Raw genomic sequence first — 55,702 nt, 5'->3', positions numbered from 1 at the left:
GGTCGTTGAAGATCTCCAGTGACAGCGGCCCGGCATAGCCGGTCGCCGCGATCGCCGCCATGAACTCGCCGACCGGCAGATCGCCCTGGCCGGGGAAGGAGCGGAAGTGCCGGCTCCACGACAGGATGTCGAGCTCGAGCTTCGGCGCGTCGGCAAGCTGGACCAGAAAAATCTTGTCGCCGGGGATCGAGGCCATCGCGCGGACCGGGAAGCCGGGTGCCAGCGCGTGGAAACTATCCAGGATGACGCCGATCGCGGGATGATCGGCGCGCCGCACGATCTCCCAGGCATCGCGGTAGTCGTTGACATGACGTCCCCAGGCCAAGGCCTCGTAGCCGACGCGCAAGCCCCGACTGGCCGCGCGCTCGCCCAGCTCACGAAAATCGTCCGCGGCGCGATCGATGCCACCGAGCGAGGCGGGCGAGACGTTGGAGCAGATCAGCAGCAAATCGGTGCCGAGCTCCTGCATCAGATCGAACTTGCGTTCCGCGCGGGCAAAATTGCGTGCGCGCTGCGGCTCCGGCATGCCCTCGAAATCGCGGAACGGCTGAAACGCGCAGATCTCGAGATTGAGCTCCTTGCAGAGCTTTGCGATGTCGCGCGGGCCGGCGCCGAACGACAGCAGATCGTTCTCGAAGATCTCGACCGCGTCGAAGCCGGCGGACGCGATGGCGCGGAGCTTCTCGTCGAGAGCGCCTGAGAGGGAGACGGTTGCGATTGAGCGCTTGTTCATGCTGCATTGTCCTCCATGGCACCGCCGAGGAAGAGCTGGCCGATGCGCGGATCGTTCAGGATGCGCTTGGCGTCGTCGACCATGCGGGTCTGGCCGAGCTCGAGCACGATGCCGATGTCGGAGATCTCCAGCGCCGAGCGCGCGTTCTGCTCGATCATCAGGATGGTGACGCCGCGGTTGCGCAGGCTCTTGAGGATGTCGAAGGTCTGCTGCACCATCAGCGGCGACAGGCCGATCGAGGGTTCGTCGATCAGCACCAGTTTTGGTTCGAGCAGCAGCGAGCGGGCGATCTCGAGTTGCTTCTGCTCGCCGCCGGACAGCGTGGAGGCCTGCTGCGTCGACTTCCGCCGCAGCGCCGGGAACAGGTCAAGTGCGGCTTCGATCCGCGCGGGCAGGTCGAGGCCCTTGCCGGCGGCGACGCCGCCGAGCTCGATATTGTGGCGCACCGACAGCTCGGGGAAGATGTTGCGGCCCTGCGGCACATAGCAGATGCCGGCATTGAGCAGCGCGCGCTGGCTCAAATTGGTGATGTCGCGGCCGGCAAAGCTGATCTTGCCCTCGCGCAGCTTCAACAGGCCGAAGATCGCCTTGAACACGGTGGACTTGCCGGCGCCGTTCGGGCCGATGATGGTGGTGATCGTGGCTTGAGGCACGGCAAAGGTCGTGCCGTTCAAGATCGTCATCTTGCCGTAGCCGCCGACGAGATTGTGAACCGAGAGGATGGGCTCGCTCATGATCGGCTCCTCAATGTCCGAGATAGGCTTCGATGACGGCAGGGTTCTTGCGGACCTCGTCGGGCCGTCCCATCGCCAGCACCTTGCCCTCCGCCATCACCATCACGCGCGAGCACAGCGACATCACGAATTCCATGTTGTGCTCGATCACGACGAAGGTGGCGTTCTTCTCGCGGTTGATCGCGACCAGCCGGTCCTTCAGATCCGCCAGCATCGACGGGTTGACGCCGCCGGCGGGCTCGTCGAGCAGCACCAGGCGAGGGCCGCCCATGAAGGCCATGGCGGCGTCGAGCAGCTTTTGCTGGCCATAGGACAATCCGCCGGCCGGCTCGTCGGCGAGATGATCGAGCTTGAAGAACCCGATCATCTGGTTAGCGGTATCAGTCAGTCCGGCATCGGAGCGGCCGACCAGGCGCGAGGCCATGTTGCCCTGGTGCTCCTGGCCGGCGAGGATCAGGTTCTCCCGGACCGAGAGCTTTGGAAACACCTGCAGCAGCTGGAAGGTGCGGCTGACCCCTAACTTGTTGAGTTCGGAGGGCCGGAGGCCCGTGACGAGTTTGCCGTCGAGCTTGACCTCGCCGCCTGACGGCGTGAGCTGGCCGAGGATGCAGTTGAATAGCGTGGACTTGCCGCAACCGTTCGGACCGATCAGGCCGAGGATCTCACCCTCGCGCACGTCGAAGGAGACGCCGTCGACGGCGCTGATCCCGCCAAAGTTCTTCTTGATATCGGTGACTTCGAGAACCGCACTCATTGCACCGTCTCCAGGCGGGATTTTGCGACGGCGCGTAGCGCGGAGGCCGCCTTGGTGCGGCGCTCGGCGAGATAGCGGTCGAGGATTCCCAAAATGCCGGTCGGCGACCAGATCAGCAGCAGCATCACCGCCACCGCGTAGAGCATCAGATAATAGCCCTCCGTGAAGCGCAGCCATTCCGGCAGCAGCACCGCGATCATCGCGCCGAGGAAGGGACCGAAATAGAAGCCCGCGCCGCCGACGATCACCATCATCAGAAGGTCGAGCGAGAGCGACAGATTGAAGGGCACGGGGTCGATATATTGCGTGAGCGGCGCATAGAGTGCGCCGGCGATGCCGCCGAGCGCCGAGCCGATCGCGAACGCCATCAGCGTGTAGCGCCTTGTGTCGATGCCGAGCGATTGCGCACGCAGCGGATTCTCGCGCAATGCCATGAAGGCGCGGCCCCAGGGCGAGCGGATCAGCCACCACACCGCCAGCGACACGATCGCGAGCGAGCCGAGGCAGACATAGTAGAATGGCAGCGGCTTGTTGGTCGCGAACCCGAAGATATGCGGACGCGGGATGTTGGAGATGCCGTAGATGCCGCCGGTGAGCCAGCTCTCGTTGCGGAACACCAGGAAGGCGAGGGTGGAGAAGGCCAGCGTGACGAAGGCGAGGTAGTGATGCTGCACGCGCAGTGCGGGATAGCCGAGCACCCAGCCGACCGCGAAGCTGAGCACGATGGCGACGACGATCGCCGCCGGCAGCGGCCAGCCATGGGTGGTCATGATCGCGGCCGCATAGGCACCGATGCCGACGAAGGCGCCCTGCGCCAGCGAGACCTGGCCGGCATAGCCGAGCGTGAGGTTGAGGCCCATCGCGGCGATGGTCATCACCGCCCATTGGCTCAGGATGAACAGGCCGTAGCGGTTGAAGTTCATGGGGACGATGATCAGGCCGGCGATGACGATCAGGCCGAGCGCGATCTTCAGGGGTTTGCCGAAGCTGATCATACCGTGCGCTCCTCGGCGCGGCCGAGCAGTCCTTGCGGCCGGAACAGGATGACGACGATCAGGAAGATCATCGGCACGGCGGCGCGGTACTGCGTCGAGACATAGGCGGCCGCGAGATTGTCGAGCACGCCGATCAAGAGGCCGCCGGCGATCGCGCCGCGCACCTGGTTGAAGCCGCCGACGATCGCCGCGATGAAGGCGGCCTGGCCCAGCACCTCGCCGGACGAGAATTTTGCGAGGTAAATCGGCGTGATCAAAAGCGACGCCAGTGCGACCAGGAAGGCATTGATCAGGAAGGTCAGCAGGATCATGCGCTCGACCGGCACGCCGATGATGCGTGCCACCGTCGGGTTCTGCGCCGCCGCCTGCATCTGGTGGCCGAGCGAGGTGCGATTGAGCAGCGCAGTCAGGCCGAACACCGCAACGATGGCGACGACGAGCACGCCGATGCTTTGCAGCGACACCGCGTGCCCGAGAATCGAGATGTCGCCGGTCGGCACGATCGACGGGAAGGGCGAGGCCTCGGCGCTGAAGAATTGTTTGACGGCCTCCTTGAGGCCGATCGCCAGCGCCATCGTCGCAATCGCCAGCGGCAGCACGCCATGGCGCATCATCGGGTCGACCAGCAGCAGCTTGAAGCCGAGTCCGAGCAGGATCATCGACAAGAGGATGCCGAGGATGATCGCGAGCCAGAACGGCGCACCGGCATGCATCGCCGCCAGCATCAGGAACGCCGGCAGCATCACGAACTCGCCTTGCGCGAAATTGATGGTCTGCGAGGTCTGCCACAGCAGCGTGAAGCCGACCGCCACCAGCGCATAGATCGCGCCGGTGGCCAGTCCCGCGACCAGAAGATCGAATAGGTTGGACATGTTCCCCTCTTTCCTCTCCCTCTCCCCGCCTGCGGGGAGAGGGTTGGGGTGAGGGGGAGTCTCCGCGCGGTCGCTAACAGTTGGACTCGTGGAGGCTCCCCCTCACCCGGATCGCATCTTCGATGCGATCCGACCTCCCCCCGCAAGCGGGGAGAGGTGAAAGACCGCGCGTCTCACTTCACCTTGGGCAGCACCTGCTTCACCACCTGCTTGCCTTCGACCACCTCGACCAGAAAACTCTGGCGGTCGATGTCGCCGGTCTCGCTGAAGGTGACGTCCATCAGGATGCCCGGCTCGTCCGCGGCCTTGATGGTGAGGCCGTGCAGCGTCTCGGCAAACTTCTTCGAGTCGACCTTGCCCATCTTCTCGGTGGTGGCTTTCACCATGTAGACGGCGAGATAGCCCTTCAGGCCGTTATGGTCAGGGACGTAATTGTACTTCTTGGAGAACTTCTCGCGGAACGCCTTGATCAGATCGACCGGCGCATCGGTGGTGAGGCCGACATGGCCGCGCGCGCCGTTGGCGGCATCGCCGGCAAGCTCGATCACCTTCTGGCCGATCAGCGTGGTCTCGCCCATCAATGGCGCGGTGACGCCTTGGCGCTTCAGCTCCTTCAGGATGCGCGCGCTCTCTTCCTCGTTCAGGTAGACGAACACGGCATCCGGATTGGCGGCCTTGATCTTGCCGACGTCGGCGGCGAAATCGGCCTGGCCCGCCTCGGTCGAGAGGTCGGCGACCACCTTGGAGCCGAGCCGGTCGAGCTCCTTGACGACGACGTCGCGTCCGCCGCGGCCGAAGTCGTTGTTGACCCAGACCACCGCGACCGTCTTCGCCTTCATCTCGTCATGGATGTATTTTGCGACCTTCGGCATCGAGGATTGCTGGCCGAACGAGGTGCGGAACAGGAATTTGTTTCCGGCCTGCGTCAGCTCGGCGGCTTCGCCGCCCATGATCTGCGCGATGCCCGCTTCGGCCGCGAGCGGCGCGGTGACCTTGACCGAGCCGGAATAGCCGGGCCCGAGCAGCACATAGGGCTCGGCGTCGAGCGCCTTCTGCACCTGGGCGCGGGCGACGCCGGGGTTGGATTGCGAGTCGGCATGGCTGACTTCCAGCTTGCGGCCGAGCACGCCGCCCTTGGCGTTGATCTCCTCGATCGCGAGATCGATGCCGTTCTTCCAGTTGGTGCCGACAGTGGCGCCGCCGCCCGAGAGCTCGGCGACGTTGGCGAGCTTGATGACCTGGGCGTGGGCGCTGGTTGCAGTCGCGAAGGCAAGCAGGGCGCCTGCCAGCAGGGTCGATTTCATGGTTTCTCCTCCCATTTTTCGTCGAGATTGTCCGCGGCCTTGTGTCGGCCGCTTCGGTTACGCAGCGTGATAGGCCGAGCTTCGTGCCGCCATCACCTCGTCGAATGCCTGTCCCATGATCTCGGTCGATGGGGCAAGGCCCGTGAACAGTTCGAAGGCGTCGGCCGCCTGGTAGATCGCGAGCTCCCGCCCGGTCATGATCCGCGCGCCCTTGGCTTGTGCCGCCGCCAGCAGCGGCGTGATCAGCGGCGAGTACACGGCGTCGGCGACCCACAGGTTTTCGCGCAGCAGCGAGGCTGGGACCGGGGTGTCCCGGTTCGGCAGCATGCCGACCGGCGTGCCGTTGACGAGGCCGGTTGCGCCACGAAGCGCGTCTTCCACGCTCGTAGCCACCCGCGCGCCGCCATGCCTGGCCAGCAGCGCGGCGAGTTTTTCGGCGCGTGCCGGCTCGCTGTCGAAGATTCGGAGGTCCGTCACTTTCAGGCTCGCCAGCGCAAAGGCAATCGCCTTGCCGACGCCGCCGGTGCCGATCACGGCCACCGCATTTCCGGAAGACGCCAGCAGCGGCGCGACGGCGCGGGCAAAGCCGGTCGTGTCGGTGTTGTGGCCGATCAGCCGGCCGTCTCTCACGACGACGGTGTTGACCGCCGCCATGGTCGCCGCAGCCGGTGCCAGCTCGTCGAGCAGCGGCACCACGGCCTCCTTGTAGGGAAAGGTAACGTTGACGCCGGCAAAGCCGAGCCGCCGCACGCCCTCGAGCATCATGCGAAGCCCCGCCGCATCGGCGCCGGCGACCTCGATGAGCTGGTAGTGGCCGCGCAGGCCGAGCGCCTCGGCGGCGCGCTCATGCATGGCGGGGGATGCGGAATGCGCGATCGGTGCGCCGATCAGGCCGGTGAGGAGCTTCTTGCTGGCGGCGTATCCGCGCTTGGACATGGTTCGCTATCGTCTCAAAGGGAACGTTCGATCCCGGCCATTAGCGGGGAAATCCCCGCAAGTCCAAGGGCAGTTCCTGCGGCGACGATAGCCTTTCCCTCGCCTAACACAATTACCCTTTTATCCGGCAAACCTAACATGATGTTATTTCTTCCGTCCGCGCGCGCCGCCGGCCTTGCTGTTGTCGCGGGACGGCTCGACCGCGCGCATCTCGGCGCGCAGCGACTCGATGAAAGACTCGGCATGGAGCGACAGCGGCGCGCCGCGCTTGACCGCGATGTAAGTGTCGAACCGCGTCGGCTCGGTGATCTTCAGAAGCTCGATCCCGGGATAGCCGCCATGGGCCACCGTGAACTGATCGATGATGGCGATGCCGAGGCCCGCCTTCACCAGCGCGCAGACCGTGGTGCCGAAGCGCGCGCGGATTGTGATGTTGTAGGCGAGACGGTTGCGCGCAAAGATCTCGGCCATGATCCGGCCGTAGGGATCGTTGGGATCGATGCCGATCAGCGGATAGCGGGTGATCTCGGCGGCCGAGACCTGCTTGCGGCCGGCGAGCTCGTGCCCCGGCGGCACGATGCAGTACAGCTCGCCCGAGGCCAGCGGCATGAAGTCGAGCCCGGAATGCTCCAGCCGGTAGCTCATCGCCACGCATTCGCCGCGGCCGAGCATGAGATAGTCAATGGCCTCCTCGAGCTTGAGGATGTTGATGTCGATGCCGAGATCGGGATAGCGGCGCCGGACGCGCTCGATCGCCCGCGGCACCATCACCTGCGAGATGCTCGGCACCGAGCCGATGCGCAACTCGGACAAGCCGCCGCGGCCGATCTTGGAGATGATCTCGGAGAGATCGTCGACCTTCTTGTAGACGCCGTTGATCTGCTCGAAGATATTCTCGGCTTCCGGCGTCGGGAAGTAACGCCCGTTCTGGCGCTGGAAGAAGCGGATGCCGAGCGAGCGCTCGGTGTATTTGACGAGGCGGCTGATCCCCGGCGCCGAGACGTTGAGCAGCTTCGCCGCACCGCCGATGGTGCCCGTCACCATCACGGCACGGATCACTTCAACCTGGCGCAGCGTCATCATGTTCATGGCACCCAAAAGAGGATCGCGGCGGCGATCATCTCACGAGAGCCGCGATGTCATCCAGCGGCAAGTGTGTGGATGTGGATGGAGGAGGGAAGTCGCTCTCGTGTCCCGGACGCGCTGCAGCGTGAAAAGCTGCTGCGCAGAGCCGGGACCCAGAAAGCCAGAGGGTAAGCTGCGGATAGATGGGCCCCGGCTCTGCAGCGCATCGTCAAGGTGACGCTGCGCTGCGTCCGGGGCACGAGAGCCCGGCCGGGCTCGCCAGCTTCTCCAATAAGAGTAACTTCGCTGTCAGATTGTTTCGACTAAAATCGGCCCATTCGAATGGAGGGGCTGCATCGTTGCGTGACCTGTCTCGTCGGCGTCGTCTAGCGCGGCTGTGTCCTAGCTCGCCGGCTCTTCCGGCAACACGCTCTCGGCCAGCTCCTCGCGCTCGCCTTCCAGCACCGCGCGCGCGAACTCGATGATCTTCTGCTTGTTTGCCGTTTCGCGGACGGCGAAAAACACGCGGTTCAATTCCAGGCCGAGCACACTGTTGAGGGCGATGTCCTCGTCTTCCATCGTGGTGTTCCCGCTTCGGTCGCTCAGGTGTATCGTGACGTCAATTCTGCCACAAGTAGTTTAAATCTTCAGGCCGATGAGCACCGGGAAACTACGGCCGCAGCGAATTGAGGCAGTCCCCAAATACGTGCTATACGAGGCGGTGTGGGGCAGGAAACGCACCGATGTCCGCCGTAGATTATGGCCGGGAGGCGCTCGACTTCATTGAAGGCTTGGGGACCTATCGCAAGGTGCCCGATGCCATGAATGCGCTCGAGACGGCGTTCGGTCGCTTCGGCTTCGAAACCATCATCGTGACGGGATTGCCCAATCCCGACCAGCGGTTTGCGCAGATGGTGCTTGCCAAGCGCTGGCCGGCGGGCTGGTTCAGCCTCTACACCCAGAACAATTACGACCGCTTCGATCCGGTGGTGCGGCTGTGCCGGCAATCGGTCAATCCGTTCGAATGGTCGGAAGCGCCCTATGACGCCGAACTCGAGCCGAACGCGGCCGAGGTGATGAACCGCGCCACCGATTTTCGCATGTCGCGGGGCTTCATCGTGCCGATCCACGGGCTCACCGGCTATGAAGCGGCGGTGTCGCTTGGCGGCGTTCATCTCGACCTCAATCCGCGCAGCAAGCCGGCACTGCACCTGATGGCGATGTATGGCTTCGACCACATTCGCCGTCTGCTCGAGCCGGCGCCTTATCCCTCGACGCGCCTCACCCCGCGCGAGCGCGAGGTGATCTCCTGGGCCTCACAGGGCAAGTCGGCCTGGGAGATCGGTGAGATCCTGCACATCACGCAGCGTACCGCCGAAGAGCATCTTGCAACTGCCGCGCGCAAGCTCGGTGCCGTCAACCGCACGCATGCGGTGGCGCTGGCGATTCGGAACAAGATCATCAATCCGTAAGCGCCGTACTGGGAAATTTCCCAATATCGAACCCGGCTCTTTTGGCAGAGTCTGCCCCCATTGAGGATGAATGGGGGTTTTCATGATTCACGCTATTTCTGCGGTAAATCGCCACCTGTATGAAGACGTGATCGAGCAGCATTTCCGGTTGCGCCACGATATCTTCGTCGAGGAGCGGCGCTGGGAGACGCTGCGCAGGCCGGATTGCCGCGAGATCGATTCCTATGACGACGAGGATACCGTCTATCTGCTTGCGCTGGAGGGGCGGCGCGTCATCGGTGGCCACCGGCTCTACCCGACGACCAAGCCCTCGATGATGAGCGAGGTGTTCCCGCATCTGGCGTCGGTACGCGGCTGCCCCGCGGATCCGCTGGTCTGGGAATGGTCGCGCTACTTCGTCGTGCGTGATCGCCGCGACGGCGCGCTCAACCTGCAACTGATGGCGGCGGTGCAGGAGTTCTGCCTCAACCAGGGGATCGCGCAGGTCAGCGCGATCATGGAGACCTGGTGGCTGCCGCGCTTTCACGAGGCCGGCTTCATGGTGACCCCGCTTGGCCTGCCCGCTCTGGTGGAGAATGCATGGACCATGGCGGCGACCATCGACATTCGTCGCGAGACCCTCGATGCCCTGCATGATCGTATCGGCATGACCTCGGTCGTGCGCCAGGACGGCCCGCGTCTGGACGCCGTCGCCCGTGCCAACCTTTGCGGCGCTGCTGCCGCGCAACGAAAGAGCGCCTGAGATGTCGAACATGATGCGGGACAGCCAGATCATGGCGCAGATCAGGGACGAGAATCTCGGCTACATGTCCGACATGGCGCTCGAGCTGGCGCAGATGGCGGAAGACACCGGATTGGCGACGCTCGCCTATCTGTTCCGGATGGCGGCGCTAGAGGCCTCGACGGCCAACAGCGTGCTCGCCGAACCGGGCGATCTTCCCCAGCAGATGACGTCGCACTAGGACGCAATCCTTCCTTACATTCTGACGAAGTCGCACCCTCTCGCCGGCCCGCCGGCGAGAGGGTTGTCGTTTGGGTGCGGCAGGTTGCCCCAGCCGGCACGGCAGCTTTCTTGCAGGAGCGTCTCGACCGCATGCATCGGCATGCAACAAAGTGCATGTTTGGTGTCGAATCGCTCTTGCCTCGGAACGATACTGCCATTACCCATTTTTCCGCCTTGAACAGGCAGGGGGAGCTCTTTCACTGATGGCGAACGTGTTCGAACATCGGCGCGACACCGCGTGCGCCTGAAAGAGTCTTGATGCTGCTCGTCGTCGAACAGTTCCTGAACGGATTGCAGTTCGGCCTGCTGCTGTTTCTGCTCGCCGCCGGCCTGACGCTGGTGTTCGGGATCATGGATCTCGTCAACCTCGCGCACGGCTCACTCTACATGATGGGCGCCTATTTCGCCGCGACCTTCGCGGCGTGGACCGGCAGCTTCCTGCTCGGGGCGCTGATGGCGCTGGGGGCCACGCTGGTGCTCGGCATCGTGCTGGAGATGAGCGCGCTACGGCATCTCTATGGCCGCGACCATCTCGACCACGTGCTGGCGACCTTCGGCCTGATCCTGTTCTTCAACGAAGCGGTGCGGCTGATCTGGGGCCCGGCCGGCCTTGCGCTGCCGCTGCCGGCCTGGCTCACGGTGCCGGTGCCGATCCTGCCCGGCATTCACTATCCCGCCTATCGGCTCGCCATCATCGTGGTGGCGCTGCTGGTGGCGCTGCTGCTCTATCTCGGTGTGATGCGCACCCGCATCGGCATGCTGATCCGCGCCGGCGCCTCAAACCGCGAGATGATCGGTGCGCTCGGCATCAACATCAAGCTGCTCTACACGCTGGTGTTCGGCTTGGGCGCCGCGCTCGCCGGCCTTGCCGGCCTGATGCAGGCGCCGATCCTCACCGTGCAGATCGGCATGGGCGAGAACATCCTGATCCTCGCTTTCGTCATCATCGTGATCGGCGGCATCGGCTCGATCCGCGGCGCGTTCCTGGCCGCGATCTTCGTCGGCATGATCGACACGCTCGGCCGCGCCTTCCTGCCCAATCTGCTGCGGCAGGTGCTGAGCGGCGCCGCGGCCTCCACCGCCGCGCCCGCATTGTCCTCCATGCTGATCTACCTGCTGATGGCGATCGTGCTGGTGGTGCGGCCGGAGGGGCTGTTTCCGGCCAACCGTCGATGAAGTCTTTCACTGTGAGCAAGGCCGTCACGGCCCTGATGCTGGCGGGCCTCCTGCTGCTGCCGCTCTATTCGCAGCTCTCCGGCAATATCTTCATCCTGACGCTGTTCACCCGCATCATCATCCTGGCGCTCGCGGCCGCGAGCCTCAACCTCATCATGGGTTTTGGCGGCATGATGAGCTTTGGCCACGCCGCCTATCTCGGCATCGGCGGCTACGCGGTCGGCATGCTGGCGCAGGAAGGCGTCGGCAGCGGCTTCATCCAGTTTCCAGTCGCGCTCGCGGCTTCCGCGCTCTACGCGCTGGTGATCGGCGCGCTGTCGTTGCGGACCCGCGGCGTCTATTTCATCATGATCACGCTCGCCTTCGCGCAGATGGCCTATTACGTCGCTTCGGGGCTGGCGCGCTACGGCGGCGACGACGGCCTCACCGTCTACAAGCGCAGTGACTTCTCCGGGCTGATCAACCTGTCGAACCGCACGCAGTTCTATTATCTCTGCCTCGCCTGCCTCCTCGGCGTCATCTTCCTGATCTGGCGGATCGTCAATTCGCGCTTCGGCCTCGTCGTACAGGGCCTGCGCTCCAACGAGCAGCGCATGCAGGCGATCGGCTTCCCGGCAAAACGCTATAAGCTGGTCTGCTTCGTCATTTCAGGCACGATGTGCGGCCTCGCCGGCGCGCTGCTCGCCAACAACACCGACTTCGTCAGCCCGGCCGTGATGTACTGGACGCGCTCCGGCGACCTCATGGTGATGGTGATCCTGGGGGGCATGGGCACGCTGTTCGGCCCGATCATGGGCGCGGTGGTGTTCCTGCTGCTGGAGGAATTCCTGTCGCAGATCACCGAATATTGGGCGCTGATCATGGGCCCGCTGCTGCTGCTGATCGTGCTGTTCGGCCGTGGCGGCATCATGGGCATGCTGGGGAGGGCCGGCCGTGGCTGAACCCTTGCTTCGCGTCGAAAAGCTGGTGCGCCGCTTCGGCGGCATCGTTGCGACGGATAACGTCTCGCTCGACGTCGCCGCGGGCGAGCTGCACGCCATCATCGGCCCGAACGGCGCCGGCAAGACCACGCTGATTAGCCAGCTGACCGGGCATCTCGAGCCGCATTCCGGCAGCGTCTCGCTGGCGGGGCGCGACATCACCTATTTGCCGGCCTATCGTCGCTGCGCGCTGGGTCTGGCGCGTTCGTTCCAGATCACCTCGCTGCTGCTCGATTTCACCGCCGCGGACAACGTCGCGCTGGCGGCGCAGGCCCATGCCGGCACCTCGTTCCGCTTCTTTGCCAATGCGCGCAAGGAGCGATCCTTGCGCGATGTCGCGCATGCCGCGCTCGATCGCGTCGGCCTGTTGCATCGCGCCGATGTCGTGGTGAACAGGCTCAGCCATGGCGAGCGTCGCGAGCTCGAGCTCGCGGTCGCGCTCGCGAGCAAGCCGAAGCTCCTGCTGCTCGACGAGCCGATGGCGGGCTTAGGCGTCACCGAATCCCAGCGCATGGTGAAGCTGCTCCAGGAGCTGCGCAAGGAAGTCTCGATCGTGCTGGTCGAGCACGACATGCCGGCGGTGTTTGCGCTTGCCGACCGCATCACGGTGCTGGTCTATGGCCGCGTCATCGCCTCGGGCGATCCGGCCGCGATCCGTGCCAACGAGGACGTCAAGCGCGCCTATCTCGGCGACCAGCACGTGGTGACGCATCATGGCTGACACGCTGCTCGAGGTTGACGGCATCGAGACCTGTTACGGCCTCTCCCAGGTGCTGTTCGGCCTGTCGCTGTCGATCAGGCCGGGCGAGATGGTCTCGCTGATGGGCCGCAACGGCATGGGCAAGACCACGACCATCCGCTCCATCATGGGCCTGACCCCGGCGCGCGCCGGCAGCATTCGTTTCGCGGGCGCCGAGGTCAGGCAGCTTCCCTCCTACAGGATCGCAAAGCTCGGCGTCGGCCTGGTCCCCGAGGGACGCCAGATCTTCCCGAACCTCACTGTGCGCGAAAATCTGGTCGCGGCCGCCGCCGACCGCTTCGGCAGCCCCAATCCCTGGACGCTGGCCGCGATCTACGTGATGTTTCCGCGCCTTGCCGAACGCGCCGCCAACATGGGCAACCAGCTCTCCGGCGGCGAGCAGCAGATGCTCGCGATCGGCCGCGCGCTGATGACCAATCCGAAGCTCCTGATCCTTGACGAAGCGACCGAAGGCCTCGCGCCGCTGATCCGCGAAGAAATCTGGAACTGCCTGTCGCTGCTCAAGAGCCGCGGACAGTCGATCCTGGTCGTCGACAAGAACGTCGACCACCTCGCCCGCATCTGCGACCGCCACACCATCATCGAGCGCGGCAAGACGGTGTGGAGCGGCACGTCCGACCAGCTGATGGCGGAACCGGATCTCCAGCACAAATATCTCGGCATCTGACGCGCGTTCCTGCCGACCGCGCGCAACGCGCAAGATTCTCTTCGAGCAAATCCAGTTTCGAATTCCTCCAAACCGCGCGCAGAGCTCTTGAGCGCGCCGCCGCCAGCGGTCAAACAAGCCGCGGCGTAAGCGGATTCGATGCGGGACTTCTACGATCAAATTGTCGGACGGCCTCAACACGACATCGGTTCCGCACAGCCCGGCGCTTCGACAGCGCAATGGCTGGATTTTCCGGGCTGCGTGTTTGTCAGAGGCGGGTTTCGAGCCGATGCCGACGGCACTGCGATCGCAGCGCCGGGCCTGTTCATCTCGGTCTCCGTTGATGGTGGCGCAGGCCGCGGCATTCTGACGCGCAGCACCGGCTGCGAAGGGCAGATGACGGCAATTGCCGTGCGCGAAACCTGCGCGGCGGAACGCGCGGTTCACTCCGGCGAGCGTTGCGCGATCGGCCTGGCGTTTCCCCAAACCTCGATCGATGGGCTCGGACTCGGCGATGAGTTTCGGGCGCTGTTTGCGAACGACGTCTCGGGCGCAGCGATCCTCTCTCTGAGGGCGTCTGCGCGCATACAGGCGGTCGCGGCAGAAATGTTTTCGCCGCCGGTCACCGGCAACGCGGCGCAATTGCTGCTGTCGGCGCATGCCGCCGAGATCGTGGTCCACGCCTTGTTCGGCGAGCGCGGCCGGATTGCGACCGATCCTGCCACCGATCTGCAGTGGACGCGGCTGCAATCGGTGAAGCAGCGGATGGACGCCGATCTCGCCTATCCCTGGAGCATCGACGAACTGGCGCGGAACGCGGGGCTGAGCCGCAGGTCCTTCAACCAGAAATTCCGGATGGCATATGGCCAGAGCGCGATCGACTATCTCAGGGCTCAGCGGCTCGATGCCGCACGTGCCTTTTTGATTCACCAGCGCTTGTCCGTCACCGAAGCGGCCTATCGGGTCGGCTACGCCCATCCGGCAAATTTCGCGACGGCTTTCCGCAGACGCTTCGGCCATTCACCGAGCCGCTATCAGTAAACTCGAAAGCCTCCACGTGTGATCAAAGGTGATTTGCGCGCGCGCAAAGGCGGCGGCCGCTTTGATCTGGTTACACCCGGGTTGTTGAACACGGAACTCGGGGAAGACGATGAGGCGGAACGACGGGCAGACGCTCGGCTGGGAACGGATGGTGAGAACTGGTCTGGGAGCGGCCGGTTTGGGAATGGTCCTGCACGCGACGCCCTCGGCGGCACAGGTCTCCGGAACCAATTCGGCTTCGACGGCCGGCACATTGCCTCCGGTCACGGTGGAGGCACCGAGCCAGGCGCGTCCGCGTGCCCAATCTGTCCAGCGCGCCTCACAATCGCAGCGGGGACGCGTCGCGACGCCGCGCAATGCCGGGTCCGGACAAGCCAGAAACGCGGACACGCGCGAGGTGGGTAGCGGCCGCGCCAACGCGTCGAGCGAGAACAGCTATGTCGCAAGCAGCAGCTCGGCAGGCACGAAGACGAACACCCCGCTGCTGGAGACGCCGCAGTCGATCTCGGTCGTGACCCGCAAGGAGCTCAACGACCGCGCCGTGCAGACGCTGACCGAGGCGGTCGGCTATGAACCGGGCGTCCGCATCGATGCCTCCGGCTACGATCCGCGCTTCGACGCCATCTCGATCCGCGGCTTCGACATCACCTATAACGGCGTCTATCTCGACGGCTTGCGCCTCGTCGGCGCCGGTCTCGGCGTGTTCAAGACCGAGCCTTATGGTGTTGACAGCATCACCGTGGTGCGCGGGCCGAGCTCGGCCCTCTACGGTCTCGGCTCGCCCGGCGGATTGATCGACCTGCAAAGCAAGCTGCCGACCAGCCAGCCGTTCCACGAGGTGCAGACGGTGTTCGGCGATCGCGAGCGCGTTCAGGGCAATTTCGATCTCTCGGGTCCGGTCGATCCCAACGGCCAATTTTCCTATCGGTTGACCGGCGTCGTGCGCGACGCCGACGTGTTCGTGCCCGGCGGCAAGGACAATCGTGTCTATGTCGCCCCCGCCGTTACCTGGAAGCCGGACCAATCGACGACCCTCACCATTCTCGGCGCCTACCAGAAATCGAAGACGCCGGGGTCGATGTTCACCTATTCCACGGGCACCGGCACGACCACGGACATCTTCACCGGCAGTCCGTCCTACAATTCGCTGGACCAGGAGCAGGGCCGCGTCGGCTATTTGTTCGAGCATGCGTTCAACAATGCCGTGACCGTTCGCCAGAAATTCCGTTATGTCGATGTCGATGCGGTCACCCGCTATGTCGGCTTTCTCGGGGCTCCCGTCGGCAATGTCGTCTCGCGCTACACCGGCTACGTCCACGACACGCTGCAATCGGCCATCATGGACAACCAGGTCGAGGCAAAACTCTCGACCGGTCCCGTGCAGCACACGCTCCTGGTCGGCACCGACTACACGGCGTCGAAATTCAACGACAAGCAGGGATTTGGCTTCGGCGTCTCCGACCTCAATCTGGCCGCGCCGGCCTATGTGCCGGAATCGATTCCGGATCCCGCGATCTCGTCCTCAACGCAGCAGCGGCAGACCCAATCCGGCGTGTATATTCAGGACCAGGCCAAGCTCGACCACTGGATCCTGACGCTGAGCGGCCGCAGCGACTGGGTTCGCACCACGGGCGAGGATCAGTTCGCGCTGACCCGCCAGCAGCAGTCCGAACAGGCCTATAGCGGGCGAGCCGGGCTGACCTATGTGTTCGATTCCGGGGTGGCGCCTTACGTTGCCTATTCAACCTCGTTCTTTCCCAATCTCGGCGTCGATCCCACAGGCGCCTTCTTCAAGCCCACCACCGGCAAGCAGACCGAGATCGGCGTCAAATATCAGCCGCTGGGGACGAGGAGCTTCATCACTGCTGCGGTGTTCGACCTGACCCAGAGCGGGGGCCTCGTCACGACCGGGACCGGCGTCACGGTCCAGCGCGGCGAGATTCAAAGCCGCGGCTTCGAATTGCAGGCGCTGGCGAGCCTCGGCGGCGGTTTCGACATCACCTCGTCCTACACCTATCTCGACATGGTCACCAAGCAGGCCGGCGACAGTGCGCAGATCGGCAAGTTTCCGTCGGGCAATCCGCCGCACACCGCGACGCTGTGGGGCAACTATGCCCTGCCGCTGGCCGGCCCGTTTGCCGGGCTGAGCATCGGTGGCGGCGTGCGTTACATGTCCTGGAGCTATGGCGACGATCTGAACACGTTCAAGAACAGCTCGGTGACCTTGGTTGATGCTGCGCTGAAATATGATTTCGGCCAGGCGGCGAAGGAGCTGAAGGGCCTTCAGTTCCAGGTCAACGCCAAGAACCTGTTCAATCTGCACTACACGACGTGCCAGGTCGGATATTGCTACCGCGGTGCACCGCTGACCGTCATCGCAACGCTCGGCTATCGCTGGTGAGTTTCCCGCGGGACGGAGGCGGTCGGAGGATCACCATGGATCCCTTGACGGTGCAGTTCGCGGATGACGCGGGCTTCGCCCGGCGACTGCCGGCGTTTGGCTTTCGGCGCTTTGGTCAACCCGTCTTACCTGGTTCGACCTGCCCGCTGTTAGCGCGATAGACGGTGCGTGCCGATCTCGATCAGGGTGGACCGGCAGGACAAGCGGTAGATCAGACTGAACAATTGATCCCACATGACCGAACTCCACTGTTGATCATGGAACGGTAATCTGGACCCCGTCTCTTTCCGGCAGTTTTCGAGGCGCATGAAAAACGGCTTCTTCGCAGAGCGGAGTGATGTCGTCGGAACAGGGAGGACGAAGTCGCCTCACGCCGATGTGAGGCATATCCCTATCAAAACACCTCGAAATATTCGCGGTGCTCCCAGTCGGTCACCTCGGACAGGAAGCGGTCGATCTCGGCGTTCTTGATGTGGGTGTAGTAGTCGACGAACTCGGGCCCGAATTTCTCGCGGAAGAATGGATCGTCCTTCAGCGCGCTGACTGCATCGCGCAGCGATTTCGGCAGCAGCGGCGCCTTGGTCTCGTAGGGCGTGTCGGCGGAGGGACCGGGATCGAGCTTGCGGTCGACGCCGTCGAGGCCCGAGAGGATCTGCGAGGCCATGTAGAGATAGGGATTGGCGGCGGGCTCGCCGATGCGGTTCTCCAGGCGCGTTGCGGAATCATTGGCTCCGCCGAGCACGCGGATCATCACGCCGCGATTGTCGCGGCCCCAGATCGCGCGGTCCGGCGCCAGCGAGTAGGAACGGTAGCGCTTGTAGCCATTGATGGTCGGGGTGGTGAACACCGTCGAGGCACGGGCGTGCTCGAGCAGGCCGGCGAGGTAGGCCTTGCCGAACGCGCTGAGCGGCTCGCCGCCGTCTTTCACCATGAACAGATTCTCGCCGCTCGCGCGCGAGACGATCGACTGGTGCAGATGCCAGCCGCTCGCGAACACATTTGGCAGTTTCGGCCGGCACATGAAGGTGGCGTGATAGCCGTGACGGCGCGCGATCTGCTTCACGGCGCTCCGAAACAGCACCATGTTGTCGGCGGGCTCGATCCCCTTCCGCGGCGCGAAGGTGAATTCGCACTGGCTCGGCCCGAACTCGACCTCGACCGAGCGCAACGGCAGCCCGAGCGCGACGATGTCGCGGCGCAGGATCTCCAGCACCGGCTCCATCTGATCGAAGCGCTGCTCGGTGAGATATTGATAGCCGTGGCTGAGCAGGCTCACTGATGGTGGCGTGCCCGGCTGGCCGGCGTCCTCGGGCCGCATATGCGGGTCGTCGAGCCTGAAGATGTGGAATTCGACCTCGAGCCCGGCGACGAAATCGTGTCCGCGCGTGCCGAGTTCGTCCAGCGCGCGCTTGTAGAGCCCGCGCGTCGCGAACGGCACCGGGCGGCCGTCATTGAAGTAGAGGTCGCACAGCACCCAGCCCGTGGTCGGCGCCCACGGCAAAACCCGAAACGTGGTGGGGTCGGCGACCATCAGCACGTCGGCCGCGCCCTCCATCTCCTTCATGCCGAAACCGCCGCCCGCGGTGAACACCGGGAATACCGTGCGGTGCGAAGTATCCTTGGCCAGCATGGTGGTGGTGATGGAGCAACCGCTCTCCAGCGAGGCGATCGCCTCAGAGGCGATGATGGTCTTGCCGCGCAAGATGCCGTGCTGGTCGGGGAAGGCGAGCCGGATGACCTCGAGATTCTTCTCCTCGACGATGCGGCGCATGCGCGACGCCGCGTCCCTCTGCTCATCCGACCACAGCGCATGACGCGCGACGAAAGTCACTTTGCTCGTTCCTTCTCGCTCGATGAGAGTATAGCGCGCACTGTCATCGTCCGCCTTGTGCGCGCTGCGCACTGGGGCGGACGATCCAGTATTCCAGAGACGGCAACGTATCCACGAGAAGCCGCGGCGTACTGGATGCCCCGCTTTCGCGGAGCATGACAGCGGAGAATGTGGAGCCGCCGTTGCGACCCACCCTACGGGTCCGGTGCACGAACGTCACTCCGCCGCCGTCAGCCGGTGCACGTTGTCCGCGATCTCCTTCGGCACCGGTGCGGCCCAAGGTGCGCCGCGGCGGCGCTTGACGTCGACCTCCATCCAGTAGAGCTCCCACCCTTGGGTCGGCCCGATGCCGTCCATGGTGGCCGGTCCCTGGATGCTGCGTGCTCTGCTCTCGTCCAGGAACAGCATCGGCTTCTCGCCGCCAGAAACCTTCTCGATCTCCTGTCGCAGCAGGCGGCGATATTGCACGATCGCCTTGTCGCTCGAGCCGAGATGCTCCTTGGTGCGGTCCTGAATCGCGCCCATCGATTCCACCGCCCATTGGTCGTGGACGTTGATGTCGGTGCCCATGCCGGTATAGGTCGCGGTCTGCTGCTCGTGCGGATCGAAACCGTAATCGTTGCTGCGGTTCTTGCGCGAGACGTAGTCGGGCAGCTCATAGAGCTCGAGCCGCTGGTCGCGCATCTTCTGCTTGTCGACCGGGTTCGAATAGCTGGTGAAGACCGCGTACCAGTAGCAGTTCTCGTCGTCGATCGGCACGTGCCACTGCGTGATCGTCATCTCCGTGCTCATGGGAATGACGAAGCCGTGCGGGAAGAGCTGGTTGGTGACGCGCACATGGGTGCGCTCCTCGTCGATCTCGCGCAGCGCGATCAGCCGCAGGCCGTATTCGGTGTGCTCGACATTGATGATCGGGCGGTCGTATTCGCGCAGGATTTTCGTCATCGGCAGGTCGGAGCCCGCGGAGGCGCCGCGGAACTGCTTGCCGTAGGCGGTCGAGGTGTCCTCGTCCTCGAAGAAGCGGTGCAGATAGGAGGCGTGCGCGGGGTCGATGCCGACCTCGAGCGCCTGCAGCCAGTTGCAGGCCATGTGGCCCTTGAACGCAAAGGTGTGCGTGCCGGGCGCGACGAAACAGTCGAGCTCCGGAAAAGCCGGCGGCTCACCCTCACCGAGATAGGCCCAGAGGATGCCGCTCTTCTCGACCACGGGATAAGAGCGCTGGCGGATGTTCTGGCAGAGCTTCGAGTCCTTCGGCTCGGCCGGCGTCTCGATGCACTGGCCGGTGGCGTCGAACAGCCAACCGTGGAAGGCGCAGCGCAGACCGCCATGCTCGAGCCGTCCGAACGCGAGGTCGGCGCCGCGATGCGCGCAGTGGCGGTCGATCAGGCCGTAGCGTCCGGTCTCGTCGCGAAACAGCACTAGATTTTCGCCCAGCAGATTGACGGGACGGATCGGACGATCCCCTTCGAGCTCATCCACCAGCGCCGCCGGCTGCCAGTAGCTCCGCATCAGCTTTCCGCAGGGGTCCTTCGGACCGGTGCGGGTGATCAGGTCGTTCTGCTCCTGGCTCATCATGGCAGTAGCATCCCTTTGTGGAGTGGCGTTTGTTCGCCTATTGAACGAATGGGCGAATTATGACATGCCTTGGAGCAGCAGCAAGCACTATTTTGCAGGATTGTCCCGTCACCATGCCCAAACTGAAGCGGAGCGAGACCGACGAGCGCGCGACGGATTTCGTCGAAGCGCTCGATCGCGGCCTGCGCCTGCTGCAATGCTTCGGCGCGACGGCAGGTCCGACGACGCTGAGCGATCTCGCCCGCGCTGCAGACCTGCCGCGCGCCACCGCCCGGCGTATGCTGTTCACGCTCCAGCGCGGCGGTTTTGTCAGCGGCGATGGCAGGCTGTTCACGCTGACGCCGCATGTGCTGACGCTTGCTGCGTCCTACTTGCGCTCCAACCAGCTCGTCGCCGTGCTTCAGCCGGTGCTCGATCGCGTTGCGACCGCGGCGAACGAAATCTCCTCGCTCGCGGTGCTCGACGGCAATGACGTCGTGTTCATTGCCCGAGGCAGCCCGGCGCGCGTGTTCTCGGGCGGATTGGAGATCGGCTACCGCCTGCCGGCGTTCTGCACCTCGGTCGGCCGCGCCATGCTCGGCCAGATCGACGATGCCGACCTTGCCGCGCGCCTGAAAGCGATGACGCGCGAGGCGCTGACGCCGCAGACGGTCACCGACGCCAAGGCGCTGCTCGCGCGCATCGTCGCCGACCGCGCGCAGGGCTATTCACTGGTCGACCGCGAGGCCGAGCCGCATTTCCGCTCGATCTCGGTTCCGGTGCGCCGCTACGACGACGTGATCGTCGCCGCCATCAACATGGGCGCCCATGTCGACCGTGTGCCGGCGCAGGAGCTGCTCGACCGCTTCCTGCCGCTGTTGCGGGAAGGCGCGGACTCCGTGCGTTCGCAACTGCTCTAGCTGTAACCCGGGTGAGCGTCGCGATACACCGGGGAAGCATCGCAAGACCCCGGATGTCGCTTCGCTGATCCGGGCTACAGGACTATAATGCCCGCAACGCAAGAACCCAGGGAGCACGCCATGCAACATACCATGGTTCCCAGTGATCGCGTCGAGCACGTCGCTGTGTACGGTGTCGACGGCACGAAGCTCGGTACGATCGAGCGATTGATGCTCGACAAGGTCAGTGGAACGGTCGCTTACGCGGTGATCAAGACCGGCAGGTTGCTCGGGACACATCACCATTATCCCGTGCAGTGGACCGCGTTGAAATATGATCCGGGACGCCAGGCTTTCCAGGTCGAACTGACGCCGGAGCAATTGAGCAGCGGTCCCTGCGAATTCGATGGCGATGAGTTCGATTGGGGCGACCGCTCGCGGCCCTACCAGCATCCGAACTACTGGTCGATCTAGCAAGTAAGACGGCCCGGCCGCCCGCATTCTCGGCGCGGATGCGGCTGGGCCCGAGCCGCAGCCGCCGAGCAGTGGCTGACGTGAGCGTCCACCTATCCGGCGAGCGGCTGTTCGCCGACCTTGGGCCAATAAGTGCCAAAGCTCCAGAGGCCGCCCTCTGGATCGCGCGCGGCGAAATCGCGGCTACCATAGTCGGTTGTGTAGGGCTCCATCTCGATCTGTGCTCCAGCGGCTTTCACCCTCTCATAGAGCGCGTCGGCATCATCAACGGCCAGATAGACGGCATCCGTCCGCCGGCCGCCGATGTCACCAACTTGTTTGCCGTAGGCGTCGTCGCGATGCGCGCCAAGCATGAGGATCGACGATCCGAACGCCAGCTCGGCGTGAATGACCGTGCCCTCGTTGCGGTACACCACGCGTTCGGCGAAGCCGAGAACGTTCTTCAGCCAGGCGATCATCGCCTCCGCATCCTTGCAGCGCATGGTGTGGTAGAGGCGCGGCGCTTCATAGCCGTTCGGCTGGTTCATGAAACTCTCCAGGTTCGGTACAAGACGTTCGATGCAAGTGCTTGCAAGCTTGCTGCAGAGCTGACCCTAGTTCGGATCACGGCGGCCGGCTTGAACAAATGGGACTTGACCGTCTCGCGCCGTCTGGCCGCTGTTTTGGCGCTAGCCCCCGCCATCGCGCATCAGGCGAGGATCGACGACCTCCAGCCGCGCGGCCCATCCGGTCGGCGTCTCGCCGCTGAAGATCCGGAAATCGCGCGCGAGATGTGCCTGGTCGGCATAGCCGGCGTCCGCGGCAATTGCCGCCCAGCCGCCCGTGCCGTCCGTCCGGGCCAGCGCGCAGGCTCGATGAAAGCGCAGCATCTGCGCCAGCGTTTTCGGCGCAACGCCGATCTCGTTGTGGAAGCGGCGCGTGAGATGCTTGCGGCTCCAGCCGATGTCGGAGGCGATGTCGGCGATCCTGACCGCGCCCGCGCCTCGCCAGAGCGTCTCCAGGGCGAATGCAACCGCAGGCGAGGGCTCGTGCACGGCGCGGCGACGCACGAAGTCTTCCACGATCTCGAATCGCCGCTGCCAACCGACCGCGTCGGCCACCCTGGCGCGGAGGTTCTCGCCATCCCGTCCCAGAATGTCGTCGAGGCCGACCATGCGTGCGGTCAGATCGGGCACGGCGCCTCCGAAGAAGCGATACGCCCCGAGCGGCGTGAAATCGACCTGAACGCATTCGGCGCGGCCGTCGGATTCGATCACGACCGGCCCGGGAAACAGACCCGCCGCGAAACTCGGCTGCGCGTCGGCACGATCTGGTTGGTGTCCGAGGGCAATACGGAAGGGCGTTCCCAGATTCACCAGGAGAGGCAGCGCCAGCGGCGCGGCGTGCCGGAAGGCCGCCAAGCCGAGGCCGCGCTCGCGGTAGAACGAGATGCTGGAGATCAGCCGCGCAAGGCGCGGCGAGGCCGGTCGACGGATGACATCGGCAGGTGCGTCCATCGTGCGTCTCATTCGTTCGCGCGCAGCATGGCGCCAAGTTTATCGGCACGTTTGCAGTGTCGTAGCCCGGGTGAGCGAAGCGATACCCGGGAAAGTCATGGCGAGTCCCGGATGTCGCTTCGCTCATCCGGGCTACGGCTCCGCGCTCTACTGCGCTTCCGCCTCGCGCTCCATGTCGCGGCCGGACAGATCCTCGCCCTGCATGTTGGCGTAATCGCGCGCCATCTCGCGCATCAGGAATTTTGCGGGCACGTCGTGATAGGTGCCGCGGTCGTTGACATATTGCATGTAGGTGCGGCCTTCTCCGTCGAAGGGATGCAGTAGCGCGTCGGTATGGCCGTCGAAATCGAGCGGGGCCACGCCGACCTTGGCGCACAGCGTGTCGTTGAAGGTTGGCGTCGCCTTGCGCCAGCCGCCATCGACATGCACCTCCGTAAAGCCGTGCCAGGTGAAGATGTCCGTGCCCATGCTCGCGCGCAGCTTCTCTGTGGTGAGGTGGTTCTTCACGTCCGCAAAGCCGACCCGTGCGGGAATGCCATGCACGCGGCAGGCGGCGGCATAAAGCGCGGCCTTGCCGACGCAATAGCCCTGGCCTGCGGCGAGAACGCTCGAAGCACGAAACGTCTCGGCGACACGCATGCTGACATAGGGATTGTAGCGGATACCGTCGCGCACCGCCTTGTAGAGCACGCTCGCCTTCTCGCGCGCGCTCGCATCCGCGCGCACCGCGTCGGCCGCAAATTGCTGCACGGCCGGATGATCGCTGTCGATGTACTCGCCGGGATCGGTGTAGAGACGGCGGATAGTATCGGGAAGGATATCGGTCATGCCGGGAGCTTAGCAGGCGATCGCCGCGGAACTCAAATCACGCGATACGGTCCATGATGCGCCTTCGAATTGCGTCGAGGCGCTGCCGCCCTCTCACTGCCGGTTGCGCATCCAGTCGGCGAGGCCCGATATCGCCTTGTCGAGCTCCTGCCGCGCCGCCGTGTCGGTGACCGTCTCCTCCATCGCGCCGCGCATGCAGAGCATCCAGGCATCGCGCTCGGCATCGCCGATGGCAAAGCCGAGGTGGCGCTGCCGCAGCCGCGGATGGCCCTTCTCGGGCGTGTAGAGGCGCGGTCCGCCGGTCCATTCGCTCAGGTAGCGCTTCAGCACGTCCCTGATCAGGCCGAGATCGTCCGCATGCATTGCGCGGATCACCTGCGCCTCAGGCAGCGTGTCCATGCGGTCGTAGAAGCGGTCGACGAGGGCGTCGATCGTGGCGCTGCCGCCGATCCGCTCGAACATGGAGGTGGTGACGTCGGTGGAGCTCATCTCTACAGCGCCACGCTGCGCAGGCCAAAACTGCGGGCTTCGTTCTGCAGCACCGGCCGCACCGCATCGATCAGCCGTGCGGCTGCCGCATCCACGCTGAGTCCCGCGGTATCCACCACCGCCGTCGCGCGCGAGTACAGCGGCTCGCGGCTGAGCAGGATGTTGCGCAGCTCCGCCATCGCGGAGCGGTCGTCGGCCATCGGGCGCAGGTCGCCCTGGCGACGGACGCGGGCCATGTGCTCTTCGGGCTCGGCCTTCAGCCAGATCGTGTAGAACGAGGTCAGGATCTGGTCGAAAGTCAGCGGCTCGGAGACGATGCCGCCGCCGGTCGCCAGCACCATCAGCTCGTTGCGCGCGAGCAGCTGCTGCAGCGCTGCCTGCTCCATGCGGCGAAAGCCTTCCTGGCCGTACAGCGCGATGATCTCGGCGACCGAGAGGCCGTTCTGCTGCTCGACCTCCTTGTTGAGCTCGACAAAACTCCAGCCGACCTTCTTCGCCAGCATGCGCCCGAGCGTCGACTTGCCGGCGCCGCGCAGGCCGATCAGCGCGATGCCGCAGAACGGCGCACGCCGCGGCGCGGAGGCGCTGCCGCCGGCGAGCAGATCTTTTGCCTGCGCGATCTGCGCAGGCGTGGCCTTGCGCAGCAGGTCGCGAAACATCTGCCAGTCCGGCGTCGGATCGGCACTGGGAAGCAGGTCTTCGAGATGCGCGCCCATCGCGTCGGAGACGCGGCGCAGCAGCACGATGGAGACATTGCCCTTGCCGCTTTCGAGCTGCGCGATGTAGCGCTCCGAGATCCCAGATACCTTGGCGAGCACTTTGCGCGACATGCCGCGCAACGCGCGCATGGTGCGCACGCGCTGGCCGAGCTGTTCGAGGAAGCGGGATTCGGCGTCGGGACTTTCGGTCATGAGCCTTCTTTAAGGGATGTCTTTTTGAAGGATGTCCTGCGGCGCATTTTAATGAAACATAATGCCTGCTAGCATTGACAGCAAGCCGCTGCGGTGTCTTTCTATGAATTATAATTCTAAATTCGGGGAGAAGTCCGTGAGCGAGGGATCCTATAACGCGGTGACCTGGCTGCTCGACCGCAACGTCAGGGAGGGCCGGGGCAACAAGCTGGCCTTCGACGACACCGTCTCGCGGCTCACCTATGGCGAGCTGCAGCACCAGAGCTGCCGCGCCGCCAACATGCTGCGCCGGCTCGGCGTCCGCCGCGAGGAGCGGGTGGCGATGATCATGCTCGATACGGTCGACTTCCCGATCGTGTTCCTGGGTGCGATCCGCGCCGGCATCGTGCCGGTGCCGCTGAACACGCTGCTGACCGCGGACCAATACGCCTACATCCTCGCCGACTGCCGCGCGCGCGTCCTGTTCGTCTCCGAGGCGCTCTACCCTGTTATCAAGGACGTCGTCGGCCGCATGCCCGATCTCGAGCATGTCGTTGTGTCCGGCGCCAAGCAGAACGGCCACAAGCAGCTCGCGGAGGAGATCGCGGGCGAGAGTGATCAGTTCACCACCGCCGCGACGCATCCGGATGAGCCGGCGTTCTGGCTCTATTCGTCCGGCTCGACCGGCATGCCCAAGGGCGTGCGCCATATCCATTCCAATTTGCAGGCGACCGCCGACACCTACGCCAAACAGGTGCTCGGCATTCGCGAGAGCGACGTGTGTCTTTCAGCGGCCAAGCTGTTTTTCGCCTATGGGCTCGGCAATGCGCTGACCTTCCCGATGTCGGTCGGCGCCAGCGTGATCCTCAACAGCGAGCGCCCGACGCCGGCGCGCATGTTCGACCTGATGAACCGCTACAAGCCGTCGATCTTCTATGGCGTGCCGACATTGTTCGCGGCCATGCTCAACGACGAGACCATGAAGGCCGAGCGCGGCGGCGGCGCCTTGCGCATCTGCACCTCGGCCGGCGAGGCGCTGCCGGAATCCGTTGGCACCAGCTGGAAGGCGCGCTTCGGCGTCGACATTCTCGACGGCGTCGGCTCGACCGAGCTGTTGCACATCTTCCTGTCGAACGCGCCCGGCGACATCAAATACGGCTCCTCCGGCAAGCCGGTGCCGGGCTATGCGGTGCGGCTCGTCAATGAGGCCGGGCAAGATGTTGCCGACGGCGAGGTCGGTGAGCTCCTGGTCGATGCACCCTCGGCCGGCGAAGGCTACTGGAATCAGCGCCACAAGAGCCGCCGCACTTTTGAGGGACCGTGGACCCGCACCGGCGACAAATATGTAAGGGATGCGGAAGGCCGCTACACCTTCTGCGGCCGCGCCGACGACATGTTCAAGGTCTCCGGCATCTGGGTCTCGCCGTTCGAGGTCGAGAGCGCGCTGATCACGCATCCCGCCGTGCTGGAGGCCGCCGTCGTGCCCGAGGCCGATCCGGAAGGGCTGTTGAAGCCAAAAGCCTTTGTCGTGCTGCGGCCGGGCGCGACGACGAGCGATCTTCAGGAAATGCTGAAGGAACACGTCAAGCAGAAGATCGGCCCGTGGAAATATCCGCGCTGGATCGACGTGGTGGAGTCCCTGCCGAAGACGGCGACGGGAAAGATCCAGCGGTTCAAGCTGCGGGAAGGGGCGAATTGAGATCGCACATGTTGTGCTGCGCGGTCACCACGAACTCCGCTGCGTTCCCTCCCCCACAAGGGGGGAGGGAACGACTGAGCGAGTGGCGCGTGATCGCGTCCCACGATGCTACGACGGAAGAAGAGCGCAATCATGACCAACCTCACCCCCACCGGCTTCCTCAGCATCGGCGGCGCCAGCCTCGAATATAAATGGCTCGCGCCCGCATCGGCCGACGCACCGACCATCGTCATGCTGCACGAAGGCCTCGGCTCGGTCGGGCTCTGGGGCGATTTCCCCGAGAAGCTGCAGCAAGCCACCGGTGCCGGCATCTTCGCCTATTCGCGCGCCGGCTACGGCCAGTCGAGCCCGGTGACATTGCCGCGGCCGCTGGACTACATGCAGCGCGAGGCGCTGGACGTGCTGCCGAAGCTGCTCGATGCGATCGGCTTCAGGCGCGGCCTGCTGCTCGGCCATTCCGACGGCGCCTCGATCGCGACGATCTATGCCGGCGCGCATCAGGACCACCGCCTGAGCGGCCTCGTGCTGATCGCGCCGCATTTCATCGTCGAGGACATCTCGGTGAAATCCATCGCGGAGATCAAGACGAGCTTCGAGACCACGGACCTGAAGGCCAAGCTGGCGCGCTGGCACAAGGACGTCGACAACGCCTTCTACGGCTGGAACGGTGCCTGGCTCGATCCGAAATTCCGCGACTGGGACATCTCGGAATATCTGGCCTATATCCGCGTTCCCATGATGGTCGTGCAAGGTGCTGGCGACCAATATGGGACACTGCGTCAGGTCGAAATTGCGCAGGAAGAGTGTTACTGTCCGGTAGATTTTAAAGTCATTTCAGACGCGGGCCATTCCCCGCATCGTGAAGCGCCGGGGGCGACGCTTGACGCGATTGAGCAGTTTGCAAAAGCGGCCCTGCGCGACGATCAGGGACTCCAGGTACGCGCCGCATGACCATGCGGAGGCACATCCATGAATGTGCCTTCACATGCGACCGGCCAATTGCCATGGCCGCAATGGGCCTATGTCCCGGGGGAGACCGGCGCCATCGAGGCCGATGACGAAACGCTTCGCTTGGCCAAGGCGCTGGTGCCCTCGGCCTTTCGCGGCTACGTGCCGGCCCGCCATCCGGCGCTGCGCTACGGCCTCGCGCTCAACGACCGCGGCTATTTCTGGGAAGCGCAGGAGGTGCTGGAGACGGTGTGGGCCGCAGCCCCGCAGAGCGGCCGCGAACGCATTCTGCTGCGCGCCTGCATCCACATCGCCAATGCCAATCTGCGGCTGCGCATGCAGAAGGCGCATTCGGCCGCGCGGCTGTTCGGCGACGCTCTGACCGAGCTGCGGGCGTTGAGCGCGCGCAAGGTCGCAAGCGGCGGCGACGGCTTTGTCGAGAGCTTTCCGGTCGCGGCCCTGGTGGCGCTGCTCCAGGCGAAGATCGGCCGCCCGCAGCTCGCGAAGGCCGACTGGATCGCGCTGGGTGCCATTGTGCGGTCCTGGCCGACTGCATGAAACAAAGTGCATGCATCGGCGGTTGAGGGCTAGACGCATCCAAAAAGATGCACTATTGTGCATCTAACGGTAAACCAAAACGAGCTCAAGGGTGGCCCATGGCCGGGGAAGATCGGCGCCTCGCAGGCGGCGCGACATTCATCGATTTCCAGACCGAACCGTCCCGCTACAAGCACTGGAAGCTCGCGGTCGACGGTGACGTCGCGACGCTGACCATGGACGTCGACGAAAATGGCGGCCTGTTCGAGGGCTATCTGCTCAAGCTCAACTCCTACGATCTCGGCGTCGACATCGAGCTGGCGGATGCGGTCCAGCGGCTGCGCTTCGAGCATCCGGAAGTGAAGGTCGTGCTGATGCGCTCGGCCAAGAACCGCGTGTTCTGCGCCGGCGCCAACATCCGCATGCTCGCGGGCTCGACCCATGCCCACAAGGTGAACTTCTGCAAATTCACCAACGAGACCCGCAACGGCATGGAAGATTCCTCCGAGAATTCCGGCCAGCGCTTCATCACCGTGGTGAACGGCTCCGCCGCCGGCGGCGGCTATGAGCTGGCGCTTGCGACCGACCACATCATCCTCGCCGACGACGGCTCGTCGGCGGTCGCTTTGCCCGAAGTGCCGCTGCTTGCGGTGCTGCCTGGCACCGGCGGGCTCACCCGCGTGGTCGACAAGCGCAAGGTGCGCCGCGATCACGCCGATTTCTTCTGCACCATCGAGGAAGGCGTGAAGGGCAAGCGCGCCGTGCAATGGCGCCTCGTCGATGAGATCGCGCCGAACTCCAAGCTCGAGGCCAAGATCGCCGAGCGTGCCAAGGAGTTCGCGACCGCCTCGAAGCGGAAGGGCAGCGGCAAGGGCGTCGCGCTGACGCCGCTCAAGCGCATCATCGACGAGACCAGCATCCGTTACAGCTTTGTCACCGTCGATATCGACCGTGCCGCTCGTATCGCCACCATCTCGATCAAGGCGCCGGAGACCGCAGCACCCGCCGACATCGACGGCATGATGGCGCTGGGCGCGTCGTTCTGGCCGCTCCAGGTCGCGCGTGAGCTCGACGACGCCATCCTGCATTTGCGCATCAACGAGCTCGAGATCGCCATGCTGGTGTTCAAGAGCCATGGCGACCGCGCTCATGTGCTCGCGCACGACGCCTTCCTCGAAGCCAACAAGGCGCATTGGCTGGTCAACGAGATCAGGCACTATTGGAAGCGCGTGCTCAAGCGCATCGACGTCACCTCGCGCACGCTGGTGACGCTGGTCGAGCCCGGCTCCTGCTTTGCCGGCACGCTCGCCGAGCTCGTCTTCGCCGCCGACCGCTCCTACATGCTGATCGGCACGCGCCAGGGCGACAACCGCCCGCCGCCGTCGATCGAGCTCTCTGCCATGAATTTCGGCCCGTATCCGATGAGCCACGGCCTGACGCGGCTGGAGTCGCGCTTCCAGGCCGATCCGTCGGATGTGGAGCGCGCCGAGGCCACGATGGGCACCGCGCTCGACGCCGAGCAGGCCGAAGAGCTCGGCCTCGTCACCTTCGCGCTCGACGACATCGACTGGGACGACGAGGTCCGCGTGTTCCTGGAGGAACGCGCCAGCTTCTCGCCGGACAGCCTCACCGGCATGGAAGCAAGCCTGCGCTTCGTCGGCCCCGAGACGATGGAATCGAAAATCTTCTCGCGCCTGACCGCGTGGCAGAATTGGATCTTCCAGCGCCCCAACGCGGTCGGCGAGGAAGGCGCGCTGCGCCGCTACGGCAGCGGGCAGAAGCCGAAATTCGATATGACGCGAGTCTAGCGAGTAGGGAGTGGCGAATGGCGAATAGGAGTTTCCATTCGCTACTCGCCATCCGCCATTCGCCCCTTTAACGAGCTAGTCCCCCACGGGAGGTCCACATGAACATGAACATCATGAACGTCGACTACTCGACCAAGATTCCGAACAACGTTAATCTCGCCGAAGATCGCCAGGTGCTCAAAGCGCTCGAGGGCTGGCATCCCGGCTACATGGATTGGTGGAGCGACATGGGGCCGGAAGGCTTCCAGGAGTCGCTGGTGTATTTGCGCACCGCCTATTCGGTCGATCCGCGCGGCTGGGCCAAGTTCGACTATGTCCGCATGCCCGACTATCGCTGGGGCATTCTGCTTGCCCCGCAGGAAGAGAGCCGCGTCGTGCCGTTCGGCGAGCATTACGGCGAGCCGGCCTGGCAGGAAGTCCCGGGCGAGCATCGCGCCATGCTGCGCCGCCTGATCGTGATCCAGGGCGACACCGAGCCTGCTTCCGTCGAGCAGCAGCGCCATCTCGGCAAGACCGCGCCCTCGCTCTACGACATGCGCAACCTGTTCCAGGTCAATGTCGAGGAAGGCCGCCATCTTTGGGCGATGGTCTATCTGCTGCAGAAATATTTCGGCCGCGACGGCCGTGAAGAAGCAGATGATTTGCTGCGCCGACGCTCCGGCGATGCCGATGCCCCGCGCATGCTGGGCGCCTTCAACGAGGCGACGCCGGACTGGCTGTCCTTCTTCATGTTCACCTATTTCACCGACCGTGACGGCAAGATGCAGCTGCACTCGCTGGCGCAGTCCGGCTTCGATCCCTTGTCGCGCACCTGCCGCTTCATGCTCACGGAAGAAGCGCACCACATGTTCGTCGGCGAGACCGGCATCACCCGCGTCGTGCAGCGCACTTGCGATGCGATGCGCGAGGCCGGCATCACCGATCCCACCGACATCGCGAAAGTTCGTGCGCTCGGGGTGATCGATCTTCCGACCATCCAGAAGAAGCTGAACCTGCACTATACGCTGTCGCTCGATCTGTTTGGCTCGGAAGTCTCGACCAACGCGGCCAACGCCTTCAACGCCGGCATCAAGGGCCGCTATCACGAGACCCAGATCGAGGACGATCACCAGCTCAAGAACGCCACCTATCCGGTGCTGAAGTTCATCAACGGCGAGATCAAGCTGGTCGATGAGCCGGCGCTGACCGCGCTCAACATGCGCCTGCGCGACGATTACAGCCAGGATTGCGTCAAGGGCATGCTGCGCTGGAACAAGGTGATCTCGACCGCGGGCTACGACTTCAAGCTGACCTTGCCCAACGTCGCCTTCCATCGCCACATCGGCGAGTTCAAGGACGTGCGCGCGACGCCCGACGGGCTCCTGATCGACGACGCCACCTGGGCGAAGCGCAAGGACGAATGGCTGCCCTCGACCGCCGACGGCGACTTCATCACCTCCCTGATGCAGCCCGTCACCGAGAGCGGCAAGTTCGCCTCGTGGATCTCGCCGCCGAAGGTCGGCATCGACAACAAGCCCGGCGATTTCGAGTACGTGAAGATCGAGTCGTAGAGGCTGGCGAGTAGCGAGTAGCGAATGGGGCAATAAACACCATTCGCCATTCGCTACTCACCATTCGCCCCCTCAGCTATCCCACCCGCTCCCCTTGATCCCCGGGTTGGCGTAAACGATGCCGCCGTCCACCGCGATGGTTGCGCCCACCACGTAATCGCCCGCGCGCGAGGCGAGATAGATTGCGGCGCCCGCCATGTCCTCGTCGGTGCCGATGCGCCCCGCGGGGACGCGCGTTGCGACTTCGTCGCCATGGTCGCGGGCGGCGCGGTTCATGTCGGACTGGAACGGGCCCGGCGCGATCGCCGTGACCACGACGTGGTCGGAGATCAGCTTCACCGCCATGCGCCGGGTCAAATGGATCAGCCCGGCCTTGCTCGCGGCGTAGGAATAGGTCTCCATCGGATTGACGAAGATGCCGTCGATCGAGGCGATGTTGATCACTTTCGCCGGCCGCTCCGCGCTTGCGGCTGCGCGCAGCGGCGCGGCCAGCGCCTTGGTCAGGAAGAACGGCGCCTTGACGTTGAGGTTCATCACCTTGTCCCAGCCGCTCTCCGGAAACTCGTCGAACTCCGCGCCCCAGGCGGCACCGGCATTGTTGACCAGGATATCGAGTTTCGGCTCGCGCTTCCTGAACTCGGTTGCGAGCAGTTCGGCGCCGGCGAGCGTCGAGATGTCGATCGGCAGTGCGATGCACTCGCCGTCATATTGCGCGGTGAGCGCCTTGGCGGTCTCCTCGCACGGTCCCGCCTTGCGCGCGGTGATGTAGACCTTCGCGGCGCCGGCGCTGAGAAATCCTGCTGCGATCATTTTGCCGATGCCGCGCGAGCCGCCGGTCACCAGTGCGACGCGGTCTTTGAGCGAGAACAGATCGTTGAACATGATGCCTCCCTTGGTTGGCGCTCGTTGTGAGCGGCGAGGGGTGGGGAGTCAAGGAAGGCACTGGGATGCGATAGGAGTGTGGCGCGAGAGCGCTCCGTCCAAGGCGGTGTCGTCCCCGCGAACGCGGGGACCCATAACCACAGGGAGTGGTTTGGCGATGTCTCGTCGTTCGGTACTTCTACCAGACGCAATCGATAAATTCCGCGGTATGGGTCCCTGCTTTCGCAGGGACGACGGCGGAGATTGGGGAAGCTACGCCGCCGCGATCCGGCGGAAGCCGTTCCACATCGCGGTCGCCGCGCCCGAGGTCAGCACCGGCAGGATTCGCGCGTCCTGGTAGTTGCCGTTGAGCGAGACGCGCGGCAGCGCCGTCATGTGGGCGGCATTGTCAGCGAACAGCATGCCGGGCCGCGTCGTTACCGCGGTCTTGAAGCCCGCCGTTGCAGCAAGGCCGAACTCGCGCATCCCCGCGGCCTCGCGGTCGCCATAGGGATAGGCGAGATGCAGCACGGGGCGCTGCAGCGCTTGCTCGATCCGCGCACGGCTCGTGGCGATTTCCTGCGCGGCGACGTCTTCGGCCACCTTGGCGAGATTGCAATGGCTGACGCTATGCGCGCCGATCGTGACCAGCGGATCGGCGGCAAAGCTCCTCACCTCGGCCCAGGACAGGCAGAGGCTGCGGCACAGCGCTTCCATGTCGACATCGTATGTCGTGCAGAGCGCCTCGATCTCTCGCGCCAGATCGTGCTCGCCCGGCAGTGCCCGCAGCCAGTCGTGCAGGCGGTCGAACGTTGCCTGCTTGGCGGCGGGTGTCGTGGCATCGAGCCGCAGTGCGGAATTGCCTATTCTGACGTCGACCTGCTCGGTCTTGGCGATCACGGCTTCCAGCGCCGCCCACCACAGCCGTCCAGTGCCCTCGGCAAAATCGCTCGCGACATAGACCGCCAGAGGCGCGTCAAATTCGCGCAGCACGGGCAGCGCATAGTCCAGATTATCGCGATAGCCGTCATCGAGGGTGAAGGCAGCGAAGCGGCGGTCGAACCGGCCCTGCACCAGCCGCTCATGCAGCTCGTCCATGCTGACGATGTCGATGTCGCGCGAGCGCAGATGGCACAGCGTCGCGCGCAGGAACTCGGGGGTGACTTCGAGATGCCGGTTCGGCTGGAACGCGGCCTCACGGGCCGGTCGCACGTGGTGCAGCATGAAAATGGCGCCGACGCCCGACAAAAGCGGGCGCAGCAGGTGGTGCGCCCCGCTGAAATAGAGTGCTTCCAGCCCGGCGCGGATGACGTTGTTACGCAGTTGTTTCATGACCCGCTGGCGGACTCTGGCATTCCGCTTTCAACTTACGGAAGAACCCTTGAAGAAAAAGTTATTCCGATTGTCCAGGCGGGGCCTTCGCAACAGCACCATTTCCGGTTTGACAGCCTGCCAAGGGTTTGTTTTGTCTCCGGTTCCAGAGTTCGGGTCGTCGAATGAAGAAGCTTTTCAAGTGGGCCAGCAAATGGTGGCCGGGGCTGATCCCCTTGGCCGTCATGTGGGGATTTGCGGCCTGGAATAATACCTTACCGGTCGAAGCCGACCTGTCGGCGCGCAGCTCGGCTGCGCTGAAGGACACCGTTCTGGACAAGACCCGGATCGCGGTCGATGGCCGCGATGTCAGCCTGGCCGCGGACGCCTTCTCCGAGGAGGGGCGGCGGGATGCCGTGATGGCGGTCGAGACCGTCCCCGGCGTCCGCCTGGTCGACGACCGGACCCGCCTGGTTCCCGAGGCCAAACCCTTCGTCTGGAACGCCGAGCGCGACGTGGTGCGGGTGACGCTGTCAGGCTCCGCGCCCCTGCCGTCGATGAAGGGCCGGCTGACCGAGGCGGCCCGCAAGGAGGTCGGCGGCGTCGAGGTGGCCGACCAGATGGGGCTGGCGCGCGGTGCGCCGCCGCGGTTCGAGGCCGCAGCGACGCTATTGCTGGACCAGATCGGCAAGCTGAAGGACGGCAAGATCACGATCACGGACACCAAGGTCAATCTGTCGGGCATGGCGCGCGATCTCGGCGGCCGCGAGGCCATCGTGGCGGCGCTGAAGAACCTGCCCGAGGGCTTTTCGATCGCCGCCAACGACGTCAAGGCGCCGCCCTATATCTTCCAGGCCTACAAGGATCCGGTCGCCGCGACCGTGACGCTGACCGGCTATGTTCCCGACAACACCATCCACGCGGCGATCGCCACCAGCGCCGCGCGAAAATTTTTCACCGAAAAGGTCGTCGACAATCTCAAGGCCAGCATCGGCGCGCCCGGCTCCTTCAACACCGCCGTGATCGCAGCCCTCGGCGCGCTGTCGCGACTGTCGACCGGCACGCTCGTCGTCTCCGACCGCGAGGTGAAGCTGTCGGGCGATGCGCTCTACGAGGGCGCGGCCAACGACATCCGCGCGGGCCTCGGCAAGGACTTCCCGAAAAACTGGCAGTACAAGCCGGAGATCACCGTGAAGCCGGCGGCTGGCCCGGTCGATGGCACCGTGTGTCAGCAATTGTTCTCCGAGCTCCTGGCCAAGGGCAAGATCCGCTTCGCAACCAAGCGCGCCGACATCGATCCGGATTCCGCCGCCATCCTCGATCATCTGATCGAGACGGCGCTGCGCTGCCCCACCACCAATGTCGAGGTCGCCGGGCATACCGATGCCGACGGCGAGGACGGCTTCAACCGGGCTCTCTCGGAGAAGCGCGCGCAGGCGGTGATCGACTATCTGGTTAAGGCCGGCCTGCCCGCCAGCCGCTTCACCGCGGTCGGCCATGGCAGCACGCAGCCGCTCGCCGGCAACGACACCGACGAAGGCAAGGCGCAGAATCGCCGTATCGAATTCCTGGTGAGGTGACGATGCCCTATCTCGTCTCGTTCCATCTGGGCTGGCTCATCGGCTCGCTGCTGCTGGGCTTTTGCATGGGCTGGATCTCGGTGGTCCAGCGCGGCAACGGCACCTCGAAGGTGACGGCGCGCTGGCTCGCCGCGCTTGCTGCCGCCCTGGTCGCGGCCTCGTTCGCACACGTCGTCCCCGGCCGCTTCGGCTACTGGCTCGACCTCGGCCTGATCATGTTCGCCTGCTACCTCGTCGGCTGCACCATCGGCGCCTGGCTGCGCGACCGCGTGGTCTCGCGCAGCATGCGGACCGGCTGAAGCTCCGCCTCCAGGCCCCTTTCTGTTCGGACACGTCGTCGAGAGAGACGTCAAACGCTGCGCTTGACAATAATACGTACGTACGTATTATTTCTCCATGCCCAAGCCCTCACTCAAAGACGCCATCCTCGACGCCGGTCTCAAGGTCATGTTCCGGACCGGCTATCACGGCACCAGTGTGCGCGATGTCACCACCGCGGCAGGCGCCCCGCAGGGATCCTTCACCAATCATTTCCGCTCCAAGGAAGCGTTCGCCTCGGAGGTGCTTGATCGCTATTTCGAGATCACGAAGGGATTGGTCGCGGAGGCCCTTGAAGACGCATCGCTGACCCCGCGGGCGCGGCTCAAGCGCTATCTCGACATCATCTCCGGACGGCTCGAAGCCGACGGCTATGGACGCGGCTGCCTGATCGGCGATCTTAGCCTGGAAGCGGCCGGCAGCAGCGAGATGCTGCGCAACCGCCTTGCCGAAATCTTTGCCGAGTGGCGCATGCCCTTCGCTGCCTGCATCAGCGAGGCGCAGAGGAGCGGCGAGATCGATTCCGAATTCGAGCCCGAGGAGCTTGCCGATTTCCTGCTCGCATCCTGGCAGGGCGCGATCCTGCGCATGAAGGTCGACCGCACGCCCAAGGCGCTCGAGCGTTTCAAGTCCATCGCATTCAAGACCGTCTTCAAGGAGCCGACATGAGCCAGCAAGCCGAAATCCAGATCCGTAGCGCCGAAGTGCTGGGAAGCACGATGGCTTATCGCGAGACGGGCGCGCAGGATGCGCCGGTCGCGCTCTTCCTTCACGGCAATCCGACGTCCTCGCACATCTGGCGAAACATCCTGCCGCTGGTATCGCCGGTGGCGCGTTGCATCGCGCCCGATCTCATCGGTTTCGGCCGGTCCGGCAAGCCCGACATCGCCTACCGCTTCTTCGATCATGTCCGTTATCTCGACGCGTTTATCGAAGAACTCGGCATTACCTCGGCCCATCTCGTCGCGCAGGATTGGGGCACGGCCCTCGCATTTCATCTCGCGGCGCGCCGGCCGGCCTTGGTGCGCGGCCTCGCCTTCATGGAGTTCATCCGGCCGATGCCGACCTGGCAGGATTTCCATCAGGTCGAAGCTGCGCGCGAGACGTTCCGCAAATTCAGGACCCCGGGTGAGGGGGAAGCAATGATCCTGGAGGCGAACGCCTTCGTCGAACGCGTGCTGCCCGGCGGCATCATGCGCACCCTGAGCGAAGACGAGATGGAGCCGTATCGCGCGCCGTTTCCGACGCCGGACAGCCGCCGTCCCGTTCTTGCATTCCCGCGTGAATTGCCGATCGCGGGCGAGCCTGCCGATGTCTATCAAGCGCTGCAATCGGCTCATGCGTCGCTCAGAGCGTCTGCATATCCGAAGCTGCTTTTCGCAGGCGAGCCGGGGGCCGTCATCGCTCCCGAATTTGCCGAGACCTTTGCGGCCTCGCTGCAGCACTGCGCGCTCGTCGGCCTCGGGCCTGGCAGGCATTACCTCCAGGAGGATCATCCCGATGCCATCGGCCGTTCCGTTGCCGGCTGGATCGCCGGCATCGAAGCGGTGCGTCCACAGCTTGCGGCCTGAAGGAGGACGAGATGTCCGACGTGACCATCATCTATTGCCGGCCGTGCGGATACGAGAAGCGCGCCAAGGAGGCGGCCGCGGCGTTGCGCCGGCAGCTCGGGCTGGAAGCGGATCTCGTCCCCGGCAAGGGCGGCGTCTTCCAGGTGAGGCTCGGCGACCGGCTTGTCGCTAGCCGCAGCAAAGGTCATTTTCCTGACGGAGACGATATCGTCGCGGCCGTGAACGCCGCGCGGGGCTGAGCCAGGAGGGTTTTCGCGATGTCGATTGTCTGGGCCGACGATCTCGCCGGGATCGACTGGGACGAGCTGTCCGAGCTCTATCGCATCGCGCCGCTCGGCAACAAGGCGCCGGCCGATCTCGCGCTGGTTTTCGGCAACAGCATGTTTCGCGCCTTCGCCACTGAGGATGGTCGCATCGTGGGGGCGGGACGCGTCCTGGCCGACGGCCGCGACTGCGCCTATCTCTGTGATATCGCCGTGCACCCGGACTGCCAGGGGCGAGGTCTCGGCCGCGACATTATCGAGCGCTTGCTTGTGCGTTGCCGCGGCCATCGCAAGGTCATCCTCTATGCCGTCCCGGGCAAGGAGGGGTTTTACGAACGCCTGGGCTTCAGGCGGATGACCACGGCCATGGCGATCTTCGAGGATCAGGCCGGCGCCTATGGCCGCGGCTATTTGACCGCGCCTTGAGGCTGCGCCCGGGGCCCGCGGCCTTCCGGCGCATCGGACAACCCGTCGAACGGACGCCCGGGATTGCCCCCTCTTTCAACAGGCGGGCGCGGTCCATAGATTGACGTCGGCTTAAGGCGTGAAGGAACATTGTGCGGCCGAAATCATCAAAACTTCATGGCGCCTGCGCAGGATCGCCATGGAGATTCGCCTCAAGTCCTGCCGCCGAAGGCGCCAAACCGTGCATCAGGAGCCCGCAACCCTGCCTAAAATATTGAATGCACGTGTTTTTGTTCGAATTGGCGAATTCCACTCCGCCCCAAAACGCGCTAGTGGAGGGCTGGGGGGCATGCGCGATACCGGAGCCGGCGGCGAGGGTTCGTTGAGTGCCTGTGCGTCGTCCGCCTGTTCGCCGGCCACCCTGGCCGCTGAAGCGTTGTTCGAGGTCTAGATGCTGGAAGCCATACGCAGGGCGATGTCGTTTCTGCGCCAGAAGCAAGTCCTGCATAAGCTTGGCGTTGTGATCAGCGTCGCGGTCATCGGCATCGCTTGCTATGTGCTCTACCACATGTTGCGAGGCATCGATTTCAACGAAGTCCTCGAAGCGATCAAGAGCACCGAGCCGACCCAGATCGCGATGGCGGCGCTGTTCGTCACCGCGGGCTATTTCACCCTGACCTTCTACGACCTGTTCGCCGTGCGCGCGATCGGCCATGCCCACGTGCCCTATCGCATCAACGCGCTCGCGGCCTTCACCAGCTATTCGATCGGCCACAATGTCGGCGCATCCGTCTTCACCGGCGGTGCGGTGCGCTACCGCATCTATTCGGCCTACGGGCTGAACGCGATCGACGTCGCGAAGATCTGCTTCCTCGCCGGCCTGACCTTCTGGCTCGGCAATGCCGCCGTGCTCGGCCTCGGCATCTCCTATCATCCGGAAGCCGCCGCCTCGATCGACCAGCTGCCGCCCTGGCTGAACCGGGCGCTGGCGCTGATGATCATCGTCGGGCTGGTCGGCTATGTGGTCTGGGTCTGGACCCAGCCGCGCGTGGTCGGCCGCGGGCCCTGGACCGTGGTGCTGCCGGGCGGCCCGCTGACGCTGCTCCAGATCGCGATCGGCATCGTCGATCTCGGCTTCTGCGCGCTCGCGATGTATGTGCTGGTCCCGGACGAACCCAACCTCGGCTTCGTGGTGGTCGCGGTGATCTTCGTCTCGGCCACCCTGCTCGGCTTCGCCAGCCACTCGCCCGGCGGGCTCGGCGTGTTCGACGCCGCCATGCTGGTCGGTCTCTGGCAGATGGATCGCGAGGAACTTCTGGGCGGCATGCTGCTGTTCCGCGTCCTCTATTATCTGTCGCCCTTCGTCATATCTGTAATCTTGCTGACGTTTCGCGAAGTTATCATCGGCGCACGATCGAAGCGCTTGCAGCAGGCGGCGCTCAAGCTCGACCCCGGCCCGGCGCGTGAAGCCGCTTATGTGAGAGAGCGCAGCGACAGCGGTGCCTGACGGCGCCAAGCCTTATTTGGACAGGCCTTCAGACAAGCCCCAGGAGAAGTCCGCCCCGATGGCGATCGACGCCCCATCTTCTTCTCCCTCCGCCCAGCCCTGGTCCGACCGGCTGCGGCATTCGACCGTGATCCTGATCGCCGCGGCGCTGGCGCTGTCCGTCGTCGTCTCGCTCGGCGAATTGGCGGCGCTGCACGCCGCGATCGTGTTCCTCTGTATCGCGGCGGCCGCGCTGGTCCCGTGGCGGCTGCATGATCCCGCCGCCTCGCGCGACGATGTCAGGCGCATCAACCCGGTCGAGAGCGCGGCGGTGGCCGCGGTCGTTGCCGGCATGCCGGACCCGGCGGTGCTGCTCGACCGCGCCGGCCGCGTCATCCACCTCAACGCCGCCGCCGCCCAGCTCGCGCCGGCGCTGCGCCGGAACGAGCTCGCCCAGTTCGCGCTGCGCTCGCCGGAGATCATCACGGCGCTGCGCGAAGCGATCGCGACCACCGAGCCGCGGCGCGCGACCTATCTCGACCACGTCCCGGTCGACCGCTGGATGGAGCTCATGATCACGCCGGTGCCGGTGCCGACCAGCTTCGGCGGCGCCGACAAATGCATGCTGATGACCTTCCACGACCAGACGCCGCTGCGCCGGGTGGAGGAGATGCGCGCCGACTTCGTCGCCAATGCCAGCCACGAGCTGCGCACGCCGCTGGCCGCGCTGTCGGGCTTCATCGACACGCTGCAGGGCCAGGCCAAGGACGATCCCAAGGCGCGCGAGCGCTTCCTCGGCATCATGCACAACCAGGCCACCCGCATGGCGCGCCTGATCGACGATCTGTTGTCGCTGTCGCGGGTCGAGCTGTCGGCCCATGTCCGGCCCGACACCCTGGTCGACCTGTTGCCGATCATCCGCCAGGTCGCCGACGGGCTCGAGCCGCTGGCGCGCGAGCGCCAGGTCGAGGTCGAGATCCATCTGCCCGAGGGACCGGTGATGATCGCGGGTGACCGCGAGGAGCTGCTCCGCCTGTTCGAGAATTTGATCGAGAACGCGCTCAAATACGGCGCCTCCGGCGGACGCGTCATCGTGTCGCTGACGCCAGCCGCGGCCACTGATGGAACTCAGGAAATCCGGATCATGGTGCGCGATTTCGGCCCCGGCATCGCGCCCGAGCACCTGCCGCGGCTGACCGAGCGGTTCTACCGGGTCGACGTCGGCGACAGCCGCTCGCAGGGCGGCACGGGGCTCGGATTATCGCTGGTGAAACATATTCTTAACCGCCATCGCGGCCGGCTTTTGATCGAAAGTGTGCCCCGGCAGGGCGCCACTTTCACCGCCTGTTTTCCCCAGGCTAAGACTTTAGTTTAGGCCTGAAAGTCGAGCGATTTCAATCGCTTGGATGTGTCATCCGACTGTCACGAAACCTTCGTAAAAGCACAGCCGACCGCTCCTAAAGGGGCGGCGCGGGGAGCGCGATCGGGCGCGGTTGGCGCTTCGCTCCCCCCAATGGAGACCAGCATGAATTTCCTCAAAACGATCGTCGCTGCCGGCATGGTCGCCGCTTCGACGACGGCGGCCTTTGCTGCCGACATCACCGGTGCCGGTGCCACCTTCCCGTTCCCGATCTATTCCAAATGGGCTGACGCCTACAAGAAGGAGACCGGCAACGGTCTGAACTACCAGTCGATCGGCTCCGGCGGCGGCATCAAGCAGATCCAGGCCAAGACCGTGACCTTCGGCGCCAGCGACGCGCCGCTCAAGGCCGAGCAGCTCGAGAAGGACGGCCTCGTCCAGTGGCCGATGGTGATGGGCGCCATCGTCCCCGTCGTCAACCTCGAGGGCGTGAAGCCCGGCGAGATGGTGTTCGACGGCGAGACGCTCGCCAGCATCTATCTCGGCAAGATCACCAAGTGGGACGACGCCGCGATCAAGAAGCTCAATCCGAATCTGAAGCTGCCCTCGGACGCCATCACCGTGGTCCGCCGCTCGGACGGTTCGGGCACCACCTTCAACTTCACCAACTATCTCGCCAAGGCCAGCGCGGACTGGAAGAGCAAGGTCGGTGAGGGCACCGCGGTCGAGTGGCCGGTCGGCGTCGGCGCCAAGGGCAACGAAGGCGTGTCGGGCAACATCAGCCAGACCAAGAACTCGATCGGTTACGTCGAGTACGCCTATGCCAAGCAGAACAAGCTGACCTACACCGGTCTCGTCAACAAGGCCGGCAAGCCGGTGCAGCCGACCGTCGAAGCCTTCCAGGCGGCCGCCTCCAACGCCGACTGGGCCAAGGCGCCCGGCTACTACGTCATCCTGACCGACCAGCCCGGCGAGAAGTCCTGGCCGATCACGGCGGCGACCTTCATCCTCATGCACAAGGATGCCACCGACAAGGCGGCCTCGCAGGAAGCCATCAAGTTCTTCCGCTGGGCCTTCAAGAGCGGCGGCAAGGCGGCTGAAGAGCTCGACTACATCCCGATGCCCGAAGGCGTCGTGACCCTGATCGAGAAGACCTGGGCTGCCGAGATCAAGAGCTAAGCGCTCTCCTCTCGTGTCCCGGATGCGGCGCAGCACGCAAGTGCTGCTCCGCGGAGGGTCGGGACCCGCAGACTACCGCTCCGGATCGGCGCGCGCCGCGTCCGGAGCGCGAGACCGACAAAAAGACTGACAACAAGCGTATATTATCGGGCACAGGGGATCGGCGTGGCAGATATGGCCGTTCAGAGCGATGTAATCGACGACGCCGGACCGTATGACCGCGCCAAGGCCTTGAGCGCGTTCAAGCTCGGCGACGTCACCTTCTACTGGATCACGCGGCTGTCCGCGATCTCGGTGCTCCTCATTCTCGGCGGCATCATCGTCTCGCTGATCGTCGGCGCGTTCCCGGCGATGAAGGAATACGGCTTCTCCTTCCTGTGGACGCAGCGCTGGGCGCCGTCGGCCGATCCGCCCGTGCTCGGCGCGCTCGGGCCGATGTACGGCACGCTCGTCACCTCCTTCATCGCAATGCTGATCGCCATTCCCGTCGGTCTCGGCATTGCGATCTTCCTCACCGAGCTCTGCCCGCAATGGCTGCGCCGCCCGATCGGCATGGCGATCGAGCTGCTCGCCGGCATTCCCTCGATCATCTACGGCATGTGGGGCTTCTTCGTGCTGGGCCCGTTCCTGGCCAACACCTACCAGCCCTTCATGATCAGGATCTTCGACGGCGTGCCGGTGCTGGGCGCGATCTTCGCAGGTCCGCCGTCCTATCTCAGCACGTTCAACGCCGCGCTGATCCTCGCCATCATGGTGCTGCCCTTCATCACCTCGATCTCGGTCGACGTGTTCAAGACGGTGCCGCCGGTGCTCAAGGAGGCCGCCTACGGCGTCGGCTGCACCACCTGGGAAGTCGTCCGCAGCGTGGTGATCCCCTACACCCGCGTCGGCATCATCGGCGGCGTCATGCTGGCGCTGGGCCGCGCGCTCGGCGAGACCATGGCGGTGACCTTCATCATCGGCAATTCGTTCCGCATCTCCTCATCGATCTTCGCGCCGGGCACCACGATCTCGGCGGCGATCGCATCCGAATTCGCCGAGAGCGACGGCCTGCACCAGTCCGGCCTGATCCTGCTCGGCCTCTTGCTGTTCGTGCTGACGTTCTTCGTGCTGGCCGCAGCGCGGCTGATGCTGATGCGGCTGGACAAGAAGGCGGGGAAGTAACGTCATGGCGCTCAATCCGATCTATTCGCGTCGTCGCCGCAAGGACATCGTCATCCGCGGGCTCTGCTTCGCCGCGGCCGCCTTCGGCGTCACCTGGCTCGCGCTGATCCTGATCACGCTGCTCTTCAACGGCCTGGCCGGCCTCAATCTCGAGATCTTCGTCGCGGATACGCCGCCGCCGGGTTCGACCGAAGGCGGCCTGCGCAACGCGATCGTCGGTTCGATCATCATGACGTTGATCGGCGTCGGCATCGGCGCGCCGCTCGGCCTGTTCGCCGGTACCTACCTTGCCGAATACGGCCGCAACGACCGGCTGACCTCGGTGATCCGCTTCATCAACGACATCCTGCTCTCGGCGCCCTCGATCATCATCGGCCTGTTCATCTATGGCGCGGTGGTGGTGCCGATGCGTGGCTTCTCCGCGATCGCAGGCAGCCTGGCGCTCGCCGTCATCGTGATCCCGGTCGTGCTGCGCACCACCGAGGACATGCTGCTGCTGGTGCCGAATCCGCTGCGCGAGGCGGCCTCGGCGCTCGGCCTGCCGCGCTCGCTGGTGATCAAGCGCATCGCCTATCGTGCGGCCCGGTCGGGCCTCATCACCGGCGTGCTGCTCGCCACCGCCCGCGTCGCCGGCGAGACCGCGCCGCTGCTCTTCACCGCGCTGTCGAACCAGTTCTTCAGCCTCGGCCTGAACAAGACGATGGCCAACCTGCCCGTCACCATCAACAACTTCGTCCAGAGCCCCTACGCCTATTGGAAGCAGCTCGCCTGGAGCGGCGCGCTGCTGATCACGCTCACCGTGCTTGCCCTGAACATTGGCGCGCGCATCCTCGGCGCCGAGAGGACTGCAAAATGACCGACCTGTCCGTATCCATGAGTTCCAACGCTCATCTGGCCTCGCAGCCGCTGCCGGAAGCCCCGGCCAAGGTGACGGTGCGCAATCTCAATTTCTATTACGGCGAGCACCATGCGCTGAAGAACATCAACCTGACGCTGGGCGCCAACCGCGTCACGGCGTTCATCGGCCCGTCGGGCTGCGGCAAGTCGACCCTGCTGCGCATCTTCAACCGGATGTACGACCTCTATCCGGGCCAGCGCGCCACCGGTCAGCTCATGCTGGACCAGACCAACATTCTCGACCCCAGGCTCGACCTCAATCTGCTGCGCGCCCGGGTCGGCATGGTGTTCCAGAAGCCGACGCCGTTCCCGATGACGATCTACGAGAACATTGCCTTCGGCATCCGCCTCTACGAGAAGATCTCGAAGTCCGAGATGGACGACCGCGTCGAGAAGGCGCTGCGCGGCGGCGCGCTCTGGAACGAGGTCAAGGACAAGCTCAACGCCTCCGGCCTGTCGCTCTCCGGCGGCCAGCAGCAGCGCCTGTGCATCGCCCGCACCGTCGCGGTGCGGCCTGAAGTGATCTTGTTCGACGAGCCCTGCTCGGCGCTCGATCCGATCTCGACCGCCAAGGTCGAGGAGCTGATCCAGGAACTGTCCGAGAACTACACGATCGCGATCGTCACCCACAACATGCAGCAGGCCGCGCGCGTCTCCGACAAGACCGCCTTCATGTATCTCGGCGAGCTGATCGAGTTCGACGACACCAGCAAGATCTTCACGTCGCCGAGCGACCGGCGCACGCAGGATTACATCACCGGCCGGTTCGGCTGAGGAGACGCGACATGGGTACTGAACATACCGCAAAAGCTTTCGACACCGACCTCCAGGAGCTCACCCGCCTGGTCGCCGAGATGGGCGGCATCGCCGAGCGCATGATCGTCGATTCCGTCGACGCGCTGATCCGCCGCGACGTCGCGCTCGGCCAGCGCGTCGTCACCATCGACGCCGAGCTCGACGCGCTGCAGAAGCGCATCGAGGAACGCGCGGTGCTCACCATCGCCCGCCGCCAGCCGATGGCGGTGGATCTGCGCGAGATCGTCGGCGCCATGCGCGTTGCGACCGACCTCGAGCGCATCGGCGACCTCGCCAAGAACATGGGCAAGCGCGTCGCCGCGCTGGAGACCGACTTCCATCCGCTGAAACTGTTCCGCGGCCTGGAGCACATGACCGACCTCGTGCAGCAGCAGGTCAAGTCGGTGCTGGACGCCTATGCCGCGCATGATCTGCCGGCGGCGATGGCGGTGTGGAAGGGCGACGAGGAAGTCGACGCGATCTGCACCTCGCTGTTCCGCGAGCTCCTCACCTACATGATGGAGGATCCGCGTAACATCTCGTTCTGCATCCATCTGATGTTCTGCGCCAAGAACATCGAGCGGATCGGCGACCACGCCACCAACATCGCCGAGACCGTGTTCTACATGATCGAGGGCCAGGCGATCACCGACAAGCGGCCGAAGGGCGACATGACAACCTTCGCCACGACGGTCCCGAATACCTGAAGACTTGAAGGAGCGACGACCCGATGGGCGCACGCATTATGGTGGTTGAGGACGAGGAAGCTCTCACCGAGCTGCTTCGCTACAACCTCGAAGGCGACGGCTATGACGTCGAGACGGTCATGCGCGGCGACGACGCCGACACCCGCCTCAAGGAGCACATCCCGGACCTGATCGTGCTCGACTGGATGCTGCCGGGCCTGTCGGGCATCGAGCTGTGCCGTCGCCTGCGCACGCGGCCCGACACCAAGCAGCTCCCGATCATCATGCTCACCGCGCGCGGCGAGGAGAGCGAGCGGGTGCGGGGACTTGCGACCGGCGCCGACGACTACATCGTCAAGCCGTTCTCGGTGCCGGAGCTTTTGGCGCGCGTGAAGGGCCTGCTGCGCCGCGCCAGTCCTGAGCGGCTCGCGACAGTGCTCGCCTATGGCGACATCGAGCTCGACCGCGACAAGCGCCGCGTGGCGCGCTCGGGCCGGCCGATCGATCTCGGCCCGACCGAATATCGTCTGCTGGAGTTCTTCCTGGAGCATCCCGGCCGCGTGTTCTCGCGCGAGCAGCTGCTCGACAGCGTCTGGGGCCGCGACATCTACATCGACGAGCGCACCGTCGACGTCCATATCGGCCGCCTGCGCAAGCTGCTCAATCTCGGTCGCGAGCAGGACCCGATCCGCACCGTCCGCGGCGCCGGCTACGCGCTCGACGATCGCTTCGCGAAGGCGGAGCAGACGTAAGGTTTGCTCGCGATAAGCCAACAAAAAAGCGCGCCGGCCAGCGCGCTTTTCTTTGTCTCGATGTCGCCTGAGCCCGTGCTCAGCGCGGACCCGGCTTCGCCGGCGCGCGACGGCGATCCGCCGCCGGCTGATACGCCACGCGCGAGTGCTGGGCGCAGTAGGGCAGGCCGGACAGCGCCTTGCCGCCGCAGAAGAAGAAATCCGGGCTCGAGGGATCGCCGACCGGCCAGTGGCAGGTCGCCTCGTTCAGCTCGAGCAGCGACAGCCGCTGGCTCATCGGCACCACGTTGTCGTAGGTGACCGGTTCAGCCTCCACCTCGACCTCGAAGGCCTGTGCCAGCGCGGTGTTGCCGCGCGCGATGGGGCGGGTCACCCGCATCATGTGCTGCGCGGGACGCGCCTTGCGCGGCCGGGGCGCTGCCGATGAAGGGCTCTTGGCGCGGCCGGACAGACCGAGCCTGTGCACTTTGCCGATCACGGCATTGCGGGTCACATTGCCGAGCTCAGCTGCGATCTGGCTGGCCGAAAGTCCGGCCTCCCAGAGCTTTTTCAGCTGCTCGACGCGATCGTCGGACCAGGTCAAAACCGTCATTGCACCCTTTCCCTCGCTACGCGCCAGCCATCCTGGGGCCTCGCAGCGATTGCCTAAGTCTTCAAAAACCCGTGCCGCCAGAATCCCTTAAGGCTCGCCGGACGCGTGACTGACGCCCGAACGTTTACGCCGGTACATGAGGACTCTTGAGATCAGAACCGCTGCACGAGATGTCGTATCTGACAATCCAAACGCTACAATATGGCGTGACTCCCGCGCAAGAGTCCGCCGACTCGCTTCCACATGTTCCGTGGTGAAAACCCGCAAAATCGGCACCGCAAGACTACGGATTCAGCGTTTCCCGAGGCTTTCCGGGCGGCATTGACACCCGTCTTGCCAAGCATAAGATAGTCCCGCGTGCCGCCCTTAAAAGGCGGCACGTTTCGTTTTCCGGGCCGGTCGATGGTGCGTTGCGCAATGCACGCGTCACACCGTCCTCAACATTCAAGTGACATCATGACTAACAGCGCAGCGCCGCATTTGCTCCCCGTTTTCGCCAGAGCCGACCTCGGCTTCGAGCGCGGCGAAGGCTGCTGGCTGATCGCGACCAATGGCGATCGCTATCTCGATTTCACCTCGGGCGTGGCTGTGAATGCGCTCGGCCATTGCCATCCGCATCTGATCAAGGCGCTGCAGGAGCAGGCGACGAAGCTCTGGCACATGTCGAACCTGTTCCAGAGCCCGGATGGCGAGAAGCTCGCCAACCGGCTTTGCAACGAGAGCTTTGCCGACTTCGTGTTCTTCTGCAATTCGGGCGCCGAAGCGCTGGAGGGCGTGATCAAGCTGGTCCGGCATCATCACTTCTCCAAGGGCCATCCGGAACGTTATCGCATCATCACCTTCGAAGGCGCGTTTCATGGCCGCACCCTGGCAACGCTCGCGGCGACCGGCTCTGCAAAATATCTCGAAGGCTTCGGTCCGCCCATGGAAGGCTTCGACCAGGTGCCGCATGGCGATATCGAGGCCGTCAAGAAGGCGATCGGCCCGCACACCGCCGGCATCCTGATCGAGCCGATCCAGGGCGAGGGCGGCGTGCGCTCGGCAACGCCGACCTTCCTCAAGGCGTTGCGCCAGCTTTGCGACGAGAAGGGCCTGCTGCTCGCCTTCGACGAGGTGCAGACCGGCATGGGCCGGGCCGGCGATCTGTTCGCCTATCGGCGCACCGGCGTCACACCTGACGTGATGTCGCTGGCGAAGGCGCTCGGCGGCGGCTTCCCGATCGGCGCTGTGCTGGCGACCGCGGATGCGGCAGCCGGCATGGGGCCCGGCTCGCACGGCTCGACCTTCGGCGGCAATCCGCTGGCGATCTCCGCGGCCAATGCGGTGCTCGACGTCATGCTCAAGCCCGGCTTCTTTGACCACGTGCAGAAGATGTCGCTGCTGCTGAAGCAGAAGCTCGCCTCCGTGATCGACCGTCATGGCGATGTCGTCAGCGAAGTGCGCGGCGAGGGCCTTCTGATCGGCATCAAGGCCGTGGTGCCCTCCGGCGATCTCGTCGCGGCACTGCGCAATGAAAAACTGCTCACGGTGGGTGCCGGCGACAATGTCGTGCGTTTCCTGCCGCCACTGATCGTGACCGAAGCCGAGATCGAGGACAGCGTCGGGCGGCTCGAGCGCGCCTGCGCCGCAATCTCGTCCAGCCAGACCAAGCGGGCGGCAAGCTGATGAGCAAGTCCCCGAAGCACTTCCTCGATATCAACGAGCTGCCGCTGTCGGAGCTCAAGACCATGCTCGCGGCGTCCTCCGCCATGAAGGCGAAGCAGAAGGCGCAGCAGCCGGTCAGGCCGCTCGAAGGCAAGACGCTGGCGATGATTTTCGAGCGCCCGTCGACCCGGACACGCGTGTCGTTCGACGTCGCGATGCGCCAGCTCGGCGGCGAGCCCATCATGCTCACCGGTGCCGAGATGCAGCTCGGCCGCGGCGAGACCATCGCCGACACCGCGCGCGTGCTGTCGCGCTATGTCGATGCCATCATGATCCGTATCCTCAACCACGATGCGCTGCTGGAGCTTGCGGCCAACGCCACCGTGCCCGTCATCAACGGCCTGACGCGGCGCTCGCATCCCTGCCAGGTGATGGCCGACCTCATGACCTATGAGGAGCATCGCGGCCCGATCGAGGGCAAGACGGTGGCCTGGACCGGCGACGACAACAACGTGCTGGCGTCCTGGGCTCACGCCGCTGAGCGCTTCAAATTCCAGCTCAATGTCGCAACGCCGCCGGAGCTCGCGCCGAAAAAAGCGATGCGCGACTTTATCAAGGCGACCGGCGCGCCGATCATGCTCGGCACCGATCCGGAGGCCGCCGTGAAGGGGGCCGACTGCGTCGTCACCGACACCTGGGTGTCGATGGGCGACAAGGAAGGCGAGCATCGTCACAACGTGCTCAAGCCCTATCAGGTCAACGGCAAGCTGATGTCGCTGGCCAAACCCGATGCGTTGTTCATGCACTGCCTGCCCGCCCATCGCGGCGAGGAGGTCACCGATGACGTGATCGACGGTCCGCAATCGGTCGTGTTCGACGAGGCCGAAAATCGCCTGCACGCGCAGAAGGGCATTCTGGCCTGGTGTTTTGACGCGGTGAAGTAAGGGCGCTCGAAGCCCGGCCGCGGCCTCACACACAACTGTCGTCCCGGACAAGCGCGCCTAAAGCGCGCGCAGATCCGGGACCCATAACCACAGGAAGTCGTTTGGCGAGGGCTCGGAGTTGTCATCGCTGGCTGCAACGTAGTCCTGTGGTTATGGGTCCCGGATCTGCGCTTCGCTACGCTACGCTTGTCTGGGACGACAGCGACCTTGAGACGGCTTGATACAGTCCAATTCGCATCCGGAACACGTCACCCAGCGCCCCTTCCATTTTTCACCCACCGACCCCAGATAACGCCCATGGTTTCCCAATCCCCTCAGATGAAAGCCGGCCCCGAAGGCCCGGTTCGCGCGCCATCAGCGGTTCCGATTGATGACGCGGTGTTGCCCTACGAGGTCGACGCGCTCGACGTGCGCGGGCGCCTGGTGCGGCTTGGCCCGGCGCTCGACGAGATCCTGACCAAGCACGATTACCCCGCGCCGGTCGGCAAGCTGCTCGGCGAGGCCATCGTGCTGACGACGCTGCTCGGCTCGGCGCTGAAATTCGAGGGGCGCTTCATCCTGCAGGCCCAGACCGACGGCCCGGTGTCGTTCCTGGTCGTCGACTACATGGCGCCGGATCGCCTGCGGGCCTATGCGCGCTTCGATGCCGCGCGTCTCGGCGATACCAGGGATTCCGGCACGCTGCTCGGCCGCGGTCATCTCGCCATGACCATCGACCAGGGCCCCGACATGAGCCGCTATCAGGGCCTGGTCGCGCTCGACGGCGGCAGCCTCGAAGACGCCGCCCACGAATATTTCCTGCGCTCCGAGCAGATCCCGACGCGCGTGCGCCTCGCGGTTGGCGAGGAGTGGCGCTCCAACGACGGCGGCAAGCATCGCTGGCGCGCCGGCGGCATGCTGATGCAGTTTCTGCCGAAGGCGGCGGAGCGCGCGCGGCAGGCCGATCTGCATCCCGGCGATGCCCCCGATGGCGTCGAGGTGCACAGCGTTGCCGAAGACGACGCCTGGGTCGAGGCGCGTTCGCTGATCGAGACCGTCGAGGACGTCGAGCTGATCGATCCCGAGCTCTCCGGCGAGCGGCTGTTGTTCCGCCTGTTTCACGAGCGCGGCGTGCGCGTGTTCAATCCGATGGTCCTCAAGGCGCAATGCTCCTGCTCGCGCGATGCGGTCGCCTCGATGCTCAAGAGCTTCTCGCCCGACGACCGCGCCGCCATGGTCAAGGACGACAAGGTCGTCGTCACCTGCGAGTTCTGCAGCTCGGTGTACGATTTCACGCCGGACGAGGCCGGCGTGGAGGATGCGTAGCGAGCTCTCGTAGGGTGGGCAAAGGCGCACTTGCGCCGTGCCCGCGATCTCTCGATGACGACCAAAAACGTGGGCACGCTTCGCTTTGCCCACCCTACGGCAGCTTGCTGTGTCGCCCTCTGTCAATCCGCCTTGCCAAAAATATTCCACTTTACCGAAATTCGGTTTCGGCGTATGTGTCGCCCATCCCGGTTCACCCAAGAGGGGCGATGATGTGTCGTCACTATCGCGAGCCGGGCTTGCGGTGGACGCGGCAGCGTCGGCACGAGAGGTGCGGGCAGGGCGGGTAGTCCCTGTGAGCCCGAGGCTTCGTGTGGATGAGCGGCGCTGACCAGTTCGTCTCGCCACATTCTTTCGGCAACGTCGACAAGGCCGGGAGATAATGTGGTGACCAGCGAATGCGCGTACGGCAAAACCGTGTGGTCCAGGCCGTCGTTGCTACGGTCAAGCCTTTCGAAGATGCGCGCGAGCCCAACCGGGTGGACGGCATCGTCAATTCGAACGGCGAGGGAGGCCAGAACGAACTCGGCTCCCGGGAGATCACGGCATAAGCCGTCCAACCATCGCGCAGGGAAGGCCGAGTGATCGGCGACACCTGTATGCTGCTGTGCGGTCTTTTTGCGTGTGCTTTTCGCGCAGCAGACCGCGGGTGCCAGCCGGCACCCGGTCTTCCCTGCGCCCTCTTGGCTTTATGAGGGTGAAGCGACGAAGCAAAGCTCGGGCGATTCAAGCCGCGAGGCTGCGAAGGCGTGTCTGTGAGCTGAGCTGCGTGCCACAAACTCGATATCGTAGGGTGGGCAAAGCGCAGCGTGCCCACGCCTTGTTGCTCATGGAGGGAGATTGTGGGCACGGCGCTATGCGCCTTTGCCCACCCTACGGCACTGCCGTTGAGATGTGCACTGGAGCATCGCGATGTCGCCTCATCCGCAAGCGCTCCTCGCAATGACCGCGTTGAGAGAACATGCGCCCTCTCCGATCTCGTGCCCCGGACGCTGCGCAGCACGAAGTGATGCGCTGCAGAGCCGGGGCCCATCTCGCCGCGTGCCGTGGCGCCCCTGGGTCCCGGCTCTGCGCAGCAACGCTAAGAGGCGTTGCTGCGCGTCCGGGACACGAGAGCGAGGCGCCCTAATTCAACACCCGCTTATTGTCCGGGCTATCCAGCGAAAACGCCGGCACGTCGATCTCGAAGCGCTCGCCGCTTTCGGTGACCATCTGGTAGCGGCCGGTCATGAAGCCCGAGGCGGTCGAGAGCGGGACGCCGGAGGTGTATTCGAAGCGCTCGCCGGGGGCCAGGATCGGCTGCTCGCCGACCACGCCCTCGCCCTTCACCTCCTGCTGGCGCCCGGAGGCATCGGTGATGATCCAGTGCCGCGTCTTGAGCTGCACGGTCTCCTCGCCCGAATTGACGATGACGATGGTGTAGGACCAGAAGTAGCGGGAGCGGTCGGCCGACGACTGCTCCGGAACAAAGTTCGGCTCGACGGTCACTTCAATCTGACGGGTCACGGCGCGGTACATGGCTGCTATCATACCGAAATCCGGCGCTGGAACCAAACGCCGGAGGCGGCTCTGGCGACATCGTCCCGCCAGAATTCGAGGGGAATGACACCCGGATGTGATCCGGCCGCTTTGCGAGACGACGACCGGACCGGTACACTCCTCAACGTCGCGATTTGCGGAAGGGTTTTTAGGCCCCCGATGACCATTGCCGACCATGTAACGGGATCGACGATCGCGGGAACCGCCAAGCCTGCAGACGTCAAGCCTGCAGACGCCAAGCCTGCAGACAGCATGGCTGTGGACAGCAAGCTCGCGGGGGCGAAGCCGCGGGCGACCGCACCGGCCATCACGCTGCCCGCCATCGGCGAGCGCGAGCTCCGGCTCGACCTGTTCCGCGGGCTGGCGCTGTGGCTGATCTTCATCGACCATCTGCCGCCGAGTCTGCTGACCTGGTTCACGATCCGCAATTACGGCTTCAGCGACGCCACCGAGATCTTCATCTTCATCTCCGGCTACACCGCCGCCTTCGTCTACGGAAGGGCGATGCTGGAGAGCGGTGTCGTCATCGCCACCGCGCGCATCCTGCGCCGGGTCTGGCAGATCTACGTCGCCCACGTCTTCCTGTTCACGATCTTCCTCGCCGAAATCTCCTACGTCGCGACCAGGTTCGAGAACCCGCTCTACACCGAAGAGATGGGTATCATGGATTTCCTCAAGCAGCCCGACGTCACCATCGTGCAGGCGCTGCTGCTGCGTTTCCGGCCCGTCAACATGGACGTGCTGCCGCTCTACATCGTGCTGATGCTGGCGCTGCCGCTGATCCTGTGGTCGATGAAATGGCGCCCCGACGTCACGCTCGGCCTCTCGGTCGTGCTCTACGCGGTCACCTGGGAGTACGATCTCTACTTCTCCGCCTATCCGAACGGCTTCTGGGCCTTCAATCCGCTGGCCTGGCAATTGCTGTTCGTCTTCGGGGCATGGTGCGCGCTCGGAGGTGCGCGACGGATGTCGCGTATCCTGGCCTCGCCGGTGACGATGTGGATCGCGATCGCCTATCTCGCCGCGGCGTTCTACGTGACGCTGACCTGGTACGTGCCGCAGCTCTCCCAATTCATGCCGAAGCGGGTCGAGCAGTGGATGTATCCGATCGACAAGACCGATCTCGACGTGCTGCGCTTCACGCATTTCCTGGCGCTGGCCGCGCTCACCGTCCGCTTCCTACCCCGGGATTGGCCGGGCTTGAAATCGCGCTGGTTGCGACCATTGATTCTATGTGGCCAGCATTCTCTCGAGATCTTCTGCCTCGGCGTCTTCCTGGCCTTCGCCGGGCATTTCATTCTTGCCGAAGTCTCCGGCGGCGCAGCCATGCATGCGCTGATTAGTCTCTCCGGGGTCCTGATCATGTGGGGCGTGGCCTGGGTGATTTCGTGGTACAAGCGCGTGGCTGACAAGAGCGGTGCGAAAACCAAAAACGCCGTCGGCAACGCCGATCTGGCGGGAGGGGGCTGATGAAGGCGAAGGTTCTCCTGAGCCTGGTCCTGCTATGCGGTAGCCTCGCCGCGCCTGTGGCGCGCGCGGGCGATGCTGCGTCTGGCGCTGCCACCGCGCCCGCGGCGTGCGAATTGCCGTCTTATCTGCTTACCAGCGAAAGCCAGCTTCCCAAGGTCGCCGAGGCCGTCAAGGCTGGCAAGCCGCTCGAAATCCTGGTCGTCGGCAGCCGCTCGACCACGATTCCGTCCTCGGAGGGCAGCTCCTATCCGGCGCGTATGGAAGCGACTCTGAAGGAAAAGCTGCCGCCGTCGGAAGCAGTGCACGTCTCCGTAGAAATACAGAGCAAGCGAACGGCGGAGGAGGCCGCCTCGACCTTCGTTAAGCTGATGGAAGCAAAAACGCCTACTTTGGTCGTCTGGCAGACCGGGACCGTGGATGCCATCCGATCCATCGATCCCGACGAATTTCGCAGCGCAGTCACCGAGGGGGTTATTGCGTTGCAAAAGGCAGGGGCCGACGTCGTTTTGATGAATTTGCAGTACAGCCCGCGTACCGAAACGATGATCTCGGCCCAACCATTTCTCGATAATATGCGCGTTGTGGCGCAGGAGCATGATATTCCGCTGTTCGATCGTTTCACGATCATGCGGCAGTGGAATGATCAGGGTCAGTTCGACCTGTTCAGCCCGTCCCGCGGGCCCGAACTGGCGAAGCAGGTTCATGATTGCCTTGGCCGGGCGTTGGCACAGTTCGTGATCGACGCAGCCCATCTGGAGCCGGCCCAGCAGCAAAATTGAGGTCTAGCGTTAATGAGTTCTCTCCGCCCTTTTTGCCTGACGGCACGGCTGACCGCGCCTGCAGCAGCAGTGCTGTTGTTGCTGGCGCCGGCCCCGCAGTCCCATGCGCAGACCCAAGCCGCGCAGGCGACACAAGCACCGGCGCAGTCGGCTGATCCCGCTCCCGCTTCGCCGTCCCAGACCACCGTTGCCGTGACCTCGCCCGAGCAGCGCGGCATCACCGCGCGCGCCATCGACAAGGTGAAGCAGGTCGCCAAATCCGCCGGCGACGTCTTCAACCGCGTGCCCTGCCTGCCGTCAAAGGGCGGCTCGAAGGCGATGGGTTCGCTGCCGCATGTTGCAAGCAAGCTCGTGGCCGGCCAGCCCGTTGTGATCGTCGCGTTCGGCTCGTCGTCGACCGCAGGATTCGGCGCGAGCTCGCCGGAGTTCAATTATCCGAATCGTCTTGCCGCCCAGCTGCGCCGCCACTATCCGACCGCCGACATCACCGTCGTCAATGCCGGCGTCGGCGGCGAGGATGCGCCCGAGATGATGAAGCGCCTCCAGACCCAGGTGATCGACGTGCATCCGGATCTCGTGATCTGGCAGGTCGGCACCAACGCGGTGCTGCGCAACCTCGATCCCGGGGACACCGCAAAACTGGTCGAGGACGGCATCAGCCGCATCCAGGCCGCCGGCGGTGCCGACATCGTGCTGGTCGATCCGCAATATTCGCCGGCCGTCAACCAGCGCGGTGAAAGCGCCGGCAAGATGGTGAAACTGCTCGGCAAGGTCGCCGAGCTTCGTCACGTCGGCATCTTCCCGCGCTTCGAGGTGATGCGCGACTGGCACGAGAACCAGTCGATTCCGGTCGAGAGCTTCGTCATCGCCGACGGCCTGCACATGAACGATTGGGGCTACGCCTGCTTCGCCCAGCTGCTCGGCGA

At 64.7% G+C, this 55,702-nt stretch carries 57 protein-coding genes (2 of these 57 cut by a window edge); 37 read left to right on the top strand and 20 right to left on the bottom strand.

Features of this window, described 5'->3' with window-relative positions; all coding sequences use genetic code 11:
* The 9 genes from RAD10_RS02175 to RAD10_RS02135 all read right to left on the bottom strand — a co-directional run.
* Positions 1–733 carry the 5' end (the start) of a bifunctional sugar phosphate isomerase/epimerase/4-hydroxyphenylpyruvate dioxygenase family protein gene (locus tag RAD10_RS02175; RefSeq protein WP_461616138.1) on the bottom strand. It extends 1,139 nt beyond the left edge of the window, so only the first 733 of its 1,872 coding nucleotides appear in the window; the start codon lies at positions 731–733; the stop codon falls past the left edge of the window.
* The gene (locus RAD10_RS02170) at positions 730–1,467 is read right to left on the bottom strand and encodes an ABC transporter ATP-binding protein (RefSeq protein ID WP_461616137.1); all 738 of its coding nucleotides are present in this window, start codon (positions 1,465–1,467) and stop codon (positions 730–732) included. Before RAD10_RS02170 ends, RAD10_RS02175 begins: the two co-directional genes overlap by 4 nt.
* Before the next feature lie 10 nt (positions 1,468–1,477).
* Positions 1,478–2,221: an ABC transporter ATP-binding protein gene (locus RAD10_RS02165; RefSeq protein ID WP_461616136.1), complete on the bottom strand. Its 744-nt coding sequence runs from the start codon at positions 2,219–2,221 to the stop codon at positions 1,478–1,480.
* Positions 2,218–3,216: a branched-chain amino acid ABC transporter permease gene (locus RAD10_RS02160; protein ID WP_095425022.1), complete on the bottom strand. Its 999-nt coding sequence runs from the start codon at positions 3,214–3,216 to the stop codon at positions 2,218–2,220. The genes RAD10_RS02165 and RAD10_RS02160 overlap by 4 nt, the downstream gene beginning before the upstream one ends.
* Complete coding sequence (locus RAD10_RS02155) at positions 3,213–4,088, bottom strand: branched-chain amino acid ABC transporter permease (protein ID WP_461616135.1); 876 nt, start codon at positions 4,086–4,088, stop codon at positions 3,213–3,215. Before RAD10_RS02155 ends, RAD10_RS02160 begins: the two co-directional genes overlap by 4 nt.
* Before the next feature lie 173 nt (positions 4,089–4,261).
* Positions 4,262–5,392: an ABC transporter substrate-binding protein gene (locus RAD10_RS02150; protein WP_461616134.1), complete on the bottom strand. Its 1,131-nt coding sequence runs from the start codon at positions 5,390–5,392 to the stop codon at positions 4,262–4,264.
* A 57-nt stretch (positions 5,393–5,449) separates the two neighbouring features.
* Entirely contained in the window at positions 5,450–6,328 is an 879-nt protein-coding gene (locus RAD10_RS02145; RefSeq protein WP_461616133.1) for a shikimate dehydrogenase, read from the bottom strand.
* A gap of 144 nt (positions 6,329–6,472) precedes the next feature.
* On the bottom strand, positions 6,473–7,411 hold the full coding sequence (locus RAD10_RS02140; protein WP_461616132.1) for a LysR family transcriptional regulator: 939 nt from the start codon (positions 7,409–7,411) through the stop codon (positions 6,473–6,475).
* Between the two features lie 384 nt (positions 7,412–7,795).
* A complete protein-coding gene (locus tag RAD10_RS02135; RefSeq protein ID WP_085968000.1) occupies positions 7,796–7,972 on the bottom strand; it encodes a hypothetical protein in 177 nt (58 codons plus the stop codon).
* A gap of 164 nt (positions 7,973–8,136) precedes the next feature.
* On the opposite strand from RAD10_RS02135, the gene RAD10_RS02130 reads away from it, so the two are divergent.
* From RAD10_RS02130 to RAD10_RS02090, 9 genes are all read left to right on the top strand, one after another.
* Positions 8,137–8,865 (top strand): helix-turn-helix transcriptional regulator, encoded by a 729-nt coding sequence (locus tag RAD10_RS02130; RefSeq protein ID WP_028139752.1) that lies wholly within the window; start codon positions 8,137–8,139, stop codon positions 8,863–8,865.
* 82 nt (positions 8,866–8,947) lie between these two features.
* Positions 8,948–9,607, top strand: coding sequence for an acyl-homoserine-lactone synthase (locus RAD10_RS02125; RefSeq protein WP_038946889.1), 660 nt, complete (start codon positions 8,948–8,950; stop codon positions 9,605–9,607).
* Between the two features lies 1 nt (position 9,608).
* Complete coding sequence (locus RAD10_RS02120; protein WP_461616131.1) at positions 9,609–9,827, top strand: hypothetical protein; 219 nt, start codon at positions 9,609–9,611, stop codon at positions 9,825–9,827.
* Positions 9,828–10,126: 299 nt separating this feature from the next.
* Complete coding sequence (locus tag RAD10_RS02115; RefSeq protein ID WP_028139755.1) at positions 10,127–11,044, top strand: branched-chain amino acid ABC transporter permease; 918 nt, start codon at positions 10,127–10,129, stop codon at positions 11,042–11,044.
* Positions 11,041–11,985, top strand: coding sequence for a branched-chain amino acid ABC transporter permease (locus RAD10_RS02110; protein ID WP_104464537.1), 945 nt, complete (start codon positions 11,041–11,043; stop codon positions 11,983–11,985). The genes RAD10_RS02115 and RAD10_RS02110 overlap by 4 nt, the downstream gene beginning before the upstream one ends.
* Positions 11,978–12,745, top strand: a complete 768-nt coding sequence (locus RAD10_RS02105; RefSeq protein WP_461616130.1) for an ABC transporter ATP-binding protein — start codon at positions 11,978–11,980, stop codon at positions 12,743–12,745. The genes RAD10_RS02110 and RAD10_RS02105 overlap by 8 nt, the downstream gene beginning before the upstream one ends.
* Positions 12,738–13,451, top strand: a complete 714-nt coding sequence (locus RAD10_RS02100; protein WP_461616129.1) for an ABC transporter ATP-binding protein — start codon at positions 12,738–12,740, stop codon at positions 13,449–13,451. Before RAD10_RS02105 ends, RAD10_RS02100 begins: the two co-directional genes overlap by 8 nt.
* Positions 13,452–13,691: 240 nt before the next feature.
* A complete protein-coding gene (locus RAD10_RS02095; RefSeq protein ID WP_461616128.1) occupies positions 13,692–14,471 on the top strand; it encodes an AraC family transcriptional regulator in 780 nt (259 codons plus the stop codon).
* Between the two features lie 109 nt (positions 14,472–14,580).
* A complete protein-coding gene (locus RAD10_RS02090; RefSeq protein WP_461616127.1) occupies positions 14,581–16,872 on the top strand; it encodes a TonB-dependent siderophore receptor in 2,292 nt (763 codons plus the stop codon).
* Positions 16,873–17,266: 394 nt separating this feature from the next.
* Here the strand turns inward: RAD10_RS02090 and RAD10_RS02085 are convergent, their stop codons facing one another.
* Positions 17,267–18,703 carry a glutamine synthetase family protein gene (locus RAD10_RS02085; RefSeq protein ID WP_461616126.1) on the bottom strand — a complete coding sequence of 479 codons (1,437 nt, stop codon included), beginning with the start codon at positions 18,701–18,703 and terminating at the stop codon, positions 17,267–17,269.
* A gap of 216 nt (positions 18,704–18,919) precedes the next feature.
* Entirely contained in the window at positions 18,920–20,278 is a 1,359-nt protein-coding gene (locus RAD10_RS02080) for an aromatic ring-hydroxylating dioxygenase subunit alpha (RefSeq protein ID WP_461616125.1), read from the bottom strand.
* Positions 20,279–20,391: 113 nt separating this feature from the next.
* Between RAD10_RS02080 and RAD10_RS02075 the strand changes: the two genes are divergently transcribed.
* Together RAD10_RS02075 and RAD10_RS02070 are read left to right on the top strand one after the other, a co-directional pair.
* Positions 20,392–21,177, top strand: a complete 786-nt coding sequence (locus RAD10_RS02075) for an IclR family transcriptional regulator domain-containing protein (RefSeq protein WP_461616124.1) — start codon at positions 20,392–20,394, stop codon at positions 21,175–21,177.
* Positions 21,178–21,297: 120 nt separating this feature from the next.
* Entirely contained in the window at positions 21,298–21,630 is a 333-nt protein-coding gene (locus RAD10_RS02070; protein ID WP_461616123.1) for a PRC-barrel domain-containing protein, read from the top strand.
* 92 nt (positions 21,631–21,722) lie between these two features.
* On the opposite strand, the gene RAD10_RS02065 is transcribed toward RAD10_RS02070, so the two are convergent.
* From RAD10_RS02065 to RAD10_RS02045, 5 genes are all read right to left on the bottom strand, one after another.
* Positions 21,723–22,157: a VOC family protein gene (locus RAD10_RS02065; RefSeq protein ID WP_461616122.1), complete on the bottom strand. Its 435-nt coding sequence runs from the start codon at positions 22,155–22,157 to the stop codon at positions 21,723–21,725.
* A 141-nt stretch (positions 22,158–22,298) separates the two neighbouring features.
* Positions 22,299–23,126 (bottom strand): helix-turn-helix domain-containing protein, encoded by an 828-nt coding sequence (locus RAD10_RS02060; protein ID WP_461616121.1) that lies wholly within the window; start codon positions 23,124–23,126, stop codon positions 22,299–22,301.
* Between the two features lie 147 nt (positions 23,127–23,273).
* Positions 23,274–23,954, bottom strand: a complete 681-nt coding sequence (locus tag RAD10_RS02055; RefSeq protein WP_461616120.1) for a transglutaminase-like domain-containing protein — start codon at positions 23,952–23,954, stop codon at positions 23,274–23,276.
* Positions 23,955–24,047: 93 nt separating this feature from the next.
* On the bottom strand, positions 24,048–24,443 hold the full coding sequence (locus RAD10_RS02050) for a group II truncated hemoglobin (RefSeq protein ID WP_461616119.1): 396 nt from the start codon (positions 24,441–24,443) through the stop codon (positions 24,048–24,050).
* A gap of 2 nt (positions 24,444–24,445) precedes the next feature.
* Positions 24,446–25,354: a helix-turn-helix transcriptional regulator gene (locus tag RAD10_RS02045; RefSeq protein ID WP_461616118.1), complete on the bottom strand. Its 909-nt coding sequence runs from the start codon at positions 25,352–25,354 to the stop codon at positions 24,446–24,448.
* Positions 25,355–25,490: 136 nt separating this feature from the next.
* On the opposite strand from RAD10_RS02045, the gene RAD10_RS02040 reads away from it, so the two are divergent.
* From RAD10_RS02040 to boxB, 5 genes are all read left to right on the top strand, one after another.
* Entirely contained in the window at positions 25,491–27,032 is a 1,542-nt protein-coding gene (locus RAD10_RS02040) for a benzoate-CoA ligase family protein (RefSeq protein ID WP_461616117.1), read from the top strand.
* 132 nt (positions 27,033–27,164) lie between these two features.
* On the top strand, positions 27,165–27,983 hold the full coding sequence (locus tag RAD10_RS02035; protein WP_461616116.1) for an alpha/beta fold hydrolase: 819 nt from the start codon (positions 27,165–27,167) through the stop codon (positions 27,981–27,983).
* Between the two features lie 18 nt (positions 27,984–28,001).
* Positions 28,002–28,538: a DUF309 domain-containing protein gene (locus RAD10_RS02030; protein WP_461616115.1), complete on the top strand. Its 537-nt coding sequence runs from the start codon at positions 28,002–28,004 to the stop codon at positions 28,536–28,538.
* A 98-nt stretch (positions 28,539–28,636) separates the two neighbouring features.
* On the top strand, positions 28,637–30,325 hold the full coding sequence (boxC, locus tag RAD10_RS02025; protein ID WP_461616114.1) for a 2,3-epoxybenzoyl-CoA dihydrolase: 1,689 nt from the start codon (positions 28,637–28,639) through the stop codon (positions 30,323–30,325).
* Between the two features lie 98 nt (positions 30,326–30,423).
* Entirely contained in the window at positions 30,424–31,875 is a 1,452-nt protein-coding gene (gene boxB, locus RAD10_RS02020; protein ID WP_461616113.1) for a benzoyl-CoA 2,3-epoxidase subunit BoxB, read from the top strand.
* A 72-nt stretch (positions 31,876–31,947) separates the two neighbouring features.
* Here boxB and RAD10_RS02015 read toward each other — a convergent pair whose 3' ends face one another.
* Both RAD10_RS02015 and RAD10_RS02010 read right to left on the bottom strand, forming a co-directional pair.
* Positions 31,948–32,757, bottom strand: a complete 810-nt coding sequence (locus tag RAD10_RS02015) for an SDR family oxidoreductase (RefSeq protein ID WP_461616112.1) — start codon at positions 32,755–32,757, stop codon at positions 31,948–31,950.
* 252 nt (positions 32,758–33,009) lie between these two features.
* Positions 33,010–34,068 carry a polysaccharide deacetylase family protein gene (locus RAD10_RS02010; protein ID WP_461616111.1) on the bottom strand — a complete coding sequence of 353 codons (1,059 nt, stop codon included), beginning with the start codon at positions 34,066–34,068 and terminating at the stop codon, positions 33,010–33,012.
* 164 nt (positions 34,069–34,232) lie between these two features.
* Here RAD10_RS02010 and RAD10_RS02005 point away from each other — a divergent pair, with 164 nt between their 5' ends.
* From RAD10_RS02005 to phoB, 14 genes are all read left to right on the top strand, one after another.
* Entirely contained in the window at positions 34,233–35,627 is a 1,395-nt protein-coding gene (locus RAD10_RS02005) for an OmpA family protein (RefSeq protein ID WP_461616110.1), read from the top strand.
* 2 nt (positions 35,628–35,629) lie between these two features.
* Positions 35,630–35,926, top strand: a complete 297-nt coding sequence (locus RAD10_RS02000) for a hypothetical protein (RefSeq protein WP_165637786.1) — start codon at positions 35,630–35,632, stop codon at positions 35,924–35,926.
* A 97-nt stretch (positions 35,927–36,023) separates the two neighbouring features.
* Positions 36,024–36,614, top strand: a complete 591-nt coding sequence (locus RAD10_RS01995) for a TetR/AcrR family transcriptional regulator (protein ID WP_461616109.1) — start codon at positions 36,024–36,026, stop codon at positions 36,612–36,614.
* On the top strand, positions 36,611–37,516 hold the full coding sequence (locus tag RAD10_RS01990; protein ID WP_461616108.1) for a haloalkane dehalogenase: 906 nt from the start codon (positions 36,611–36,613) through the stop codon (positions 37,514–37,516). Before RAD10_RS01995 ends, RAD10_RS01990 begins: the two co-directional genes overlap by 4 nt.
* An 11-nt stretch (positions 37,517–37,527) precedes the next feature.
* A complete protein-coding gene (locus RAD10_RS01985; protein WP_461616107.1) occupies positions 37,528–37,755 on the top strand; it encodes a SelT/SelW/SelH family protein in 228 nt (75 codons plus the stop codon).
* Positions 37,756–37,773: 18 nt separating this feature from the next.
* A complete protein-coding gene (locus RAD10_RS01980; RefSeq protein WP_461616106.1) occupies positions 37,774–38,205 on the top strand; it encodes a GNAT family N-acetyltransferase in 432 nt (143 codons plus the stop codon).
* A gap of 430 nt (positions 38,206–38,635) precedes the next feature.
* Positions 38,636–39,691 (top strand): putative bifunctional lysylphosphatidylglycerol flippase/synthetase, encoded by a 1,056-nt coding sequence (locus tag RAD10_RS01975; protein ID WP_028139780.1) that lies wholly within the window; start codon positions 38,636–38,638, stop codon positions 39,689–39,691.
* A 58-nt stretch (positions 39,692–39,749) separates the two neighbouring features.
* A complete protein-coding gene (locus tag RAD10_RS01970; protein WP_461616105.1) occupies positions 39,750–41,045 on the top strand; it encodes an ATP-binding protein in 1,296 nt (431 codons plus the stop codon).
* A 150-nt stretch (positions 41,046–41,195) separates the two neighbouring features.
* A complete protein-coding gene (gene pstS / locus RAD10_RS01965; protein WP_461616104.1) occupies positions 41,196–42,209 on the top strand; it encodes a phosphate ABC transporter substrate-binding protein PstS in 1,014 nt (337 codons plus the stop codon).
* Positions 42,210–42,383: 174 nt separating this feature from the next.
* The gene (gene pstC / locus RAD10_RS01960; protein WP_461616570.1) at positions 42,384–43,373 is read left to right on the top strand and encodes a phosphate ABC transporter permease subunit PstC; all 990 of its coding nucleotides are present in this window, start codon (positions 42,384–42,386) and stop codon (positions 43,371–43,373) included.
* A gap of 4 nt (positions 43,374–43,377) precedes the next feature.
* Positions 43,378–44,229 (top strand): phosphate ABC transporter permease PstA, encoded by an 852-nt coding sequence (pstA, locus tag RAD10_RS01955; protein ID WP_461616103.1) that lies wholly within the window; start codon positions 43,378–43,380, stop codon positions 44,227–44,229.
* On the top strand, positions 44,226–45,044 hold the full coding sequence (gene pstB, locus RAD10_RS01950) for a phosphate ABC transporter ATP-binding protein PstB (RefSeq protein ID WP_028139784.1): 819 nt from the start codon (positions 44,226–44,228) through the stop codon (positions 45,042–45,044). The genes pstA and pstB overlap by 4 nt, the downstream gene beginning before the upstream one ends.
* 11 nt (positions 45,045–45,055) lie before the next feature.
* The gene (phoU, locus tag RAD10_RS01945; RefSeq protein WP_018316912.1) at positions 45,056–45,772 is read left to right on the top strand and encodes a phosphate signaling complex protein PhoU; all 717 of its coding nucleotides are present in this window, start codon (positions 45,056–45,058) and stop codon (positions 45,770–45,772) included.
* A 23-nt stretch (positions 45,773–45,795) separates the two neighbouring features.
* Entirely contained in the window at positions 45,796–46,503 is a 708-nt protein-coding gene (phoB, locus tag RAD10_RS01940) for a phosphate regulon transcriptional regulator PhoB (protein ID WP_018316913.1), read from the top strand.
* A gap of 79 nt (positions 46,504–46,582) precedes the next feature.
* On the opposite strand, the gene RAD10_RS01935 is transcribed toward phoB, so the two are convergent.
* Positions 46,583–47,095, bottom strand: a complete 513-nt coding sequence (locus RAD10_RS01935; RefSeq protein ID WP_014491301.1) for a GcrA family cell cycle regulator — start codon at positions 47,093–47,095, stop codon at positions 46,583–46,585.
* 456 nt (positions 47,096–47,551) lie between these two features.
* On the opposite strand from RAD10_RS01935, the gene RAD10_RS01930 reads away from it, so the two are divergent.
* The 4 genes from RAD10_RS01930 to RAD10_RS01915 all read left to right on the top strand — a co-directional run bounded on the left by RAD10_RS01930 (position 47,552) and on the right by RAD10_RS01915 (position 51,539).
* Entirely contained in the window at positions 47,552–48,760 is a 1,209-nt protein-coding gene (locus RAD10_RS01930) for an aspartate aminotransferase family protein (RefSeq protein ID WP_091965842.1), read from the top strand.
* Entirely contained in the window at positions 48,760–49,683 is a 924-nt protein-coding gene (gene argF, locus RAD10_RS01925) for an ornithine carbamoyltransferase (protein ID WP_461616102.1), read from the top strand. The genes RAD10_RS01930 and argF overlap by 1 nt, the downstream gene beginning before the upstream one ends.
* A 297-nt stretch (positions 49,684–49,980) precedes the next feature.
* The gene (locus RAD10_RS01920; protein ID WP_091965840.1) at positions 49,981–50,988 is read left to right on the top strand and encodes an Hsp33 family molecular chaperone; all 1,008 of its coding nucleotides are present in this window, start codon (positions 49,981–49,983) and stop codon (positions 50,986–50,988) included.
* A gap of 398 nt (positions 50,989–51,386) precedes the next feature.
* A complete protein-coding gene (locus RAD10_RS01915) occupies positions 51,387–51,539 on the top strand; it encodes a hypothetical protein (protein ID WP_165637785.1) in 153 nt (50 codons plus the stop codon).
* A 574-nt stretch (positions 51,540–52,113) separates the two neighbouring features.
* On the opposite strand, the gene apaG is transcribed toward RAD10_RS01915, so the two are convergent.
* Entirely contained in the window at positions 52,114–52,506 is a 393-nt protein-coding gene (gene apaG / locus RAD10_RS01910) for a Co2+/Mg2+ efflux protein ApaG (RefSeq protein WP_026202434.1), read from the bottom strand.
* 180 nt (positions 52,507–52,686) lie between these two features.
* Between apaG and RAD10_RS01905 the strand changes: the two genes are divergently transcribed.
* The 3 genes in view from RAD10_RS01905 to RAD10_RS01895 are tightly spaced (at most 12 nt apart) and all read left to right on the top strand, a layout consistent with a single transcriptional unit that may run on beyond the window.
* Positions 52,687–53,997 (top strand): OpgC domain-containing protein, encoded by a 1,311-nt coding sequence (locus RAD10_RS01905; RefSeq protein WP_461616101.1) that lies wholly within the window; start codon positions 52,687–52,689, stop codon positions 53,995–53,997.
* Complete coding sequence (locus RAD10_RS01900; protein ID WP_461616100.1) at positions 53,997–54,776, top strand: SGNH/GDSL hydrolase family protein; 780 nt, start codon at positions 53,997–53,999, stop codon at positions 54,774–54,776. The genes RAD10_RS01905 and RAD10_RS01900 overlap by 1 nt, the downstream gene beginning before the upstream one ends.
* Before the next feature lie 12 nt (positions 54,777–54,788).
* On the top strand, positions 54,789–55,702 hold the 5' portion of the coding sequence (locus tag RAD10_RS01895) for an SGNH/GDSL hydrolase family protein (RefSeq protein ID WP_461616099.1). 79 nt of this gene lie beyond the right edge of the window; only the first 914 of its 993 coding nucleotides appear in the window; the start codon lies at positions 54,789–54,791; its stop codon lies off the right edge, out of view.

The organism is Bradyrhizobium sp. 23AC (assembly GCF_054863025.1).
This window is presented reverse-complemented; position numbering and strand designations above follow the sequence as displayed.

Excerpts from the sequence above, each read along its gene's own strand:
- RAD10_RS02170 (WP_461616137.1), bottom strand. The coding sequence starts at position 1,467 with ATGAGCGAGCCCATCCTCTCGGTTCACAATCTCGTCGGCGGCTACGGC.
- RAD10_RS02165 (WP_461616136.1), bottom strand. The coding sequence starts at position 2,221 with ATGAGTGCGGTTCTCGAAGTCACCGATATCAAGAAGAACTTTGGCGGG.
- RAD10_RS02160 (WP_095425022.1), bottom strand. The coding sequence starts at position 3,216 with ATGATCAGCTTCGGCAAACCCCTGAAGATCGCGCTCGGCCTGATCGTC.
- RAD10_RS02155 (WP_461616135.1), bottom strand. The coding sequence starts at position 4,088 with ATGTCCAACCTATTCGATCTTCTGGTCGCGGGACTGGCCACCGGCGCG.
- RAD10_RS02150 (WP_461616134.1), bottom strand. The coding sequence starts at position 5,392 with ATGAAATCGACCCTGCTGGCAGGCGCCCTGCTTGCCTTCGCGACTGCA.
- RAD10_RS02145 (WP_461616133.1), bottom strand. The coding sequence starts at position 6,328 with ATGTCCAAGCGCGGATACGCCGCCAGCAAGAAGCTCCTCACCGGCCTG.
- RAD10_RS02140 (WP_461616132.1), bottom strand. The coding sequence starts at position 7,411 with ATGATGACGCTGCGCCAGGTTGAAGTGATCCGTGCCGTGATGGTGACG.
- RAD10_RS02135 (WP_085968000.1), bottom strand. The coding sequence starts at position 7,972 with ATGGAAGACGAGGACATCGCCCTCAACAGTGTGCTCGGCCTGGAATTG.
- RAD10_RS02130 (WP_028139752.1), top strand. The coding sequence starts at position 8,137 with ATGTCCGCCGTAGATTATGGCCGGGAGGCGCTCGACTTCATTGAAGGC.
- RAD10_RS02125 (WP_038946889.1), top strand. The coding sequence starts at position 8,948 with ATGATTCACGCTATTTCTGCGGTAAATCGCCACCTGTATGAAGACGTG.
- RAD10_RS02120 (WP_461616131.1), top strand. The coding sequence starts at position 9,609 with ATGTCGAACATGATGCGGGACAGCCAGATCATGGCGCAGATCAGGGAC.
- RAD10_RS02115 (WP_028139755.1), top strand. The coding sequence starts at position 10,127 with ATGCTGCTCGTCGTCGAACAGTTCCTGAACGGATTGCAGTTCGGCCTG.
- RAD10_RS02110 (WP_104464537.1), top strand. The coding sequence starts at position 11,041 with ATGAAGTCTTTCACTGTGAGCAAGGCCGTCACGGCCCTGATGCTGGCG.
- RAD10_RS02100 (WP_461616129.1), top strand. The coding sequence starts at position 12,738 with ATGGCTGACACGCTGCTCGAGGTTGACGGCATCGAGACCTGTTACGGC.
- RAD10_RS02090 (WP_461616127.1), top strand. The coding sequence starts at position 14,581 with ATGAGGCGGAACGACGGGCAGACGCTCGGCTGGGAACGGATGGTGAGA.
- RAD10_RS02080 (WP_461616125.1), bottom strand. The coding sequence starts at position 20,278 with ATGATGAGCCAGGAGCAGAACGACCTGATCACCCGCACCGGTCCGAAG.
- RAD10_RS02075 (WP_461616124.1), top strand. The coding sequence starts at position 20,392 with ATGCCCAAACTGAAGCGGAGCGAGACCGACGAGCGCGCGACGGATTTC.
- RAD10_RS02070 (WP_461616123.1), top strand. The coding sequence starts at position 21,298 with ATGCAACATACCATGGTTCCCAGTGATCGCGTCGAGCACGTCGCTGTG.
- RAD10_RS02065 (WP_461616122.1), bottom strand. The coding sequence starts at position 22,157 with ATGAACCAGCCGAACGGCTATGAAGCGCCGCGCCTCTACCACACCATG.
- RAD10_RS02060 (WP_461616121.1), bottom strand. The coding sequence starts at position 23,126 with ATGGACGCACCTGCCGATGTCATCCGTCGACCGGCCTCGCCGCGCCTT.
- RAD10_RS02055 (WP_461616120.1), bottom strand. The coding sequence starts at position 23,954 with ATGACCGATATCCTTCCCGATACTATCCGCCGTCTCTACACCGATCCC.
- RAD10_RS02050 (WP_461616119.1), bottom strand. The coding sequence starts at position 24,443 with ATGAGCTCCACCGACGTCACCACCTCCATGTTCGAGCGGATCGGCGGC.
- RAD10_RS02045 (WP_461616118.1), bottom strand. The coding sequence starts at position 25,354 with ATGACCGAAAGTCCCGACGCCGAATCCCGCTTCCTCGAACAGCTCGGC.
- RAD10_RS02035 (WP_461616116.1), top strand. The coding sequence starts at position 27,165 with ATGACCAACCTCACCCCCACCGGCTTCCTCAGCATCGGCGGCGCCAGC.
- RAD10_RS02030 (WP_461616115.1), top strand. The coding sequence starts at position 28,002 with ATGAATGTGCCTTCACATGCGACCGGCCAATTGCCATGGCCGCAATGG.
- boxC (WP_461616114.1), top strand. The coding sequence starts at position 28,637 with ATGGCCGGGGAAGATCGGCGCCTCGCAGGCGGCGCGACATTCATCGAT.
- boxB (WP_461616113.1), top strand. The coding sequence starts at position 30,424 with ATGAACATGAACATCATGAACGTCGACTACTCGACCAAGATTCCGAAC.
- RAD10_RS02015 (WP_461616112.1), bottom strand. The coding sequence starts at position 32,757 with ATGTTCAACGATCTGTTCTCGCTCAAAGACCGCGTCGCACTGGTGACC.
- RAD10_RS02010 (WP_461616111.1), bottom strand. The coding sequence starts at position 34,068 with ATGAAACAACTGCGTAACAACGTCATCCGCGCCGGGCTGGAAGCACTC.
- RAD10_RS02005 (WP_461616110.1), top strand. The coding sequence starts at position 34,233 with ATGAAGAAGCTTTTCAAGTGGGCCAGCAAATGGTGGCCGGGGCTGATC.
- RAD10_RS02000 (WP_165637786.1), top strand. The coding sequence starts at position 35,630 with ATGCCCTATCTCGTCTCGTTCCATCTGGGCTGGCTCATCGGCTCGCTG.
- RAD10_RS01995 (WP_461616109.1), top strand. The coding sequence starts at position 36,024 with ATGCCCAAGCCCTCACTCAAAGACGCCATCCTCGACGCCGGTCTCAAG.
- RAD10_RS01990 (WP_461616108.1), top strand. The coding sequence starts at position 36,611 with ATGAGCCAGCAAGCCGAAATCCAGATCCGTAGCGCCGAAGTGCTGGGA.
- RAD10_RS01985 (WP_461616107.1), top strand. The coding sequence starts at position 37,528 with ATGTCCGACGTGACCATCATCTATTGCCGGCCGTGCGGATACGAGAAG.
- RAD10_RS01980 (WP_461616106.1), top strand. The coding sequence starts at position 37,774 with ATGTCGATTGTCTGGGCCGACGATCTCGCCGGGATCGACTGGGACGAG.
- RAD10_RS01975 (WP_028139780.1), top strand. The coding sequence starts at position 38,636 with ATGCTGGAAGCCATACGCAGGGCGATGTCGTTTCTGCGCCAGAAGCAA.
- RAD10_RS01970 (WP_461616105.1), top strand. The coding sequence starts at position 39,750 with ATGGCGATCGACGCCCCATCTTCTTCTCCCTCCGCCCAGCCCTGGTCC.
- pstS (WP_461616104.1), top strand. The coding sequence starts at position 41,196 with ATGAATTTCCTCAAAACGATCGTCGCTGCCGGCATGGTCGCCGCTTCG.
- pstC (WP_461616570.1), top strand. The coding sequence starts at position 42,384 with ATGGCCGTTCAGAGCGATGTAATCGACGACGCCGGACCGTATGACCGC.
- pstA (WP_461616103.1), top strand. The coding sequence starts at position 43,378 with ATGGCGCTCAATCCGATCTATTCGCGTCGTCGCCGCAAGGACATCGTC.
- pstB (WP_028139784.1), top strand. The coding sequence starts at position 44,226 with ATGACCGACCTGTCCGTATCCATGAGTTCCAACGCTCATCTGGCCTCG.
- phoU (WP_018316912.1), top strand. The coding sequence starts at position 45,056 with ATGGGTACTGAACATACCGCAAAAGCTTTCGACACCGACCTCCAGGAG.
- phoB (WP_018316913.1), top strand. The coding sequence starts at position 45,796 with ATGGGCGCACGCATTATGGTGGTTGAGGACGAGGAAGCTCTCACCGAG.
- RAD10_RS01935 (WP_014491301.1), bottom strand. The coding sequence starts at position 47,095 with ATGACGGTTTTGACCTGGTCCGACGATCGCGTCGAGCAGCTGAAAAAG.
- RAD10_RS01930 (WP_091965842.1), top strand. The coding sequence starts at position 47,552 with ATGACTAACAGCGCAGCGCCGCATTTGCTCCCCGTTTTCGCCAGAGCC.
- argF (WP_461616102.1), top strand. The coding sequence starts at position 48,760 with ATGAGCAAGTCCCCGAAGCACTTCCTCGATATCAACGAGCTGCCGCTG.
- RAD10_RS01920 (WP_091965840.1), top strand. The coding sequence starts at position 49,981 with ATGGTTTCCCAATCCCCTCAGATGAAAGCCGGCCCCGAAGGCCCGGTT.
- RAD10_RS01915 (WP_165637785.1), top strand. The coding sequence starts at position 51,387 with ATGCGCGTACGGCAAAACCGTGTGGTCCAGGCCGTCGTTGCTACGGTC.
- apaG (WP_026202434.1), bottom strand. The coding sequence starts at position 52,506 with ATGTACCGCGCCGTGACCCGTCAGATTGAAGTGACCGTCGAGCCGAAC.
- RAD10_RS01905 (WP_461616101.1), top strand. The coding sequence starts at position 52,687 with ATGACCATTGCCGACCATGTAACGGGATCGACGATCGCGGGAACCGCC.
- RAD10_RS01900 (WP_461616100.1), top strand. The coding sequence starts at position 53,997 with ATGAAGGCGAAGGTTCTCCTGAGCCTGGTCCTGCTATGCGGTAGCCTC.